Genomic DNA, 56,097 nt, shown 5'->3' with positions numbered 1-56,097 from the left:
CCATGCTGCATGTCGCCTCCGACGAAGCCGCCAATGCCGGAACTTCGGATGCCTACAAGGCGCTCAAGAGCCGGCTGCATCTCAAGCTGCTCGAGAAGTTTGACCTGGCCGCGCTGGACACGCTGACGCCGGAGGCCCTGCGCAATGAGATTGCGACCATGGTCGGCCGCCTCGTGCTGGAAGAGCAGGCGGCGGTCAACGATCTCGAGAGCCGCACGCTGATCCGCGACATCCAGCACGAGATGCTGGGCTTCGGACCGATCGAGGTGCTGATGGCCGACCCGACAGTCTCGGACATTCTCGTGAACCGCTTCGACCAGATCTATGTCGAGCGCCGCGGGCGCCTGGAGCTGACCTCGATCGCCTTTACGGATGAGAAACACCTGCTGCGCATCATCGACAAGATCGTCTCGCGCATCGGGCGGCGCATCGACGAGTCGAGCCCGATGGTCGATGCGCGCCTGCCCGACGGCTCGCGCGTGAACGCGGTGATCCAGCCCATTGCGCTCGACGGGGCGATGATGTCGATCCGCCGCTTCGCGCACAAGCCGCTGAAGATGCAGAATCTCGTCGAGGACTTGAAGAGCCTGACGCCGCAAATGGCCCAGATGCTCGAGGCGCTCAGCAAGTCCAAGGTCAACATGATCATCTCGGGCGGGACGGGCGCCGGCAAGACCACGCTGCTGAACATCCTCTCGGGCTACATCCCGGAAGCGGAACGCGTGGTGACCATCGAGGATGCGGCGGAGCTGCAGATGCAACAGCCGCACGTGGTGCGCCTGGAGACGCGGCCGGCCAACATCGAGGGCCGCGGCGAGATCACGCAGCGCGCGCTGGTGCGCAACGCGCTGCGCATGCGGCCCGACCGTATCGTGATCGGCGAGGTGCGCGGCGCCGAAGCTGTCGACATGCTGCAGGCCATGAACACGGGCCACGAAGGCTCGCTGACCACCATCCATGCCAACAACCCGCGCGATGCGCTCTCGCGGCTCGAGAACATGATCGGCATGGCCAACCTCAACCTGCCGCACCGCGCGGCGCGCCAGCAGATCGCCTCGGCCATCACGGTGGTCATCCAGGCACTGCGCATGACCGACGGCAAGCGCAAGATCACGAGCATCCAGGAGATCACCGGCATGGAAGGCGAGGTCATCACCATGCAGGAGATCTTTGCCTACCGCCAGACCGGCGTCGGCCCGGAAGGCCAGGTGGAAGGCTACTTCCATGCGACCGGCGTGCGCCCCAAGTTCGCCGACCGGCTGCGCGCCTTCGGCGTGCCTTTGCCGGACGAGATCTTCGATCCGGCAAAAAGATACCAGTGAGGAGCCACGATCATGCAAGACTTCACGGGCAATTCCCTGCTCACGGTCGTGGTGCTGGTGTTCGTCGCCATGCTGCTGCTGCTCGAAGGCCTCTACTTGCTGTGGAAGTCATACAAGAGTCCCGAGGCACGGCAGCTCGAGAAACGGCTGCAGGCGCTCTCGGGCTCGCGCGACAACACGCCGCAGGCAAAGATCCTCAAGGAACGCATGCTCAGCGAAGTCCCGGCGCTGGAGCGCTGGTTGCTTCGGATGCCGCGCGCGAGAGAGCTGGACCGGCTGATTCTCCAATCCGGGCTCAATTGGACGGTCTCGAAGCTGCTGCTCGGGTGCGTTGCACTCGGCGTCTCAGGAGGCATGGCGGCCATGGTGATCGGACACCAATCCGAAGCATTCGGTCTGATTGCAGGCGGAACGCTCGCGCTGGCGCCCTTCGTTTACCTGAGCTATCGGCGCAGCAAGCGTCTGAAGCGCCTTGAGCAGCAGTTGCCGGAGGCGCTCGACCTCATGACGCGGTCGCTGCGCGCCGGTCATGCCTTTTCCTCTGGCTTGCAAATGGTCGGCGAGGAAATGGCGGAGCCGATCGCCTCGGAATTCCGCATAGTGCATGACGAGGTCAACTTCGGCGTGTCGCTCCAGCAGGCCATGGCCAACTTGACCGAGCGAGTCCCGATCACGGATCTGCGCTATTTCGTGGTGGCGGTGCTGATCCAGCGCGAGTCGGGCGGCAACCTGACCGAAGTGCTCGGCAACCTGAGCCGCCTGATTCGCGAGCGATTGAAGCTGCTGGCCAAGGTGCGCGTGCTCTCTGCCGATGCGCGGCTCTCGGCATGGGTCCTCGGCCTCATGCCCTTCCTGCTGGCGGCACTCATGAACTGGGGCAATCCGAAGTTCATGCAGCCTTTCTGGACTGATCCGATTGGCCTCGCGATCATCAAGTACATGCTTACGCTGATGTTCATCGGTGCGCTCATTCTCAGTCGGATCGTGCGCATTCGCGTCTAGGAGACTTCCATGCTCGTTCTTTCCGCGTTAGTCTTCCTCGCCGTCACGCTGGGGTTCGCGGGCGTTTACTTGTGGTGGGCGCCGACCCGGGCCGAACAGCGTCTGAAGGCGTTCTCCCCGCCCGAAAAGTCGCAGTGGACCGAGACCGTCGTCAAACTCGTGGGGCCCTTCGCGCAGCTTTCCTCGCCGACCGGCGACGAGGAAGCGTCGCCGCTTCGCCTCAAATTCCTCCGGGCCGGCATACGGCACCGTGATGCGAGCCTGATCTATTTCGGCATCAAATCCGTGCTGCCCCTGCTGTTTGGCGTCATGACCTTCGTCCTGCTGCGCGGGTTCAAGCAGACCGAGGGGATGACGCTCATCCTCTGGCTGCTCATTGCCGCGCTTTTCGCTTGCTATTTGCCGAATGCCTACCTCTGGTTATGCGCCAGGGGGCGCAAACGCGAGATCTTCGAGAACTTCCCCGATGCTGCCGATCTGATGCTGGTCTGCGTGGAGGCCGGCTTGGGCCTCGATGCGGCGCTGACCAAGGTGACTGACGAGATACGCATCAAGAGCGAGGCATTGGCGCAGGAACTGCACTGGACCAATCTCGAGATGCGCGCCGGCAGCGCCCGCGACAAGGCGTTACGCAATCTTGCACTGCGCACCGGCGTCGAGGAGATTGGAACCTTCGCCACCATGCTGACGCAGGCCGACAAATTCGGCACCAGCATCGGCGAATCACTGCGGGTGTTCTCGGACGACCTGCGGCATAAGCGCCAGATGCGCGCCGAGGAACTGGCCGCGAAGGTGCCGACGAAGATGCTGTTTCCGCTGGTGGTGTGCGTGTTCCCGTCGATCATCATGGTGGTCATCGGTCCGGCCGCGATCCAGGTGGTGCGCACGCTACTGCCGATGCTAGGCGGCGGGTTGCGCTAGAGGCGCGCTCTCAGACACTGTCCGCGCAATCCGGTGTTCTCTCGGGCCGACATTCCTCAACGTCCGGATCCCATCAGTGCGAAGGCTGGAGGCTGCGGCAAATTTCACGCATCGCATGGCTTTCAAAGAATTCAGTTCTTTATTTCATCTGCAATAGGAAACTTATGACTGCCTTTGCGCTAAAAACACGATTCGAGCGGCATGCACAGCAATCAGTCACGGACCAACGTCTCAGAACAAAACAATGGACGCCATCGCACTCAATCGAAATATAGATGGGGGCGCCACCGTGCGAAACATCGCCCGCATCCGCTTTGAGTTGGGCCTGATGGCCCGTCGGCGCCTGATGCTCCTGCGTGAGATTGCCCGCGCCTCGAATCCGAGTTTGGGGCGGGAGCTCGCATTGGAGCGTGTGCTCGGATTAATCCGAGAATTCTTCTCAGCCACGCTCTGCATCATGGTCTCGCGTGACTTCCGCTCGTCCGGCTACTCGCTGCGCATCGTCAAAGAGAATGAAGTCGAGTCCGTTTCCCTGCCCTTTGATGCTGGCGCGGCGGCGGTTTTGGTGGGTTTGCCCGACGAGCATCTCGTCACCTACCAACAACTGCATCATGATGCAAAGGCCAGATGCGCGGCGTACGACCTCCGAGCACGCGCATGGGTCGGATTGAATGTCGACGGCATTCAGTGTCTCGTCGATCTGCTTGGAGCGAGTTCTTTTGTTAGCGTTCCGGTACATTCGACACGGGCAACAGCGCGCATCTACGTTGTCTCTTCAGGCCATGCAGCATTGAGACGATCGGATGCGATGTTTCTGAATCAGATTGTGGCCTTGGGCTTTTCTTCCATTGGCGACGCTGAGGCTCCTGGCGGGGTGAGCTCCCGAGCGTTTGCCGTGCAGCAACGCGACATTTCCATACAGCCGTACATCGGGCTTCAGTTCGGGCTCGGCGCACTGCGAATCAAGGCTGGCGCGAATAACTTGCTGAGCGAGGACTTGGATTGTCTGATCGCCATGGCAGCAAGCGTGATAGCGGACGCTTTGGGTGAGCAGCCTCGCTTAAAAGCCGCCGCCCACGAGGCGATGTGCCTCGGATCATAGGTGGAGCATGGCATTGTGCGAGCGCATGGAAGCTAGCACGAAGCCAATTCGCGTTCTACTCGTGGACGACCACCGTACCGTGCTCTGGGGCATGGAGCGGCTGATCGAGAGCGGGAAGCCCCGCATGGAGGTTGCCGGCACCGCAACCACGAGCGGAGAAACTGAGACCAAGTTGCTTGAACTGAGGCCTGACGTCGTCCTGCTCGACCTGCATCTTGCGGGTGAAAACGGGCTGGACCTGCTGCCCTGCATCGTCTCCAAATCGTCGGCGCGTGTCTTGATCTTGACCGGCGAACGCGATCAGGAGCTTCTCGATCTTGCAATGCTGCGGGGTGCCCGCGGTATCGTGAGGAAGGACGGTCCGGCGGAGGAGGTTCTGAAAGCGATTGAGACGGCGCACCGGGGCGATCTTTGGCTCGAGCAGCAAGCGCTCGGGCGCCTTTTCAGCCAAGTTATGGAAACTCGTTCAGCTCCGATGGAAGAATATTCCCGCCTGACTGCTCGGGAGCGCAAGATTGTCGCCTGCTCTGTGGAAGGAACGGAGTCAAACGCTGCCTTGGCCAGGCGGCTATGCATCGCTGAAGCAACCCTGCGCAATCACCTGACCTCGATCTACCACAAGCTTGGGATTGCGAATCGGCTTGAACTGTACGCGTACGTCCTTCAGCATCCCCTCGCAGAAGAGAAGACAAAGAGTAGATCGTGACATCCGCAGCCAGCCTGTAGTCCAGAACCGTCCGGTTTCCGGTGAGGTTTCCCCGAGCTTGGGTTCCCCGGCGCCAATTCCATGGGAAAAAATCACACTAATGCGAACTTCGACTTCGCTTTAGTCGCATTCCTCGGTGTGCGGGGTAGCACGTATGTTGTAGCCTAATGTAACCAACACAGGAGCGGGGGGCCGTGCGGCTTGGTGGGGACCATGAAGGAAGCTGTAGAGATCGAGGCCGATGCGGGCGCGGCGGCAGATGTCGCCGATGCCCGAATGATTGCCCGCATGAGATTGGTGCTGGCGACGTCGGCATTCCTTGCGCTTTTTGTTCATCAAACGGGTCAGGACGACATCTATCTCGATGTCGGAACCCGCGCCGTCACAAGCTTCTACTTCTGCTACAGCCTCGTGATTTGCGCGCTCACGGAGTTCTTTCGCTTTCCGTGGCAAAGGACGAAGTGGGTCCATTGGCTGGATGTCTTTTGGTACGGGCTCTTTTTGATGCCGGCCAGCGGAATTCACGGCTTCTATTTCCTGTTCTTCTTCCTCGCGATCCTGACTTCCTCATTCCGATGGGGGTTCGAGGAGGGTGCGCGCGTCACTGTCGCATCCATCGTGCTTCTTGCGATGTCCGGCATCGTGCATGCAACTGAACCCGAGTACTCGCGCCTGCTGATGCGCGCAACATTCCTTTTGGCGCTTGGCTACATGAGTGTGTATTGGGGCGGCTCCAGGCTCGAATTGAGACGGCGGATGGAGCTCTTGCGCGACGTCAGCCGTGTGTCCAATCCTCGATTCGGCGTCGACCACACGGTAACGCAAATCCTCGAGAAAACGGTGCACTTCTTCTCGGGATCGAGCTGCATTCTCGTCCTGCGCGACAAGCACAACGGCAGCTACTCCATGCGCATCATCAAAGCCGGGTCGAGTGGTCAGTCGCTGCGCGCGGTACCGATCACGATCGAGGCGGCGTCTCCATTGATGGGAGTGGATGAGAACCTCGTAGTCGCCTATTCATCGCCTTCCTGGTGGCGGCCGGTCTGGTTGCGCAAGGCAGGCACCTACAACATTCAGTCTCGTCGATGGACGCGGTCCAATGACAGTGCTTGTCAGATGCTTGCAGAGCTCCTGGAGGCGCGCTCCTTCATCAGCGCCCCGTTAAGCGTGCGCCAAGGTCACGGTCGAATCTACCTACTCTCGTCCGACCACGACCTGAGCAGGTCCGATGCCATGTTCTTCAACTACGTCGGCGCCCAGGTGTTCCCAGTCATCGGGACCATCGAACTGCTTGACAGCATGGCTTCGGGTGCCGCCCTGAGGGAACGCCAGAAGTTCGCGCTGGACCTGCACGACACGGCGATCCAGCCCTACATCGGCCTCAAGCTCGCACTGAGCGCCCTTCGCAAGAAAGCCGCGCAGGACAACCCCTTGAACGACGATCTGGACAAGATCGCGGCACAGGCCACCAAAGTCGTCTCCGATCTTCGCCGCTTTGCCGGAACTGTTCGGGATGGTGCCCACGAAACCGAGCAGATGATCGTCTCGACCCTGAAGCAGCAAGCGGCCAACATGCGCGATTTCTACGGGATCGAGATAGATGTGCAGGTTGAAGGAAAGCTTGGCTTTGCAGATCGCCTGGCCGCCGAAGTGCTCAATGTCGTACGTGAAGGCATGAGCAACATCTGCCGGCATACGTTCGCGCAGCGCGGTGCGGTGCGGCTGCATTGTGCCGAGGACTGCGTGCGGATCCTCATCGAAAACGAGGCCGGGAATTCGGTGTCGATGAATTTTGTTCCGCGATCGATCTGCGAGCGGGCGGCGGCGCTCGGGGGCAGGGCACACGTGTGCCGCGGTCTCGGTGGAAGTACTGAAGTTCACGTCGAGATTCCAATTTGAAGATTGGAGGTCATGTTGGAACCCACACAGACCGCCGCAAGGCCGATCAACGTCATGCTTGTCGATGATCACCAGACCATGCTGTGGGGCCTATCCAGGCTCATCGATGGAGAGCGACCTCGCATGCAGGTGACGGGTACGGCACGAAGCTGCGAAGAAGCGCTTCAAAAGGTCGCGCGGCTCGTGCCGGATGTCGTGGTGCTGGATCTGGACCTCGAAGGCACAGGCGCGCTGGACATATTGCCTTCCCTGGTATCGAACTCAATCTCTCGTGTCCTGATACTGACCGCCGAACGCGGTCAGACGATGCTCGACAGTGCGGTGCTGCGCGGCGCTCGCGGCGTCTTGCGCAAGGACGCTGCGGCCGAGGACGTGATTCTTGCCATCGAGAAGATGCATCTGGGCGAGGTCTGGCTGAATGGTGCCACCGTCGCACGCGTCTTCGTGAATTCGGCGGATTCCAGGAGCGCGCGCAGCATGGATGCGGAATCTCAAAAGCAGCAGACATTGACCGCCAAGGAACGCAGGATCATCGATGAGGTTGTCGATCGAAACGGCGCACCGAACAAGGTCCTTGCCAAGCAACTCCTCGTGACCGAGCATACCCTGCTTAACCAGCTCAGCTCCATCTATCAGAAGCTCGGTGTCACCAGCCGCCTGGAACTGTATGTCTATGCGGTCAAGCATCACCTGAGCAGCGCGCCGTAGCGCGCTCACGCGCCATCGGTGAACATGGGGGGCTGCCAGGAGGATCGGGCCGGCGTTGACAGTCATCGCTGTCTCAGACTTCGGACATGTTGCTGGGGTCATTCGATGCCTCTTTGGACCTCAGCACAGCCCATCCCGGCCCCGGCCGGCGCCAGCCGACTGGAACGCTTGGAGCCTTGATCAAACATGCCGAGATGAGGCCCAATCGTCTCTCCTCAAGGAGAACCTGCCATGAGCACTGGACCAGCGGAAAAGCGCCGACTCGACGATGCGCATGCGAACCTCGCAGCCTGGAAAAAGTGGGGCCCGTATCTCAGCGAGCGGCAATGGGGAACGGTTCGCGAGGACTACAGCAACAACGGCGATGCCTGGAACTACTTTACCCACGACCAGGCCCGCTCGCGCGCCTACCGCTGGGGCGAAGACGGCCTGGGAGGCATCAGCGACGATCACCAGATCTTGTGTTTTGCGTTGGCGCTGTGGAACGGGCGCGACCCGATTCTGAAAGAGCGCGCCTTCGGATTGGCCAACAGTGAAGGCAATCATGGCGAGGACGTCAAGGAGTACTACTTCTATCTCGATTCGACGCCGACGCACTCGTACATGAAGTACCTGTACAAGTATCCGCAGGCAGCCTATCCGTACAACGACCTCGTCACCACCAATCGAGGCCGCGGCAAGCACGATCCAGAATACGAACTGCTGGACACCGGCGTGTTCGACGACAACCGCTATTTCGACGTCTTCGTTGAATACGCGAAGGCATTGCCTGACGACGTGCTGGTGCGGATCACCGCCTTCAATCGCGGTCCTGATGCAGCGGCCCTGCATCTGTTGCCGACGCTGTGGTTCCGCAACACGTGGACGCAGGCGGGTGGTGGTTCGAAGCCGACCGTCGAGCGTGTTGCCTCCGCCGGGATCGCGACCGTGCGCGCCCGTCATACCGATCCGTTGTTCCTCGAATCGCTGGACGAGTACTACCTCTATTGCGATGCAGACGTGCCGCTGCTCTTCACCGAGAACGAAACCAACAACGCGCGGCTGTTCGGCGGGACCAACGCCTGTGCCTACGTAAAGGACGCCATTCACAACTTCGTCATTCACGGCGAGGCGGCTGCGGTCAATCCCGCGGGCCAGGGAACCAAGGTGGCGGCCCACTACCAGCGCAATGTCGGCCCCGGGCAGTCGCAGGCCCTTCGCCTGCGGTTGACGACCAAAGGGCCCGACACGTTGACGGCGCCTTTCGGCGACTTCGATGCCATCTTTGCGGACCGACTGAAGGAGGCGGACGAGTTCTACGCGTCGATGACGCCGCCCGCCGTGCGGGACGACCCGGACCGCGCGAACGTCATGCGCCAGGCACTGGCCGGCATGCTGTGGACCAAGCAGTACTTCTACTACGACCTCGATCTCTGGCTCGACGAGCACGGCGCGGGCACCCAACTGCCACAGTCGGAGCGCCGCCAGGTGCGCAACATCGACTGGGGCCACATGTTCAACGACGACATCATCTCGATGCCGGACAAATGGGAGTACCCGTGGTACGCCGCGTGGGACCTGGCGTTCCACATGATCCCGCTCGGGATGGTCGACCCCGACTTCGCCAAGCAACAGCTCGACCTGATGCTGCGCAACGACTACCTGCATCCGAACGGCCAGCTGCCCGCCTACGAATGGAACTTCGGCGACGTCAATCCACCGGTGCATGCATGGGCCACGATGCAGCTTTTCCTGATCGACAGGGAGCGTCGCGGCGACGGCGGCGACATCGAGTTCCTCAAGTACGCCTTCTCCAAGCTGCTGGTCAACTTCACCTGGTGGGTCAACCGAAAGGACCGCACCGGCGCAAACGTGTTCGAGGGTGGCTTCCTCGGGCTCGACAACATCGGTGTGTTCGACCGCTCCGCGCCATTGCCCACGGGCGGCTACCTCGACCAGGCCGACGGGACGGCATGGATGGTTTTCTTCAGCCAACAGATGCTTCGCATCGCGGTCGAGCTGGCGCTGAGCGAGCCGCTGTACGAGGAATTCGTCGAGAAGTTCTTCCAGCACACGCTGTTCATCGCCGGCGCAATGGACCGCGTCGGCGAGCGCCAGGACGAGATGTGGGACGAGGAGGATGGCTTCTTCTACGACGTGCTGCGCCTCCCGGACGGCAGCGCCACGCGCCTGAAGGTCCGCTCGATCGTCGGGCTGCTGCCGCTGGCCGCGGTTGCCGTGTTCGAGGAAAACATCATCGAAAAACTGCCGAGGTTCCGTCAGCGCGCGCGCGTGTTCCTGGCTCGGCACCCCGAGCTCGCGGCGAACATTCATCTGCCGCAGGAGCCCGGCGTGGCCAATCGTCGAATGCTGGCGATCGTCAACGCGCAGAAGCTGCGCCGCATCCTCGCGCGCATGCTGGACGAGAATGAATTCTTCAGCCCGCACGGCATTCGCGCACTGTCGCGCGTCCACCTCGAACACCCTTACGTCTTCGAGCACTCGGGGCAGTCGTATCAGGTGGCCTATGTGCCGGGCGATTCCGACTCGGGAATGTTCGGCGGCAATTCCAACTGGCGCGGTCCGGTCTGGATGCCGATCAACTTCCTGCTCTACACGTCGCTGGGGCGCCTGTACGCGTACTTCGGCGAGGATTTCAAGGTCGAGTGCCCGACCGGATCGGGGCAGATGATGACCCTCCTCGAAGTCGCGAAGGAACTGGGCGAGCGCCTGAGCCGAATCTTCCTGCGTGACGGCGAGGGCCGGCGGCCTGCGCATGGACCGGCGCAGAGGTTTCGCGACGATCCCCATTGGCGCGACCTGGTGCTGTTCTACGAGTACTTCCACGGCGACACGGGGGCGGGCATCGGCGCGAATCACCAGACCGGCTGGACCGGCTGCGTGGCGCGCATCATTCAGACGAACGCGGTGCTGACGAAGGACCTGCTGCAGATGCCGGGCACCGAGGCTGCGGCGACGCGGGCGCTGCAAGCAGCGCCAGGATCCGGCCCCTCAGCGCCCTACGGACCCACGCGATAGAAGTAGTACGTGGCGCTGTAAGGCACGCGCGCGATCTGCGCGGCATTCGTCGCACTGCAGCGCTCGGTGGGCGCGATACCTCCGGCCGTCCTCACCCGCTGGATGCTTGCCGCTTGAGCGAGGGGCCCCGTGCCACTGGACGATCTCGCAGTCAGCAGCAGCCAGGGGATCGCCGCCGGGCCCGGCCCTGGATCGCTCGCCTTCACCTGTCCGACGACCTTGCTGCCGTCGAGCGACTCCCACGTCGGCCCCGCATAGTGCTTGCCGAGCGCGCGGCCCGATCGATCGCTGAGCGTCGCCTCCGGTGCGCGGAAGGTCCACGCAAAGGCCGACGATTCACCAGGTTTTGGCGCGCACTCGTAGATCTGCACGCCCGTGGCCAGCGCCTCGAGGAATGGCAACTCGCCTGCGGGCGCCCGCAGCTGCGCGGGGAGGTCCGGCGGGATCGTGACCGGGCTCGTTGCACAGCCGGCCACCGCGAACAACGCCGTTGCCGTGACGAGGACACGCGAATGGAGAGTCGGCATGGTGTTCCTGGCGCTTTTCGAATCGACTCTATCACTTGACCCGGTCGACGGTGCGCGCAATCGCGCCGAGCGTTGACTTGTATTTAAACATTGAGTTAAATAAGGAATGGATGCGCTCAGCACTGCCTTCGCCGCCCTGGCCGACCCGACGCGACGCGCGATCCTGGCGCGGCTGGCCCAGGGTCCCACGCATGTGGGCGCACTGGTCGAACCGTTTCCGATTTCCGGGCCGGCCATCTCGCGCCACCTGCGCGTGCTCGAACAGGCCGGATTGATCGAGCGCGAGGCCAGCGCGCAGTGGCGAATCTGCCGCTTGCACGGCCCCGGCCTGCGCACCGCACACGACTGGTTCGAGCCCTATCGCGCCTTCTGGGAGGAGAGCCTGGACCGGCTGGCCGAGTTGCTCGAAGCGCCGCCCTTGCCTGGCGACACGAAAGGCCGCAAGGCCCCTCGCGCCGCCGTTCCTGCCAAATCCCCTCGTCACCGAAGGAGCCGCCCATCATGAATGCCCCGCAGGACTTCACTCTGAACCTCACCCGCTTCATCCGTGCCCCGCGCGAAAAGGTGTTCGACGCCTTCGTCGACGAGGCTGCGCTGTCGCGCTGGCACTGTCCGCGCGGAATGTCGGTGGCCAGCGCCACGGTCGATGCCCGCGTCGATGGCGCCTGGCGCATCGAGATGCGTACCGGCGACAACGCCAACCACTCGGTGGGCGGACGCTACCGCGAGATCAAGCGTGCGGAGCGCCTGGTCTACACCTGGGTGTGGGAGCAGGGCGTCGATGGCATGGCGGGCCTGCAGACGCTCATCGAGATCGACTTCGTGGCCCGCGACGGCGGCACGGAAATCCAGATGCGCCACAGCGGCTTCCCGGCAGAGGCCGCCCGCAACGGTCATGCCCAGGGATGGAACTCGGTCTTCAATCGTCTGACCGACCTGCTCGATGAACGCGGAACTGCCGCCACGCTCATCCTGCTCGGAGAGCCCGCGAGCAGCTACGTGCGCAGTGCGCGCATCGGCCTCGCGGAAAAAGGCCTCGCCTACACATTCCAGCGCGCCACACCGCACAGCCCGGAGATCGACGCGATCCACCCGTTCGGCAAGATGCCGGCGTTTCGCGACGGCGAGACCGAGATCTGGGAGACCAGCGCGATCCTGCGCTATATCGACGAGGGCTTCGACGGCCCGAGCCTCAACCCCGGCATGGTGGTCGACCGGGCGCGCACCGAAACGTGGGTGAGCGCGGTCGGCGCCTACATCTACGACGCGATGGTGCGGCGCTATGTGCTGCAATATGTGTTTCCGCGCGGCGAGGGCGGCACGCCCGATCGTGTCGTCATCGGCAAGGCAGCGGTCGACATGGTCTGCCCGCTCGATGCGCTGGAGCGCTGCCTCCAGGGCCGCGAGTTCATCGGCGGCGCTGCACCCTCGTACGCGGACATCCTGGTGACGCCGATCCTCGACTACCTCGGCCGCTTCCCCGAAGGGGGACAATTGCTGTCGGACCGGCCGAACATCCGTCGCGCACTCGACAACATGCGGGCACGGCCCAGCTTCGCCGCGGCCACCGCCCCGCACGATGCAACCCCTGCCGCCCAAGCGCGGTGAAAAGGAGATTCGAGATGAGCTACCTTCCCGGAAAATTCGTCTGGTTCGAGCATGCATCCGGCGATCCTGCAAAGGCGCAAGCCTTCTACGCGTCGCTGTTCGGCTGGCATGCCGAGAGCATGCCCATGGGGCAGATGCAGTACACGATGATCATGAACGGCGCCGACGGCATCGGCGGCTTCGTCCAGGCCGATGGCGGCGCGCGCTGGGTTTCCTATGTCTCGGTTCCCGACGTGGACAAGGCCTATGCGGCCGCACTCGCCGCCGGCGCCAGGAGTGAATCGGCGCCCATGGACTACGGACCGGTGGGCCGCGGCGCTGCGGTGATCGATCCGACGGGCGCGCGCATTTCGTTGTGGAAGAGTGCGCAGGCAGACCGCCCGGACCAGGACGTGCCCGTAGGCGGCTGGGTCTGGAACGAACTGACGACCTCGGACCCGCAGGCTGCGCTGAAGTTCTATACCGGGCTCATCGGCTACACGCAGGACACGATGCCGATGGAGGCCGGCGGCAGCTACCACCTGCTGAAGACCGAGGGCGACAAGGGCCGCGGCGGCGTCATGAAGTCGCCGGACGAGAAGATGCCTTCGCAGTGGGTCCCCTATGTTCACGTGGCCGACTGCGACGCGACGCTCTCCAAGGCCGGGCAGCTCGGCGCCACCGTGTGCATGCCGGGGACCGACATCCCGGGCGTCGGCCGTATCGGCATGCTGAGCGACCCGCAGGGCGCGCTGGTGGCCGTGATCAAGCCGTCGCCGCGAAGCTGAGCCGGCGACGGCGCCTTCATCGGCCACACTTGCGCCCATGATCGCCACCTCGACAGCGCCTCTTCCGGCCAGCGCCTGCATTCGGCGCTGGTCCACAGACGCCGCCGCGCCCGCACAGCGACTGGACTACTGGGTGGGCGCGATCTGCGAAGGCTTCCTGGAAATGGAGGCCACGAGCCCCTCGGCGGCAGTCTTTCATTCGAGCCTGGAGTCGGTTTCATGGGGCAACGTCGCCGTCAACCGGGTGTGCGGCAGCGCCCAGGACGTCTACCGCACACGCGCGGCCATCGCGCGCAGCCGTGACAACTACCTCTACCTGCTCTGCAAGAGCGACTCGGCCTGGACGGCGGTCCAGGAGCAGCGCGGCGCGCGGTTGTTGCCGGGCGACCTGGTGCTGGTGGACTCCAGGCAGCGCTATGAATTTCACTTTCCGACCTCGGCGAACACCGTCTCACTGCAACTGCATCCCGAGTGGCTGGCCGCCTGGCTTCCCGACGTCCAGGCCGCGCTGGGCCAGCGGATCGATGGCAGCGCCGGCTGGGGCGCCGTTCTGAGCGCATTCGCCCGCGAACTCACGCCGGAGTTGGCGGCGGCGCCGCCGCTGCCGTCGCGCCTGCTCATGGATCAGTTGGGGGCGCTGATGGCACTGGCGATGGGCGCGCCAGCGGCAGCCGCACGGGGCCATGCTTTCCCATCACTGCGACAGCGCATCCTCGACCAGGTGCGGGAGCAGCATGCGCAGCCCGGGTTGACGGCCGGCGCCGTCGCGGCGTCCCTCTGCATTTCACCGCGAACCTTGCACCGCTGCCTGGCCGAGGGCGGCATGACATTCGCCGAGCACCTGATGGCCTGCCGAATGAGCGTCGCCGCACGCCTGCTGTCCGACCCGCGATTCGGCCGGCTCACCGTGGCCGAGATCGGCCGGCGCGTGGGCCTGCTCGACGCATCGCACTTCGTGCGCGCATGTCGGTTGCACCTGGGTGCGACCCCGGCACGGTTCCGCCGCAAGCCTCAAGGGTGACGAGCGCGTGGCGCGACGCGGCCATGAGAATGGCACGCGGCGGCCACCCGATCGCAGGATGCCCTTCTAGATTGCAGTCTTCCATTTCCAACCAAGGAGACTGCGATGTCCGACACCTATGTTCTTGTCCACGGCGCCTGGCACACAGGCGATGAACTGGAAGCCACGGCGGCCTGCCTGCGCGAGGCGGGCCACACGGTGCACTGTCCCACGCTGGCTGGCAACAGACCCGGAGACGACCGCGCCACATCGGACCTGACGGATGCCATCGAATCGCTGGTTAACTACTTGCAGGAACGGGACCTGCGCGACGTCCGACTGGCAGGGCATAGCTATGGCGGCATGGTCATCTCGGGCGCCGCGGACCGCGCGCCCGAACGTCTTCGGCGACTGATCTATGTGAACGCCTTCGTCCCGCTCGATGGCCAAAGCCTGAATGACCTGGTGCCGCCGCACTACGTCACATTGTTCGACGCCATGGCCGAAGCCAACGGCAACACCGTGATGCTGCCCTTCGAGGTCTGGCGGGAAGCCTTCATCAACGACGCCGACCTGGCGCTGGCCCAGAGCAGCTTCGGCAAGCTCAACCCCCATCCCTATCGCACGTTCACGGAAAAGATCCGGCTAGCCCGGCCGCTGGCCGAGCTGAGCTTGGGCAAGTCCTATGTGAACTGCCGGCAGGACACCGCGATGCCGCACGGGCTGCCGTGGCATCCCAGGCTGTCGGAACGGCTGGGTCTTTTCCGGCTGGTCGAATGCGACGGCAGCCACGAGATGTGGTTCAGCAATCCGCCAGTGCTGGCCCGAGCGATTCTGGCGGCTGGGCGCGACTGAACGCTTCCTCACGCCGGCTGGGCGGCGCCCAGCCGGTCCAGCGTCGCGATCACGTCGGCCGGCAGCTCGATCGACGCCGCGAGGTTCTCGCGCAGATGCGCGACGGACGAGGTGCCCGGAATCAGCAGGATGTTGGGCGCGCGGCGCAGGAGCCAGGCAAGCGCCACCTGCATCGGCGTGGCGTCCAGGCGGCCGGCCACGTCGGAGAGTTCCGAGGACTGCAGCGGCGTGAACCCGCCGAGCGGGAAGAAGGGCACGTAGGCGATGCCCGCGCGCGCCAGCTCGTCGATGAACGTATCGTCATGCCGGTGCACCAGGTTGTACTGGTTCTGCACGCAGACGATCGGGCAGATGCGCCGGCCCTCGGCCACCTGCCGTGGCGTGACGTTGCTCAGCCCGATGTGGCGGACCAGTCCGCGGCGCTGAAGCTCGGCCAGGGCCGTCAGCGGCTCCTCGATCGCGCCCTCGGCCGGGCCGTGCGCGTCGAACATGAAGCGCAGGTTGACCACATGCAGCACGCCCAGGCCCAGGTTGCGCAGGTTGTCGTGGACGGCCTGCTCGAGCTCCTTGGCCGACGCTGCCGGCAGCCACGCGCCCTTGGCATCGCGCCGCGCGCCGATCTTGGTGGTAATGACGAGGTCATCGGGGTACGGCGCGAGCGCCTCGCGAATGATCTCGTTGGTGATGTGCGGTCCGTAGTAGTCGCTGGTGTCGATGTGATTGACGCCCTGGGCCACCGCCTCGCGCAGCACGGCGAGCGCGCCCGTGCGGTCCTTGGGCGGTCCGAAGACGCCGGGGCCGGCCAGTTGCATGGCGCCGTAGCCGACGCGTTTGACGGTGCGGTCGCCGAGGGTGAATTGGGTGGGGAGGGGAGTGCTGGACATGGTGCTTCCTTTGCTGGTTCCTGGACTTGAAGGGAGGAGGTCGGGGTCCGCGCAACGAGCATGGAGCGCCTGCTTTTTCGAACCCTGGCAATCAGTCTAGGGAGCCCGCGGCTGCTTGATAAGCCACCATAATCGGCACAGGCTGTGCGGAATTCCAGACAATGAAAGTCGACCTCGGAGATCTGAATGCATTCGTCGCGGTCGCAGAAGCCAAGGGCTTTCGCGAAGGCGCACGCCTGCGTGGCGTCAGCGCGTCGAGGCTGAGCGAAGCCGTGCGCAGGCTGGAGGCGCAAATGGGCGTGCGGCTGTTGCACCGGACGACGCGCAGCGTGCTGCCCACCGAAGCGGGACAGCGCCTGATCGAGCGGCTGCGGCCTGCGTTCACCGAGGTCGAAGCCGCGCTCGACGTGGTCAACGGCTTTCGCGATCGGCCGGCCGGCACCTTGCGGCTGAACGTGCCCATCAGCGCGGCGCGCCTGGTGCTTCCGAAGATCGTGCCGGGCTTCCTGGCGGCCTACCCCGACATCTCGCTCGAAGTGATCGCCGAGGATGGCTTCGTGGATGTGCTGGCGGCGGGCTGCGATGCCGGCATCCGCTACGAGGAGCGGCTCGAGCAGGACATGATCGCAGTTCCCATCGGCCCGCGCACCCAGCGCTTCGCCGTCGCTGCCTCGCCCGAGTACCTCGATCGCCGCGGCCGCCCGAAGCACCCGAGCGAACTGCTGACCCACGCCTGCCTGCGCGGCCGCTTTGCCAGCGGCCTGACGCCGCCCTGGGAATTCGAGCGCAAGGGCGACAAGCTACGCATCGACGTGACCGGCCCGCTGATCGTGCGGCTGGGCGGCACGACCGACCTCGCGGTGGATGCGGCCATCGCGGGCGCCGGCGTCATCTACCTGTTCGAAGACTGGCTGCGGCCGCACCTGGACAGTGGTGCCCTGGAGCCGATCCTCGAGCCGTGGTGGCTGCGCTTCTCGGGACCGTTTCTGTACTACCCGGGCCGGCGGCTGCTGCCTGCGCCGCTGCGGGCGTTCGTGGATTTCATCCAGCGGATGCCTCGGTGATGGGTGAGAACGACCATTGCGATCTGCTGCCGGTCAGCTCTGCGCGGCGCCGCGCATGAACATCTCGACCCCTCGACCGACCATCCGGCGGATCTCTTTAAGCGATAAGGGAGGAGGGTTCCTCTGGAACAGCCTCATGTCGGTTTCGGCCATGACCAGCGCCGTGAAATGGGCTGCCGCCACCTTGGGGTCGGAACGGCGAAGCTCGCCGCGGTCCATGGCTGCGGCCATCAACCCGGTGAGTGCCGCCATCGCGGCGGCGGGGCCAGAGTCGTAGAACAGTTGCCCCACGTCCGAGCGCCCGGCTTCGGCGACCACCATGCGGTAGACAGCCAGCGCACTCTCGTCGTGTGTCAGTACGCCGAGCATGCGCTCGCCGAATCGGCCGAGCCGCGCTTCCAACGTGGGCTTTCCATGCGCGACTTCTGCAGCGAGCTCCTGCGTCGCGTCCAGTAGATGGCCTGTCGCCACGGCCTCGACGACCGCGACAAAGAGCTCCTCCTTTGAAGAGAAGTACCCATACAGCGTCGACTTGGAGCCCCCAAGACGCTTGGCCAGTTCGTTCATCGACGCCCGCTCGTAGCCCATCTCCTTGAAGAGTTCAGTCGCTGCTTCGACGATGGCTTCGCGGCGAGCCTCGGTTCGCACCCTCATCAGGTCTCCTCGAAAGAAGACCGAACTGTACGCTTTTCTTGACGCCCCGAAGGGTCTTCGTATAATCAAACCGTACACTACGGTTCTGTATTGACGCCGCGGTGCGGTCTGTCGACGGTCCCGTGAACTGTCAAACCAGGAAGATCACATGCGTATTTCAAACATCCCTTTTCGGCTCGCAACCTTGGTGCTTTGCGTGGCGTCGGCCGCCTGTTCCTCGCTGCAGCCCCTTCCCTATGCAGGCGTGGCATCGTCATCGAAGCTGCGTGTGAACCAGCGCGACGAGACGGGACGAATGCCCTATACGTACAGATCAGATGTCGATTGGGCCAGGTACGAAGCCTTCATCATGGACCCCGTCGCCATCTACACCGGCGCCGACAACCAGTTCGAGAAGATCTCGGAAGCAGACAAGGACAGGCTTGCCCAGTACATGCGGGCAGAGTTCTCCGAGAAGCTGCGTGGCCGCTTCAGGAGATCGGCAATACCTGGCGCCGGGACCGTGCGCATCAAGCTCACGCTCACCGGCGCAAAGGCCAACACGAATGTCCTGAATACGGTCATGCACTTCGACTTGCTCGGCGGGCCCTACAACGCCGTCCAGGCCGCTCGCGGCAAGGAGGGAATGCTGTCGGGCTCCGTGAGTTTCGCGGTCGAGATCTACGACTCCTCGACGAACGCGCTGCTGGGCGCCTATGTCGCCAAGCAGTACCCGAATGCCTGGAACCTTCCAGCGGGCATGGGTTCGATGGCGGCCGCCGAGGTTGGGGTCCAGAAGGGCGCCGAGCAGTTGGTCGAGTACCTGCGATGAACCGAGGATGGCCGAGGCGATTCCCACGCACCTGGAGCATCGCGCTCATCGTGCTGGCAATGTCGGCTGCGCTCGGCCTGCTCTATCTCGGCCGGTCGATCCTCGTACCGGTGACCCTGGCAGTCTTGCTGTGCTTCGCAGTCAACCCTCTGGTCCGGCGGCTGCGCGTCTTCGGACTGGGGCATGTCTCATCGGTGTTGGGAGCCGTAGCGTCCGCTGCCCTGGTCATCGCACTGCTGGCTACGCTGATCGGTGTGCATGCCATCCGGATGGCATCTCATCTGCCTGCATACCAGGCGACGCTCGAGCGCAATTTGCGCTCGCTGCGTCTCGTTGCGTTGTCGCCGATCGAGAAGACCTGGGACGCCGCTGAAGCGCTCTTCAACCCGGCCAGCAAGGTCGGGGCCAATGCCGCCGAACCGACGACAAGAGTCGTCCGTTCCGGAGTCGATGGAAAATCGTCGGAAGGCGTCCTCCAACCCAAGCCCGACCCGATGGAGCGCCTCGGCCGACTTCTTTCATGGGTCGCTGGTCCGATCGGCAGCGCTGGCATCACGATCGTCGTCCTTGTCTTCCTGCTGCTGGAGCGGGAATCCCTGCGGGACCGCTTCATACGACTCATGGGCGGCGATCTGCGGGCGACGACCTTGGCCATCAACGACGCCGGCGACAGGCTTTCTCGCTATCTGGCGCGCCAGATAGCGGTCAACATCTGCTTCGGGCTTGTCATCTGGGTAGCGCTCGCTGCCACGGGCTTGCCGGAGGCGGCGCTGATTGCAGCGATCACAGCCATTCTGCGGTTCGTGCCCTATGTCGGAGTGCTCGCGGCAGCTTTGCTGGCCATGCTTCTGGCCCTGGGTGCGGCCGAGAATTGGACCCTGATGCTGACGACGGGCGCCGTGTTCCTGACGGCCGACCTGGTCACCTCCCACGTCATCGAGCCCCGTGTCTACGGTCAGGCGACGGGGCTCTCTCCTTTGTCCATCGTGCTGGCCACGCTCTTCTGGGGCTGGCTGTGGGGGGCGGTCGGCGTGATCATCGCGACGCCGCTGACCTTGTGTCTGGCGGTAGCCGGCCGCCACGCCGAGTCGCTGGGCTTCCTCGACGTCGTGCTCGGGGATGGCCCGGCGCTGACGATGGCGCAGAAGTTCTACCAGCGGGCTCTGTCCGGCGACTCGGAGGAGATCATCGCCGGGGCACGCGAATACCTGCGGCGGGGATCGTTCGCCAGGTACTGTGACAGCGTGCTGGTGCCTGCGATTCAGCTGGGCCGCGCCGACTACCTCAAGGGACAGACCACGCTGCGGCAACAGGCCCAACTTCGCAGCACGATCGTGCAGGTCGTCGAAGCCCTCGACGGTGCCAAGCGTGATCGCGCCATGAGTCCAAAGCCGATGTCCGTGCTCGAGGAAGCGAGTTCGGCGCGCTTGCTGCGGCAGAGGCGGATGCTCCGCGAACACCCGCAGACGGGCGAACAACCCGGCGATCACTCCGTTGTCGTCTGCGTGGGCATGGGCGGGCCGGGCGATGACCTGGTGACCGAGATCCTTGTTCGAATGCTGCGAAGCCTGCGTCTGGACGCACGAGATCTGACGATTGAAGATTTGCGCTCCCTGAAATATTCGCGAATGCCTGAGACAACGATCCGCGTCATTTGCCTGGTCACGATGACCGGTGGTGCGAGCCCGGAGACCGGGATAAGACTGGCGCGTGAACTGCGTTTGGAGACTTCCGATGCTCACATCGCGGCGCTCGTTCTGCCTGGGCAAGCCGAGGCGACGGGGCAGGCCAAGGCCGAGTTTCGCGAGAGCGTGGACCATATTGCCAGCTCGTACGAGCAGCTGGTGCTGGATCTGCAAGCGCAAGCAGGGAGCGTCAGCGCCGTAGGCATCAGCAAGTGACGAGATCCGTATGCCCAAAGCCCTTCGAGTAGTCGAGCACGGAAATGACCGTGGGCGTGATGCGGAACAGGCGAACCTCGTCCGGGCTCGGCATCTTCATCGGCAGGGGCGGGGCGTCCGGGTATTTCAGCGGCAGCATGCGCAGGACTTTCTCCGCTTCGGCCCGGTCATTCACCGCCTGCGCGCGTCCTGCCATCGACAGGCCGGTGATCGCCATCAAGTCCGCCGTGTCGTGATCGATCGTCAGCGAGACGCGGTCATCGCGCGCCAGGTTGCCTGCCTTCTGACTGTCCAGCCCGCAGAGAAAGTACAGGGTCAGGCCATCGTTCACGTAGCCGACGGTCGTGGCCTGCGGCCAGCCATCCGGGCGCAGCGTCGCGATGGTCATGATCCGATGTTGATCCAGCAGCGCCAGGATCTTCCGTCTCATTTCGTCGTCCATGCGTGACCTCCAGAGGAAGGAGCGTTCCCCTGCATTTTTGGATTTGTCGAGCCGCGCGGCCTTGACCGCGATCAAGGCCCTGGGGCTTGGGCTTGCACTGCCTTGCGGTGCGTCAAACGGTCATTCGCGCGGCGGAGCGATGCTGCGCGCCTGGGCCACGCAGTCGCGGTGGCAGCCGGAGGCCGCATGTGGGACGCCATCGTGACATCGTCCGATTGCCCGGCTTCGAGTTTGGCATCCTGCACCCGGAATCGGCCTACCGCGAAGCGCTCGTTGCGCGCTTTCCGCAGCAGGAACGCGCCATTGGACACTGGTTCGAATCCTGCGATGCGGCGCGTCGCACCGCCATGCAGCTCTTCGCCTCGCATGCCATGCCGCACTGGGTGGCCTGGGCCCTGAGCCTCTGGCGCGGAGCCGATGCCGAGCATTGGACGCGGCGTACGCTGGCCGACGAGCTGGCGCTGATCTCCGACCCCGAGCTACGGGCGGTGCTGGGCGCGCGCTGGGCCGACTACGGCGCACCGCCGGCGCAGGCGCCGTTTGCGATGCATGCCCTGGTCACCGGCGCCTACAACGGCGGCGCCTATTACCCGATAGGAGGTCCGGCTCGCTTCGCGCAATGCCTGCAGCCGGTGATCGAGGCCGCCGGTGGCGCTTTGAGCCTGGGCTGCGATGTGCAGCGCATCACGACCGAGGGCGGGCGCGTGAGTGGCGTGGTCTACGCGATGGGCGGCGAGCAACACGTGGCGTCGAGCCCGCGACTGATTTCCGCCATGGGCGTCGGCAACACCGTGGCCTGTCTGGCGCCCGATGTCGCCGCCGGCTGGCAACAGACCATCCAGGCGCTGGCCCCGGGGCTGTCCTGCATCTCGCTGTTCGTCGGGCTGGAGGGCGACCTGCGAGCGGCCGGTGCGAGCAGCGCAAACCACTGGATCTTCGAGGGTGACGCCATCGGCAGCCTTTGGCAACGACCGGCCGACGAAGATGCGCCCGGCATCTTCGTGGCCTTTCCGTCGCTGAAGGACCCGGAAAGCCGCGGCAGGCCGACCGCCGAGTTGGTGGCCATGGTCGATCCGCATGTCTTCGCGCCCTGGCTGGCGCGGCCGGACGGCGAGCGGCCGCAGGATTACCTCGCGCTGGAGGCCCGGATCGAGGAGAGGCTGCTGTCGCAGTTCCTGCGCCACTTCCCGGCGCTCAAGCCCATGCTGCGCTTCCACGAGTTGTCGACGCCGCTCACGCAGCGGCGCTATGTGCGTTCTCCGGGCGGCGCCATGTATGGCATCGAGATGAGCGCCGGGCGGCTGACCAGCCCGGCCTTGCATGTGCGCACGCCCCTGCCTGGCTTGTTGCTGGCGGGGCAGGACGTGGTCAGTCCGGGCGTGCAAGGCGCCTTCATGGGCGGCCTGCTCGCGGCCGCCTCGCTGGAGCCGGCGCTGTGGGCCAGCCTGGGCCGATGAAGACAAGACCCTGAGCGACCGGTGGGAGTGGCACATCTTGCCAATTCATACAAAGGTTCTCTACGATCGCGCCTCACACAACAATGGGATCGAGGAGTCTTCATGGGCAAATCGGTGGCGGTGCTGGGTGGGGGAATCGGCGGTCTGACGGCGGCGCACGAGCTGCTCGAACGCGGATTCGAGGTCACGGTTTACGAACTCAAGACCATCCCTGGAGGCAAGTCGCGCACCTTGCCTGCGACGGGCACCGGTGTGGGAGGGCGGCCCGACCTGCCTGGCGAGCATGGCTTTCGCTTCATCCCGGCCTTCTATCGGCACCTGCCCGACTCGATGAAGCGTATTCCCTTCGGCGCGGGCAACTGCTATGACAACCTCACGCCGACGAGCCTGATCGAGATCGCGCAGTTCGGCGGGGCGCCCGTGGTGGTGCCCTCCCGCCTGCCGCGCTCGTGGGACGAAGTGCTCCTGGTGTTCAAGGACATCTTCGATACCGACATCGGCCTTCTGCCCGGCGAACTCGAGTTCTTCGCCCGCCGCATCTGGCAGGTGATGACCTCGTGCGACGAGCGCAGGCTGCATGAGCTCGAAGCCATTTCGTGGTGGGAATTCGTCGACGCCGAAAATCGGTCGCCTGCCTACCAGCGCTTCCTCGCCGAGGGCCTGTCGCGCTCGCTCGTCGCCGCGAACGCGAAGGAGGGCAGTGCGCGCACCATCGGCCAGGTGCAGGTGCACCTGCTCTTCGGCCAGTTCGACCTGGCGGCCGGCAGCACCGACCGCGTGCTCGACGGGCCGACCAGCCCGCAGCTGCTCCTGCCGTGGATCGCGCACATCGAGCAGCTGGGCGGACGCTATCTCACGCGGCGCAGAGTGCGCGCCATCGACTGCGTGGACGGGCGCATCTCCGGCGTGCAGGTCGAGGACGTGGACACCGCGGCGGTCACGCAGGTGGTCGCCGACTACTACGTCTGCGCCATGCCGGTCGAGGTCATGGGGCCGTTGATCAGCGATGCCATGGTGGCGGTCGACCCCTCGCTGGCGAACATCCGCGTGCTCGACCCGCAGGTGCGGTGGATGAACGGCATCCAGTTCTTCCTGCGCACCGACGTGCCGGTGATCCATGGGCATGTGCTGTACGTGGATTCGCCCTGGGCCATCACCTCCATCTCCGAGGCCCAGTTCTGGAAGGGCATCGACCTGCACGACTACGGCGATGGCACGGTCAGCGGCATCCTGTCCGTCGACATCTCGGACTGGCAGTGCAAGGGGTACTTCATCAAGGAGTTCGCGTGCGACCTCCGCCCCGACCAGATCGCCGACGAGGTCTGGCAGGAGCTCAAGCTGGCCCTCAACCAGGGCGGCCAGGTGCTGCTGCGCGACCAGGACAAGGTGGGCTACTTCCTGGATACCGACATCGAGGATCCGCAGTTCGACCGCCCGAGCAAGGACATCAACCTCGAACCCCTGTTCATCAACACGCCATCGAGCTGGGGCAAGCGCCCGCAGGCAGGCACCGGCATCGAGAACCTGGTGCTCGCCTCGGACTACGTGCAGACCAACGCCGACCTGGCCTGCATGGACTCGGCCAACGAGGCCGGGCGGCGTGCGGTCAACGCGCTGCTCGACCGCACCGGGTCGGCGGCGCCCCGCTGCCAGATCTGGGACATGGGCATGCCCGAGCTGTTCCTTCCGTTCCGGATGCACGACCAAGAGCGCTGGGACGAAGGACTGCCCTGGGACGGCGGGGTGTTGGCCGGCGACGCGGGGGCCCAGCGCTCCTGGCTCGCCTACACGATGGCCATGGCGCGGCACGCCCGTGGCGACGACGGCACCGGCACCCCGCCGGCGGCGCTCGCGCCCGTGCAGGCGGGCGCGGTGACGCCGGCCGACGACGCATTCCACATCGCCGAGTACCGCAGCGCATCCCATCTCTTCTGGTACACCGAGTGGTGGTACTTCAACTGGGTCGACCCGAAGAGCGGCCGCTCGGGCATGGTGACCTTCTCCTGCTTCAACCCGACCGACATCGACCTGATGGGCGTGGTGAACCTCAACGCCGCCATCTTCGACCCGCAGGGCTCGGGCATCACGGTGAAGATGGACTACCACGGCATCTCGGAGTTCTGGGCCTCGGCCGAGAAGGCCGACGTCACGCTGGCGGGCAACACGCTGCAGGCGCTCGACGCCAACACGTACGAGATCAACGCCACCTCGGACGACGGCAGCGTCTCGATGGCACTCGTCTACACCCAGGCCGATGCGCCGCAGGTGCTGGCGAACAACGTGCACGGCTCCTCGCCGTGGGAGGTGAGCTCCTGGCTGGCCTACATGCCCTCGGCCCGGGTCAACGGGTGGGTCAGCGTCAATGGCGAGCGCATCGAGCTGGTCGAGGCGACCGGCTACCACGACCACGACTGGGGCATCTGGTTCCTGCCGGGCAATGTGTGGGCCTGGGCTGCGTTCTCCGATCCGTCGCGGCACATCGCCTTCGACGTCGGCCTGCATGCCGCGTTCCAGAAGTCGGTGGCGTATTTCCGCCATGGCGACCTGCGCCTCTGCTTCCCGCAGGAATCGTTCAGCTCCAGCTTCTCGGACTGGGAACACTGGAAGGTGCTCTGGAAGTACCCGAAGACGGTCACTTTCTCGGCGATCGACAGCACCGGCCAGTACAAGGCCGAGATGACCTGGCGCGTGACGGGCACCGCACCGCTGTGGAAGTACCCGCTGATCGTGTTCGAGCAGGCTGCGCAGTTCACCGGGACCCTGTCCCAGAAATCCGGCGAGGGTTGGGAGAAGGTGGTGGACTTCGACGTGCCGGGTTTCTGCGAATACACCATGACCTGGACGGGCGACGGCCCGAGCTGAGCGGCTACTTGCGCTCCATCTGCAGCACCCCCGTCCAGTCGGCGCCGGGGGGATCGGCCAGCAGCGCATCGCAGCGCCGCAGGTAGCCCTGCGCCGCGCTGTCCTGCGGGCAGGCCGCGAGCACCGCCTCGAACCCGGCGCGCGCCTCGCGCCATTCGCGCGCATAGAAGGCGGCGCAGGCCCGGGTGTAGCGATCGAGGTTCGCTGCCTTGGCATCGCGAAGGGAGGGTGGGTCGGCGTCGAAGACCTCGTGCACGACGACCGGTTCCGAGCGACCCACCAGCACTACGCGGCTCACCGGGCGCAGCAGGAAGGCGCCGGGCCGGGTCAGCCCACTGGCCGTCTCGTCGCCGATCAAGAGCGGCACGCCCAGCTGCTTGGTCAGTCCTTCGATGCGGGCCGCCAGGTTGACCGGGTCGCCGATCACGCCGCACTTGATGCGGTTCGGACCTCCGATGGTGCCCAGCATCAGCGCGCCGGTGTTGATGCCCACGCCGATGGACAGCGGCGCCTGGCCCGCCGCGCTGCGTTCGGTGTTGAACTCGCGCAGCGCCCGCAGCATGCCCACGCCGGCGGCCACCGCATCGTCGGGCGGCCCGTCGAACAGGGCCATGATCGCGTCGCCGATGTAGCTGTCGACGAAGCCCCCGTTGGCGAGGATCGCCGGCTCCATGCGCCCGATGTAGGCGTTGATGAAATCGATGCTCGCGCGCGGCGTCAGGCTGCCGATCAGCGGCGTGAAGCCGCGGATGTCCGAGAACAGCACCGAGAGCGACTTGGAGGCGTGGTCGCCCAGGCGCACGTCCTGGATGTTCCGGCGGCCCAGCGAGGCGAGGAACTGGTGCGGCACGAAGCGGGCATGGGCGTTGGTCAGCGCCACCTGCGCGTCCAGCGACTGCTCCAGGTCCTGCACCAGGCCCGCGTTCTCGATCGAGATGGCGGCCTGGCCGGCGATCACCTGCAGGAACTCCACGCGGTCGGGCGTGAAGGCGCCCGCCACCAGTTCGTTCTCGAGCAGGATGGCGCCCACCAGTTCGCCGTGGCGCAGCATGGGCGAACACAGCACCGAGCGGGGCCGGGCCCGTGCCACGTAGGGGTCGAGGCGGAAGGTCGGGTCCTGCAGCGCGTCGTCGATCAGCAAGGCGCGCCGGGTCCGCAGCACCAGGTGCACCGCGCCCTGGAACACCTCGGCGTGGGCGAGGGCGCCGCCGCTCGCCAGGACGTCGGCCTCGGGGCGTTCGACGTGCGCGCTCGCGAGCACGTGCCAGTCCTGCTCGTCGCGCGCGATCAGCACGGCCTGGCGTGCGCCAGCGTTGGCCAGCAGCAGGCTGCAAAGCTCGCGTACCACCTCGGGCAGCCGCAGCTTCTCGGACACCGCCTGGGCCGCACGCGTCATGGCGCGGGCATCGAGTGCTTCGCCGGTGCCCGAGCCCGAGCCCGAGCTTGAATTCGATGTCGAGGCCGGGCTCGAGCTCGAATTCGAACTCGTCGCCCTGGAAGTCGGGCTCGACCCCGGGATCGGGGGAAGGCTGCCCCGCCCCTCGTCGCCCTGCGCGCGCGCGAGGCGCCGGGCACCCCAGCGGTCCCAGGCCCGCCGCGCCTGCAGCAGATGGCCGCGTGCGATGGTCGGCATCGCGGCGTCGGCGGCGCAGCCGGCGGCCAGCTGGTGCGCCAGGGCCTTGTCGTGCAGGTTGTCGGCCCGTGCGGCGGCCGCGATGGCACGCTCGTAGCCGCCCAGCGCGTCGGCCAGGCGGCCGGCGCCGCGGGCGCGCTCGGCCTCGACCAGTTCCCAGCGGGCAAGAAAGGTCGACGGCACGCGCCGGGCCCAGCGGATCATCCGTCGCTGGTTGGCCGCGACGAGGCGGGCGCCGCGCGGCTGCGGCCGGCCCGCGCGGGCCAGGGCCAGCAGGGCGAGCGACTCGTAGAACTGGAAGAAGGGCACGAACAGCTGCCCGTCGATGCCGGCCACGTAGGCGCGGCAGGCGGCGGCAGCCTTCAGTGCGTCGTCGTACGCGCCGCCGAGGCAGGCCCTGCAGCATCGCCAGGCATGGGCATAGGCCACCGACGTGGCGTCGCCGCGCTCGGTGGCCAGCTGCAGCACCCGGCCTTCGTCGATGTCGCCCATCACCACGGGCGGGTCGTCGCGCAGCCAGGCGATGGTGTCGCGCACCAGCAGCATGACGACGCCGACCTTCTGCTGGTTGTGCCGCAGGATCGCCTCGTGGTGCGCGGCGCAGGCCTGCGACAGGGCGCCCAGTTCGTGTCCGGCGAAGAGGGCGTGCGAATCCAGTCCGTAGAAGCAGTAGCTGTAGTACTCGAGGTCGCCGGTCTCCAGGCCCGCGGCCGCACCCAGGCGGAAGGGCTCCAGCGTGTCTTCCAGCGGATGGCTCCAGGGGAGGATGAACAGCCCGCCGAGGAAGCGCACCTTGGCTTCGAAATCCCTGGCACCGGTGCGGTCCATCACCGTGAGCGCGAGGCGGCCGAACGCCAGGCCGCCGTCGTAGTCGCCCAAGACCGCGCACATGGCCAGGCCATAGCAGACATAGCCGAAGGCGGACTGGGGCGTCGTGCCATCGCGGATCGAGTGCCGCACGAGCTCGAACACCATCTGCGGAAAGAGCTGCGGCTCGCTGAAATAGGCCGCCGAGCCGGCCGTGACGAGCACGCGCATGGCCATCTGCAGCGCCGGATCGCTCACCGCCGGCAGCTCGGCCAGGCCAACGACGGGACGCCCGCGCAAGGCCCACTTGGTGCGCAGCAGTCCGGCCACGACCTGCGGCTGCCAGCCCTTGCGCGGCAGCCGCACGCCCAGCCTGGCCAGCAGGGGGACGGCCACGTCCAGCGCCTCGCCGTAGGCCATGGCGCTCACCAGCAGCTGGATCTTCACCGCCGTCGCCTCGGCCCGCTCGAGCTCGGAGCGCGCGTGGCGCACGATCTCGTCGTGGATCGCTTCCAGCTCCGCGCGATCGGCCAGCAGGAAGGCCGCCTTCAGCGCCTCCAAGGACAGCGCATGCATCGTGCCGCCGGCCTGCCAGCCCGCCGGGCCGAGCAAGCCGCGGCCTGCCTCGGCAAAGCGCCGGGCCGCATCCCAGGCCATCGAGCCGTTGGCCTTCTGCGCCGCGCGAAGGAAGAGCGAGGCGATGGCGGCGCGCTCGTCCCCGCCCTGCACCTCCTGGCCGGCGGCCTCGAAATGGGCGGCGATGTCGAACAGCCGCTCGGTCACCTGGGCAGGTGGCAGCGCCAGCAGCAGCCGGCCCACCCGGTGGTGCGCCCCCGGCCGCCTGTCGACAGGGATCGCGCCGTAGACGGCCTGCTGAACCCGGTCGTGCAGGAAGGCGTAGACGATCTGGCCGGCGCGCTGGCTGTCGCCGGCCAGCGCCGTGTACTTGTAGTCGTCGCCCACCGGAACGAGGACGTCGTTCTCCAGCGCCGCGCCGAGGTCGGCGCGGGCCTGCTGCGTGCTGCGCCCGGCCACCTGCGCCAGGGTGGCCAGGTTGAAGCTGTGCCCGACCACGGCCGCGAATTCGAGCGCCTCCCGCGTGGCGGCGGGCAGCCTGGCGACTCTTTCGATGACCAGGTCCACCACGTTGTCCGTGGTGTGGCGCTGCCGGACCGCCTCGAGTTCCCACCGGAACTCGCGTTGCTGCGCATCGAAGCGCAGCAGGCCGTCGCGGCTGAGCTCGCGCAGGAACTCGCCGACGAAGAAGGGGTTGCCGCCGGTCTTGGCGGTCACCAGTTCGGCCAGCGGCGCGACCGCCGCGGCGCTGGTACGCGTCGCCGCGGCCAAGAGGCGTGCCACTGCGGGACGGTCGAGCGGGCCGAGCACCATGCGCACCGGCGGCGCCCCCGGGGCCTGGGCCAGGTCTTCCAGGAAGAGCCGGAACGGATGCGAAGGGCCGACGTCCGCATCGCGCATGGCCACCACCACCAGGAGATGCGTCATCTCCGGGTCGGTCAGCAGCGTCTGAAGCAGGGCGAGCGATGCGCCATCGGCCCACTGGAGGTCGTCGATGAACAGCACCAGCGGGTGCTCCGCACTGGCCAGCGCGCGCACGAAGCCGCGCAGCACGAGCGTGAAGCGGGTCCGCGCCTCGGACAGGCCGAGCGCCAGCACCGGCGGCTGGGGGCCGAGCACCGGCGCCAGCTCGGGCACCAGGTCGAGCAGCACCTGGCCGTTGGGGGCCAGCGCCGCGCCGAGCTTTTCGCGCCAGGCGACGAGGCGCTCGTCCGGCTCGGTGAGCAATCGGCGCGCCACCTGCCCGAATGCCTGGATGATGGCCGAGTAGGGCAGGTCGCGCCTGAACTGGTCGAACTTGCCATGCACATGAAGGGCGCGCGCCGCCGACGCGAGCCGCGCGATCTCGCCGACCAGCACGCTCTTGCCGATGCCCGAGGGGCCCTCGACGACCACCAGCTGCACGGCGCCCGCGCAACTGCGCGAGAGCGCATCGTCGAGCTCGGCGACTTCGCCGGCCCTGCCGATGAGGCTCTGCGGAATGCGGAACTCGTCGTTGGCATCGTGCCGGCCGATCTCGAAGGGCGGCACCGTGTCGCCGTCGAGCGCCTCCAGGCAACGCCTGAGGTCGGCCAGCACGCCGACGGCGCTCTGGTAGCGCGCCTCGGCGTCCTTGGCCATCAGCTTCAGGATCAGGTCGGCGACCACGCGTGGCAGTTCGGGCCGGTGTTCGCGCGGCGAGGGGGGAAGGAGGGCAATGTGCTGGTGGACCAGGTCGAGCGGGTCCTGGCTGCGGAAAGGCAGCAGCCCGGTCGCGAGCTCGTACAGCGTGGTGCCCAGCGCGTAGAGGTCCGAGCGCCGGTCGATCGGCCGGTTCATGCGACCGGTCTGCTCGGGCGCCATGTACGCGAGGGTGCCCTCGAGTTCCTTGGGGGCGAGCTCGCGCGCGGACTCGCGCGCGATGCGCACGGCGAAGCCGAAGTCGGTCAGGCGCACCTGCTGGCCGTCGACGACGATCACGTTGGCGGGCTTGATGTCCTTGTGGATCACGCCCGCGGCATGCACCGCCGCCAAGGCCTCGGCAAGGGCACAGCCCAGCCGCAGAACCGAGCGCAAGGGCATGTGGGGGCCGATCTTCGAGGCCAGCGATTCGCCGCCGACGTCCTCCAGCACGAGCGCATGGCGCGTGTCGTCCCATCGCTCGACGCCCAGCGCGCGCACGACCGCATGCGCGGGCAGCGCCTGCGACATCTCCACCTCGTGGTGCAGCCGGGCGACCTCCAGCGGCGTGGGGTGCAGGGCGCGCGGCAGCTTCAGGACCACCGGGCAGCCGTCGCGCTCGCGTCGCGCGCGCCAGGTGACATGGGACGAGGTATGCCCCAGGCCCTCGAGCACCCGGTAGCCGGGCGCATCGATGAGGGCTTCGGAGACGGGCGCTGTCCGGACGATGGTGCTGTCCACCAATCCCTCTTCTTTTTGGGGTTCCTGATGGTCGCGCAAGTTCTTCCAGGCAGTCAACCGATCCGGCACGCGGCCGTTGACTGGTGCATGCACGTGCTTCCGTGCGCCTCGTGAGGTTTCATCTTGAACAGGTCTCTGCTCCTACTGGCCGCTGGCACCGTCTTCAGCGCCTCGGTCTTCGCTCAGCAACCGCCCGCCGCTGCAGCGCCGCCGGCTGCCGCACCCGCCACCAAGCCAGCCGCCGCGGCTCCCGCGCCGGCACCCGCACCGGGCGGCGCAGCCGGACAAGTGTGGGTCAACGGCAAGGTCTACCATTGCGCGAGCGACAAGTACTACGGCAAGACCAAGCATGGCGCGTACATGTCCGAAGCTGACGCCAAGGCGAAGGGCGCGCACGCGGCACACGGCAAGGCCTGCTAGCCACACAACAATCCTGCTGTTTTCCCCAAGCCCTCCCCGCGAGGGCTTTTGACAATATCGGGCCCACCGTTCTCCACTCGGGACAGGAGCAAGGCATGCTGCACCTCATATGGATGTTCATCGTCGGCATCATCGTCGGAGCCATTGCGCGTTTCATCATGCCGGGCGCCGATCACATGGGCATCCTGATGACGGGCCTGCTCGGGATCGCAGGATCCTTTGTCGGTGGCTTCATCGCGCGCATTTTCAGCAAGCCTGCGGACGGCGCACTGGTTCATCCGGCCGGACTGATCCTGTCCGTGATCGGCGCCATGATCCTGCTGTGGGCCTGGGGCCGCCTGGGGCACTGACCGGGCGTCGATTCAAGCTGCCGGTACGGCCGCGCCCACCTGCTGGTACACCGCCATCTCGAAGCCGATCAAGGTCTCGATGATCGGCAGGTCGAAGAAGGGCAGCACCTGCGTCATCAGCACGCCGCCGATGCCCTTCGAGCGGTCGATCCAGTAGTAGGTGTTGAAGACGCCGGCCCAGTCGCCGGTGCCGGCGCTGCGCATGCCGGGCAGGTCGACGAGCGTGAGGTGGAAGCCCAGCCCCCAGCTCTGCGGGAAAGGCAGCGCGGGCACGTCGTTCGACAGGACGGGCACCGTGGACTTCAGCAGCTCCGGCAGCTTGATCTGCCCGAGATGGTTCTGCAGCGCCATCTGCACGGTCGCCGGCTCGAGGATGCCCGCACCGTCGTTGAGCCAGGCCTGCACGAATCGGCCGTAGTCCTGAATCGTGCCGTAGGAGCCATGGCCGGCGGCGTCCCATTCGGAGGTGGCCGGCAGGTCGAGCGCCGAGGGCTCGAGCCTGCCGTCGGCCTGCCGCTGCATCACGCGAAGCAGCCGGGCGCGCTGCTCGGCGCTCGGCGTGAAGGTGGAGTCGCTCATCCCGAGCGGTCCATAGACATGCTCCTGGAGATAGCCGGCCAAGGTCTTCCCGGACAGCTTCTCGACGATGAGCCCCAGCCAGTCGGTGTTGACGCCGTACTCCCAGGTCGTGCCCGGGTCATTGACCAGCGGCACCGACAGGCTGCGCTTCTGTCCCGTCAGCGCATTGGGCTCGCCCGTCAGCTCGTGGTAGCGCAGCAGCTTCTCGTTGAGGAAGAAGTAGCCCGCGCCGCCCGTGTGCGTCATGAGCTGCCGCACCGTCGCCTGGCTGGCCGGAGCCCGCAGGCGCGGCTTGTCGCCGTCGAATCTGTCGAGCACCTGCAGCCGGCCGAACTCCGGCAGGATCGACTCGACCGTGGCGTCGAGGCCCAGCACCCCCTGCTCCACGAGCTGCAGCGCCGCCGTGGTGGCCACCGCCTTGGTCATCGAGGCAATGCGATACATCGTGTTCACGCCGGCCTCGCCGGCCGCGTGGTGGAACACGGGGCCATTGCGGTCCACCACCAGGGCTGCCATGCCGTGCACGGCACCTTTCGAGACCGCGCCATCCAGAAGCGCCTTGATGGCCGAACCGTCAAAGGACATGATCGTCTCCTTCATGCGAGCCTGGAATCCATGCGCGGGATCGCTCCGGCACGGTTGCGCCATTCTGCGCCAAAGGGCGTGGTGACGGCAGCAGCTGCGGCGGACTGGTGCGTTGTTGATTCATGTCATGGAAAGGAACATCTCTCTGCCCTCCGCCGCATTCCTGCGACGCCATCCGATTGGCTCGGTCTTCGCCGGCCTGCTGATCCTGTTCGTGCTGCTGGTGCTGCTGTTCGACTGGAACTGGGTGCGCCCGCCCATCGAGCGCTACATCTCCCGCAAGACCCAGCGCGAGTTTCGGATGGACGACCTGCATGTGCGGCTGGGCCTCACGCCCACCATCCGCATGCGCGGCGTGCACTTCGGCAACGCGGACTGGTCCAAGGAGGGCCAGCCGATGGCGAAGATCGAGCAGTTGGAGTTCTCCGTGTCGCTGCGCGATCTGCCCGAGAAGATCCTGGTGCCGCGGGTGGCGCTCACGCGGCCCGAACTGCTGTTCGAGCGCCTGCCCGACAACCGCAAGAACTGGCTCCTCTCGGAGCCCTCGGAAACCTCGACGAGCAGGCTGCGCATCAGCACGCTGTCGGTGGACCAGGGCCGGCTGCGCTACATCGACCACGGCGAGCCTTTCGACCTGGACGTGGAGGCCAGCACCTTCGACCCCGCCAGGCAGATGAAGGCGAAGGACGCCGACGCCGCAACCACCAACGACCGGTACAGGGCCCAGTACGAGTTCAGCGGCCACTACCACGGCGCCGGGTTCGACGGCACCGCGCTCACCGGCGAGGTGCTGAGTTTCCAGGAATCGGGCGTGCCCTTTCCGATCCGGGGCGAGCTGCATGCAGGCACCACCAGCCTGTGGGTCGAGGGCAGCATTGCGGATGCCGCCAACATCAGCGGAATCGACACGCAGCTGCGCATCGAGGGCAGGACGCTGTCCAGGCTCTACCCCTTCCTGCTGCTGCCGCTGCCGGCCTCGCCGCCTTACCGCCTCGAGGGGCACCTGATTCTCGAGGGCAAGCGCTACACCATGGACGACCTGCGCGGGCGCATCGGCTCCTCCGACGTCTTCGGCAAGGGGGCCTACATCGACCAGAAGCCGCGCCCGCTGCTGCAAGCCGACCTGCACAGCAACAACCTCGACCTGGCCGACCTGGGCCTGCTGATCGGCATCGAGGCCCGGGAGACCAAGGCCAGGCAGAAGAAGGGCGACCCCGACCGCCTGCTGCCCTCGGGCTCCTTCGAGGTCAGCCGCCTGCAGCAGATCGACGCCGAGGTGGACCTGCAGGCCACCCGCCTGAAGGTGCCCAAGGGCCTGCCGCTGGAAAGCCTGAAGGCCTCGCTGCGCCTGAACGACGCGGTGATGAAGCTCGCACCGGTGGACTTCGGATTTGCCGGCGGCACCCTCGCGGGCCGGGCCACGCTGGATGCGCGCGCGCCCATCATCAAGTCCAATGTCGAGATCGACCTGCAGGGCTTCAGGCTCGGCCAATTCGTGCCGAAGGACAGCGTGATCGCCAAGGGCGCGGGCCGCGTCGGGGCCACGCTGCGCCTCTCGGGCGTGGGCAACTCCATTGCCGATGCGGCGGCCAAGTCCAACGGACGCATCGCCACGACGGTGGTCAATGGGCGCGTCTCCAACCTGCTCGACGCCGCCAGCGGCCTGAACATGGGCAAGGTGCTGGTGCTGCTGGCCGGCGGCGACAAGGACATCCCGATCAACTGCGGCGGCGCGGTGTTCGAGGTGAACAACGGTCGCGGCCAGTCGAGCCTGCTCGTGCTCGATACCGAGCAGACGCAGGTGCTGGGCGACGGCTGGTTCGACCTGGGCGATGAACGCTTCGACCTCACCGTGGCACCCAAGCCCAAGCATGTCGGCCTGCTCTCGCTGCGAACGCCGGTGCGCGTGTACGGCAGCTTCTCCCGACCCGGTTACGCGTTCAAGAAGGGACCGCTCATTGCGCGCGGCGCCGCGGTGGCGGCACTGACCGTGGTCGGGCCGCTGGCGTCCCTCGTTCCCCTGATCGAGACGGGTCCGGGCCAGGAGACCGATTGCGGAAAGGTGCGGCAGCAGACCCAGGGCGAAGCCAGGCAGGCCAACACCCCGCGCAAGCGCCGCGGCTCGAAGCCCGCGCCGGCCACGACACGTTGAGCGGACCTCCCGATGCTGCTGCCCCTCCAGGCCTACCCCGCAACCTTCGTCATCGCCAGTTCGATCGTGCTCTACTTCTCGCGCGGAGCGATCGCGCGGCCGCGCTCGCATGGCTTCTATCGCTTCTTCGCGGTGGAGTGCATCTTCGGCCTGATCTGGATCAACCTGCCGGTCTGGGGCGACGATCCCGTGCTGGCACCGAGCCAGGCGCTGGCGCTGCTGCTGCTTGCCACCTCTGCCTGGTTGCCGCTGCATGCGGTGCGCCAATTGAGGCGGCTGGGCCAGCCGAGCGGCGCCCGCAAGGACGAGGCGCTGCTCGGATTCGAGAAGACCACCCGGCTGGTGACGACCGGAGCCTTCAGGTACATCCGCCATCCGATGTACACGGCGCTGATCTGCCTGGCCTGGGGCGTCTTCCTGCAGCGCTTCAGCTGGCTGGGCTTGCTGTTGGCGCTGGTGTCGACCGCGCTGCTCTTCATCACCGCCCAGCGCGAGGAGCAGGAATGCCTCGAACACTTCGGCGACGCCTACCGCAGCTACATGCGCCGCACACGCCGCTTCGTGCCATTCCTTCTGTAGTGGCCAAAACCTCAGATCGGTGGATGAAGCTGCACCGAGTCGTACATCGCGTAGCCCTTGCCCACGCCGTACTCGATGATCCCGTAGCCCACCTCGTCGCCGTCGCGCACCTCGATCACCTGGTCGGCCAGCGTGCGCACTCGGCGCCGGGTCGCGGGATCGTTCAGGTCCCACACATCGTGCTCGAAGTACAGCTTGCCGCGATCGTCGCCGTGGAACCAGCCGCCCAAGCCGCCATAGAGGCCGCCCTTGAGGAAGTACCTGGTCGGCAGCACGCGCACCGACACCGGCCGCTCGCTGCCGTCGGCGAAGCTGAGCTGTAGCTGCATCGATTCCATCGACTGCCCGTGCGGATCGTCATGCCAGCGTGCCTCGTGCCGCACGTCGACGAGCTGGTTGCGCCCCGAGACCCTGGTGCCCGCGGTGAACACCTCTTCGCCCGAGAGGTAGATCTTGTCGCCCGGCGCACGCTCCTTGAAGAAGATGTGCAGCCCGCGGTTGGCGAACTGCGCCGTGGTCCAGCAGTAGAAGAAGGGCGGATAGAAGGTCAGCGGCGGCGCGGTTTCGTCGCTGCGCATCTCGGCGCGCACGCCCCATGAATGGTCGCGCTGGCCCATCCAGCGCGTGCTGTCGATCTCCACGCGGCGCCCGTCGAATTCGAGCCAGCCCTGGTAGCGCCCGAGCTGCTGGGCGCGCGCCATGTTCTCGGTCACGCGGCCGTCGCGCCGGCGCAGGTGCGCCTTCTCCTCGTGCGGATTGAGTTCGGAGACGAACTCGATCTCGAAGCGGATGCCCGAAGCGTTCTCGCCGAGCGCGAGCCGGTGGCGGCGCAAACCTTCGACGACCTCGATCGAGAGCGGTCCCACGCGGGTGGACAGCGGATCGGGCCGCAGCCGGCGCGAGGCGCGGAAGTTCCACTGCCGGCCCGGCACCGCGACGCCTGCGAAGGCATCCATCACGTTGCGGTTGGGGTGGTAGCCGAGCCCGATGTCGAAGATCAGGTCGCCCGAGGGCACCGGATGCCCGGTGTACCAGAGCCTTTCCATCCATGCCGGATCGCTGTTGTCGATCTGGTCGAAGGTGGTCGGAAGCTGGTGGCCGATGAGGTCGTCTTGCGGTGTCAGCATGGTTGCGCAATTCTAATACGCAAGCGTATAGTCTGCTACAGCACGGTAGCCGGGTTTGCCCTCAGCAGGGCGCCGATCGGCCCGGCGGCCGCGATGTTGAACCAGGAGACGAACCCCATGAATTCCACCGATTCCATCCGCGTCGAGATGCAGGACGGGCTGGCCATTGTCTCGCTCGCCCAGCCGGCGCGCGGCAACCCCTTCGACGGCCAGTTCGCGCGCGACTTCAAGCAGGTCGCGGCCGGCCTGCTCGACAGTGACAAGTTGCGCGCCGTGCTGCTGCGCGCGGACGGCGCCAACTTCAGCTTCGGCGGCGACCTCAAGGTGTTCTACCCGGCGCGCGACCGGCTTGCGCCGCTGGTGCGTGAGTGGACCGCCGATCTGCACATGGGCCTGCAGCGCTTCTGGCGCCTGCCGGTGCCGGTGGTCACCGCGGTGCAGGGCTTCGCGATGGGCGGCGGCGTCGCGCTCCTGGCCGGCTGCGACGTGGTGATGGCCGGCGCGTCGACGCGCGTCGGCTCGGCCTTCGCGCAACTGGGCTTCAGTTGCGATTCGGGCTCCACCGTGACGCTGACTTCGCGCATGGGCATGGCGCGCGCGCGCCGCTTCGTGCTGCTCGCCGAGATGCTGGACAGCGAGGAGGCGATGCGCGCCGGCCTCGTCGACAAGGTGGTGGCCGATGCCCAGTTGCAGGACGAGGCGCTCGCGCTCGCGCGCAAGCTCGCGGCCGGGCCGACCGTGGCCTACGGCGAGACCAAGCGGCTCTTCATGCAGGCTGGCGCGGCACAGCTCGAGGCGCAGCTCGAAGACGAAGCGCTGACGCTCGCGCGCGTCTCGGCCACGCAGGATGCAGAGGAAGGCATCGCCGCGCAGGTCGAGAAGCGCAAGCCTTCTTTTCAGGGCCGCTGAAGCGATGGCGCAGCATGCGCTCGAAACCTGGGACGCGCGCTGAGCGCCGACGCGCCGAAAAGGGCGGCGTGCAGGGTGATCCTGATTGACGTGTGTAGTACGCATGTGTAATGTCATCTACGTCATTTAAACCGGAGTTCAACCGCGGCGACCGGATCGCCGCCATCAGGAGCCCCTGCGCATGGACTATCAGTTTCCGCCCGAGATCGTTGCCAAGCTTGCCGAGCTCCGCGCGGGCCACCTGCGTTACGGCGCGAATGCGGCGGGCAGGCGGCGTCGAACCTGGCGATCGCCGCGATCCGCGAGCATCTCGCGGCCAAGGGGCTGGGCCTGCACAACGACCTGCAGGACGAATCCTCGATCGTCGGCAACTTCCCGATCGTGCCGGGCTCCGTATCGGGCGATTGAGCGAGGCGATTCGACATGAATGCCATCTCGTTTCAATGGTGCCGAGAGGGGTGGGGAGCAGGAAGGACCGCGGCTGCACATCATCTGTGAACCGCGTTCACGGACGCAATGGCTAGAGGGACGAATAGAGCTCGGCGGCTCTCGCACTTCCTGGATCGTTCGAGTCTCGAGGCCGAAGACGAGACGGCCGTCCTGGTGTTTCTGGCCCTTCGGCACTTTCGTCTTCGGGGAGAGGAGCCGGCTGAATGATGAAGTCGAGCTTCCCCTGCCGAATTCGTAGTTGGGAAAGACATTCGCGAAGAAGTGCCATGACACTCGGCTCCGAAAAGGCGGGGGCAGTCAGAGCGCCTTGACGAGTTCCGGCACGGCCGTGAACAGGTCGGCCACGAGGCCGTAGTCGGCCACCGAGAAGATCGGGGCTTCCTCGTCCTTGTTGATCGCTACGATCACCTTGGAGTCCTTCATGCCCGCCAGGTGCTGGATCGCGCCGGAGATGCCGCAGGCGACGTACAACTGCGGGGCGACGATCTTGCCGGTCTGGCCCACCTGCCAGTCGTTCGGGGCGTAGCCCGCATCGACAGCGGCGCGGCTCGCACCGAGGGCCGCACCGAGCTTGTCCGCCAGCGGCGTCATGACTTCGCTGAACTTCTCGGCGCTGCCGAGCGCCCGGCCACCCGAGACGATGATCTTGGCGGCCGTCAGTTCGGGGCGGTCGCTCTTGGTGACTTCGCGGCCCACGAAGCTCGATTTGCCGCTGTCGGCCACGCCTTCGGCGCTTTCCACCGCGGCGCCGCCGCCCGTGGCGGGCGCAGCGTCGAAGCCCGTCGTGCGCACCGTGATGACCTTGATCGCATCGCTGCTCTGCACGGTGGCAATGGCGTTGCCCGCATAGATCGGCCGCTCGAAGGTGTCGGCGCTGTCGACCTTGGTGATGTCGCTGATCTGGGCCACATCCAGCTTGGCCGCCACGCGCGGGGCGACGTTCTTGCCGTTGGCGGTGGCGGGGAACAGGATGTGGCTGTAGCTCTTGGCGATCGCCAGCACCTGGGCGGCGACGTTCTCGGCGAGGTTCTCCGCCAGGCTCGGGCTGTCGGCCACGATCACCTTGGCAACGCCTGCCACCTGGGCAGCCGCCTTGCCGGCTTCGGCGGCGTTGGCACCGGCCACCAGGATGTGCACATCACCGCCGCAGGCCTTGGCCGCGGTCACGGTGTTCAGGGTCGCCGGCTTGAGGGTGGCGTGGTCGTGTTCGGCAATAACAAGTACGGTCATGATCAGATCACCTTGGCTTCGTTCTTCAGCTTGTCCATGAGGGTGGCGACGTCGGGCACCTTGATGCCGGCGCCGCGCCTGGGGGGCTCGGCGACCTTCAGGGTCTTCAGGCGCGGCTTGACGTCCACGCCCAGGTCTTCGGGCTTGAAGGTGTCGAGCTGCTTCTTCTTGGCCTTCATGATGTTGGGCAAGGTCACGTAGCGCGGCTCATTAAGGCGCAGGTCGGTGGTGATGACCGCGGGCAGCGAGAGGGACAGGGTTTCCAGGCCGCCATCGACTTCGCGCGTGACGCTGAGCCTTCCTTCCCCATCTGTACCGGCGACCTCGACCTTGCTGGCGAAGGTGCCCTGGGGCAGGTCGGCCAGGGCGGCGAGCATCTGGCCGGTCTGGTTGTTGTCGTCATCGATGGCTTGCTTGCCGAGGATCACCAGAGCGGGTTGCTCCTTGTCGACCAGCGCCTTCAGGAGCTTGGCGACGGCGAGAGGCTGCAGCTCTTCGGCGGTCTCCACGAGGATGCCGCGATCCGCGCCGATGGCCATCGCGGTACGCAGCGTTTCCTGGCACTTGGCATCGCCGCAGGAGACGGCGATGACTTCGGTCGCCACGCCCTTCTCCTTCAGGCGAACCGCCTCTTCGACGGCGATCTCGTCGAAGGGGTTCATGCTCATCTTGACGTTGGCAATGTCCACACCGGTGCCGTCAGACTTGACGCGCACCTTCACGTTGTAGTCGACGACCCGCTTGACGGGGACCAGGATCTTCATTGGCGGGGCTCCGGAAACTGTGATGGTTGATGTGTACTATACGCTAGTGTATCAATAGGACGCAAGGGGGAGCAGGGAGCGGCAGGCGACCTGACGCATCCGGACGTCACGCGCCGCATGGTCCTATCATTGTGCCAATTCGCTTTTTCCTCCGAGCCATCGCAATGGACAACCACGCCTCGCCCCCGAAAGACGCCACGACGACACCGGCCTTCAAGCCTATTCGATCTCCTCGAGCCTTCGAAGAGATCGCCGCGCAGATCAGGGCGGAGCTTTCCGAAGGACGGCTGAAGGTTGGCAGCCGGCTGCCCTCCGAGCGCGCGCTGGCCGAGCAGTTCAGCGTGTCGCGCAATACGCTGCGGGAGGCGCTGCGCTCGCTCGAGCATGCCGGCTTGATACGGTTGCAGAAGGGTGCCACGGGCGGCGCATTCATCTCGCAAGCCAGCGGCGAGGTGATCACCACCGGGTTGCTCGACATGTTCCATGTCGGCGCCATCCGGCCCGCCCAGCTCACCGAGGCGCGCATCTGGCTCGAATCCATCATCGTGCGCGAAGCGTGCCTGCGCGCGACACCGGAGGACCTGGAGAGACTGCGGGAGAACGTGAAGCTGGCCGAGCGCGCCGCCGCGAGCGGGGATTTCCTCGAGCGTGCCGAGGTCAACATGGACTTCCATCGCATCCTGGCGCGCATGACCGGCAACCCGGTGATGGTGATCGTGATGGACGGATTGCTGGAGGTGCTGCGTCATTTCGTCCAGTCCATCGGCGAATTCGACAACAGCTTTGTGCCGCCGTCGCGCAAGCGGGTCATCCGCCTCATGGAAAAAGGCGATGCCGAGGGCGCCGTCGCTGAAATGGAGGCCAGCCTCAAACGCCTCCAACGCAACTACCTGTCCATGGCGAAGGAAAGCGGTGTCGTGTCCGGCGGGGAAAGCGCCTCGGATTCGGCTCTCGCAGCTCGCGCGAGTTCCGCATCCAGGGCATCGCCCGCGCCCTCTGCGGCCGGGCCTGCCAGGCGCCGGGTTCCGAAGGCTTCCTGACAGGTCGGGCTTCCGCAGAGGCTAGGCCGTCATCCAGTCGGCCACCTCGGCGATCGCGGCGCGGGTAGTCCGGAAACCGTTGGCCGGGTGGGACGGATCGGCATAGCCGAACGAGATGCCGCAGACCACGAGCCTGTCTTGCGGCAGGCCAAGAAATTCGCGCACGCGATCCGGCCGTGACGCGAGGGCGGCCTGCGGGATGGTGGCCACCCCGAGGCTGGTCGCAGCCAGCAGGAAGTTGGCCACGAATCCGCCGCAATCGACGGCGCCATAGACGCCCAACGCCGCTTCCGTCGTGATCATCGCGACATGGGGTGCGCCGAAGAACCTGAAATTCTCCTGCGCCTGCCGAGCGCTCGCCTCGCGATCGCCCCGCGCAGCGCCGACGGCGTCATACAGGGCCAGCGCGCAAGCCAGGCGCCTTTCGCGGTAGATGCCGCGGTACTCCGCAGGCCACGAAAAGTCCGGACCCGCTTCATCGTCCCGCCGGGGCGGCGCCATCACTTCGCGAAAGCGTTCGATGGCCTGCCCTTCGATGACATGGACGCGCCAAGGCTGCGAGTTGCACCACGAGGCCGTCATTTGCGCCATTCCGAGGAGCTGCTCCTGCACTGAACGGGCCACGGGGTCGGGACGAAAGCCCCTACAACTGAACCGTTCGGAAGAGAGATCTGCCAGGACGGCGGATGGATGGGGGGTCGGCATGTTCAGGGCTCCTGATCGAGGGTCATTGTTGCCAGCGACGGACGGGTGTCGTATGCTCGCGTCCAAGTATAATGGATCAACCATTGAGATACGGAGACGAGAATGTTTGACCAGGAGCGCATCGACGCACTGCCCGTTCACAGGGAACGCGCCACCACGGAACCTGCGGTGCTTGACGGCCTGCGGGTGGTGGATTTCACGCACTTCGTGGCCGGCCCCCTCGCCACGCAGACCCTGGCGGACTTCGGCGCCGAGGTGATCAAGATCGAGGCGCCGGTGCGCGGCGACGACTTCCGCCACTACCCGACGGTCGACCCGGAGATCCCGGCGCAGGGAGGCCCCTACCTCTGGACGAACCGGAACAAGAAGAGCCTCGCGCTGGACGTGAAAAGCCCCGCGGGTCTCGCCGTCGCAAAGGCACTCATCGCGCGGGCCGATGTGCTGGTGGAGAACTTTTCCAGCGGCGTCATGGAGCGCTTCGGCCTGGACTACGAGACCTGCGCCGCGCTGAACCCGCGCCTCGTCTACTGCTCCGTCTCGGCGTACGGCCGGGAGGGGCCGTACGCGGACAGGCTGGGCTTCGACCCGATCGTGCAGGCCGAAAGCGGCTTCATCTCGATGAACGGCTATCCGGACCGCCAGGGCGTGCGGACCGGGGCGGCGGTCATGGACACCGCCACCGCGATGTCGGCCACCAATGCCATTTTGCTGGCCCTGATGGCGCGCCAGAAGGACGGGCGGGGACAGCGGGTCGAGGTCGCGCTGTACGACACCGCGATCCTGATGACCGGCTTCGGGGCCATGCAGCACCTGACGACCGGCTACGAACCGCAACGCAATGGCAACACGAGCCCGGACACCTGTCCGTCGGGCGTGTTCATGTCGAAGGACAAGCCCTTCTACATCAATTGCGGCAACGACAAGATCTATCAGCGCCTGTTCGAACAGGTCCTGGAACGTCCCGATCTGGCGCATGACGAGGTTCTCTCGCAGCGCGCGAACCGGCTCAAGCATCGCGAGCGCATCTTCCGGATCATGGACGAGGCCTTCATCAAGGAGCCATGGAGCCACTGGGCGCCCCGTCTGCGAGCCGCCAACGTCCCGCATGGCCAGGTCAAGACGCTGGGCGAGGCGCTGGCATCGGAAGAGTCCCGATCGCGCGAGCTGATCACCCGCATCCCGCACCCGGTCAAGGGCTGGATCCCGAACCTTGCGACGCCGCTGCGGCTTGCGCGCACGCCGGCGCTGGATCCGGTCGCGGCACCGGCCATCGGCCAGCACTCCGAATCGATCCTGAGAGACATGCTTGGCTACGACGAGGCGCGAATCGCGCAGTTGCGCGCCGCGGGCGCTTTCGGTGCCGAGGCGGCGGCTGAATCCCAGGCCACCGGGGTGGCGGCATGAAGGACCGGGTCGCGCTGATCGGTGCCAGCGCCATTCCCGTCGGGCGCCACCAGACGAGCGACGATGCCGAGCTGCAGACGCTCGAGCACGAGATCATGACGCGGCTGGTGCGGGAAGCCGTGCGTGATGCGGGCATCTCCAAGGAGGACATTCAAAGCCTGATCTTCACGCTGCCGCGCCCCTACACGCGGCAGAAGTACTTCCACACCTTCCTCATCGGGCAGCTTCGCCTCGCATGCAAGGGCAGCGTGATGGAAGTGATGGGAAACGGGATGACGGCCGCGCTCGCCTTCGACAAGGCCTGCGACGAAATCCTTCTGGGGCGCGCGGACGTGGCGCTGGCGCTGGGCATCAACATGGAAAGCGCGGTCTCTGCTGCCGAACACATGATGAGCAGCATGCGCACGACCGGGGATGTGGACTTCCACACCAGCGCGGGTTTCACGCCGATCGCGTGGTACGCGATGGATGCCATGCGCTACATGCACGAAACCGGCGCGACGCGCGAGCAGCTCGGCGCCGTCGCGGTCAAGAATCGCCATCACGCCTCGCTCAACCCGCTGGCCCAGTACCGCAAGCCGATCACGCTCGAGGAAGTCGTCGCGCAGCGGCCGATCGTCGAGCCGCTGGGCTTGTATGACGTGCCGCCGCGCGGCGACGGGGCGGCATGTCTCGTGCTGGCCAGGGAAGAGATTGCGAAGGCGCTGGGGCGTCCCTACGCGGTGGTGCGGGGTCGCGGCTTCCATCACGATGGTTCGCACCAGATCAGCGACGTGCCCAACGACATGATTGCGTTCGCTGCCGCCGAGCGCGCGGCGCACGCCGCCTACGTGGAGGCAGGCATCACGGCCGCGGACCTCGATCTGGCCGAGCTCTACGCTCCGTGCACCATCGTCGAGGTGCTCGTGAGCGAAGCCATCGGACTGGTTCGGCGCGGGCAGGGCGCCCGTGCCGCTGCCGACGGAGAGACGCGGCTGGGTGGCCGGATCCCGATCTCGACGTCGGGTGGCCTGACCTCGCGCGGCCACCCGGCCTACGTGACCTCGCTCTACAACTATGTCGAGCTCGCCGAGCAGTTGCGTGGACGTGCGGGCGCGCGCCAGGTCCAGGGGGCCCGCTTCGGGCTCGCGACCGGTGAACTCGGCAACTACAACGCGGCCCTCGTCCACGTCTTGGAGGCCGTGGCATGAGCCTTCTCCCGTTCGTTCCCGCCCAGGGCGCGCGCGCCTATCCGCCGCGCCGATCCGAGTTCACGAAAGTGTTCTGGGACGGCTTGCGCGAAGGCCGCTGGCAGACCACTTGCTGCAATGCATGCGGACGCCAGACCTTTCCACCCCGTCCGGTCTGTCCCCACTGCTGGTCCGATGACCTGCGCTGGAGCGCCCTGGCGCCCAGGGGGACTCTCTACTCCTGGACACGAATCCACGCCGCGCCTTCGGTGTTCGCGCCGGAAGCGCCTTACGCCGTGGGCATCGTCGATCTGGACAGCGGCATCCGCCTGGCGTGCCGGCTCGTCGACTCGCCCGATGTCGCCTGGAAGCCGGGCATCCCGGTCGAGATGACCGTCCTCCAGTTCGAGGATGGTCCGCTGTTCGCGGCGCGCGCCATCCACTCATAACCCCTTTGAAGGAGCACAACATGCGAGGCAAATGCATTGAAGAATTCGAGGTCGGGCAGGTCGACGAAAGCCGGGCCCGAACCATCACGGAAACCGACGTGGTCCAGTTCTCCTGGATCTCCGGCGATGTCAATCCGATGCACACGGACGCCGTGCACAGCGCGAAATCCCCCATCGGCCAGCGCATCGCGCATGGCGCACTCGGTCTCTCGATCGCCACGGGCCTGAGCGCCAGCCTCGGTTACCTCGAAGGATCCGCGATCGCGGCGCTCGGCATCGATGAATGGAAGTTCCTGCAGCCGATCCTGTTCGACGACACGATCCGCTTGCGCGCGACCGTCGTATCGGCTCGTCCGACCTCGAAGCCCGACCGCGGCGTCCTGGTGCGCCGCATGGAACTCCTCAACCAGCGCGACGAGGTCGTCCAGACCGGCCTCATGACCACGATGGTCCTGACCCGCAGCGGGCGCGACGCCGTGCTTGCCAAGAACTGAACCGACCACCATCCACAACGGAGCCACTGATGTCTCAATCTCTCATCAACATCGCCGGATTGACCGAAGACCAGCGCATGATGCGCGAAGCCGTCCTCGAGCTGCTGTCGCGCCATCTTCCCTGGGAGAAGGTCAGGCAGATGGATGAAGCACGCGCCTTCCCGCACGAGGCCTATGACGCGCTGGCCGAAGCCGGCTATCTGGGGATCTTCTACCCGGAGGAACTCGGCGGCATGGGCGGAAGCTACAAGGACATCGCCGTCTTCCTGGAAACGCTCGGCTACTACTACACGGGGATCGCACAGGCCGTCACCACGTCGGCGATCTACGCCGGCATGCACGTGGCCAAGTTCGGCTCCCCCGAGCTCAAGAAGGAAATCGTCCCGCAGATCGTCGCGGGGCGGGCCAAGCTGGCGCTCGGCATGTCGGAGCCGGGCACCGGTTCCGACGTGGCAGGCATCAAGACCTCCGCGGTCCGCGAAGGCGGCGACTACGTCATCAATGGCAGCAAGGTCTGGATCACGTGCGCCCATGTGGCCGACTACATCGTCGCGATCGTCAAGACGGACAAGCAGGCGCGCCATTCGGGCATCAGCACGATTCTGGTGCCGGCCAAGGCCCCCGGGGTCACCATCCGGCCCCTGTCCATGCTGGGCCGGCGCACCACGCACGCGAACGAGGTCTTCTTCGACAACGTCCGCGTCCCCGCGGCGAACCTGTTCGGTGGCGAGGGCCAGGCCTGGAAGAACATCATGAGCTGCCTCGGACTGGAGCGGCTCGGGCTGGCGGCGATCTCGGCCGGCCACTGCTTCAAGATCACGGAGTACGCGCGCGACTATGCACGCGACCGCATCCAGTTCGGCAAGCCCATCTCGCAGTTCCAGGCCATCCAGCACAAGCTGGCCGACATGTTGATCATGGCGGAGACCTCGCGCCAGATGGTGTATCGCGTGGCCGATCTGCTGGATGCCGGACAGCCGGTGGTGCAGGAGGCGTCCATTGCGAAGATCGTCGCCACCGAGAACAACTTCAAGTGTGCGGACATCGGCATGCAGATCATGGGCGGCGCAGGCTATTCCAATGAATACGACATGCAGATGTTCTTCCGCGATTCCCGGGTCGGTCCGATCGGCGGGGGAACCAACGAGATCCAGCGCAACATCCTTGCCAAGCAGATGGATCTTTGAACGCGCCTTCCTTTCAGCAAGTGGAAAAAGTGGAGTAGAGACATGAACTGGAGCAAGAAAATCTGGGTATCGGCCGCGGTGGCCGCATTTGCAGGCGCTGCAGGCGTCGCCTGCGCGCAGGAAGCATTCCCTTCCAAGCCCATCACGATCGTGGTGCCCTATCCGGCAGGCGGAACGAGCGATGCGCAGATCCGCATCATGCAGGACTCGCTCACCAAGCTGCTGGGGCAGCCCATCATCGTCGACAACAAGCCGGGCGCGTCGGGTGCCATTGCGGCGCAATTCGTGGCGCGTGCCAAGCCCGACGGCTACACCTTGCTGTATCCGAACAATGGCGTGCTGATCGCTCCCTTGCTCAACCCCAAGCTGGGCTATGACCCGCTGAAGGACCTCAAGCCCGTCACGCAGACGACCGCCGTGCCGATGGTGCTGGTGGCCGGCAAGTCGGTCCCCGGTGACACGGTGCTCGACTTCCTGAAGTACGCGCGCAGCCAGCCGAACGGCATCCAGTACGCCTCTGCGGGAACGGCATCGTTCGGTCACCTCGCGAGCGCGCGATTCGCGCAAATGGCGGGCATCAAGGTCGAGCACGTGCCTTACAAGGGCGAGGCGAACACCACGATGGCGGTCCGGATGGGGGAGGTCCAGATGCTGCTGACGACGCCGTCGTCGAGCATGCTCGGCCAGGTCGAGCAGGGCAACATCAAGCTCCTGGGCGTCTCCACGCCCGAGCCGTCGCCCCTCGTGCCCGGCGCCCCGACGCTGAACAAGACGGTTCCCGGATTCACGGCCGAAGTCTGGTTCGGGCTCATGGCGCCGGCGGGGACGCCGGACGACGTCGTCGCCAAGCTCAACGCGAGCGTGCGCAAGGTGATGGACGGCGAGGAGATCCGCGCCCGCTTGATGCCGACGGGCGCGCTGCCGAAGACATCCACGCCGGAGCAGTTCGGGGCCATGATGAAGGCGGAGACCGTGCAGTGGCGTGACCTGATCGCGAAGTTCAACATCAAGGCAGACTGAAGGCCGCCACACGATGAAAGCAGAGTACGACCTCGTTGTGGTGGGCTCCGGCGCGGCCGGCCTCTCGTGCGCCATCACGGCGAAGAAGAGGGGCCTGGACGTGCTGGTTCTGGAGAAGGAACCCGTGTTCGGCGGGACGACTGCGCTGTCGGGCGGCGTGCTCTGGATTCCCCTCAGCCACCACGGAAGAAAGCAGAATCCATCCGATTCCGTCGACGCGGTGCGGACCTTCATGCGATCCGAAACCGGTCGCTTCTACGACGAGGCGGCGGTCGAGGCCTTCATCGCGAAAGGCCCGGAAATGGTGGCGTTCTTCGAGCGCGAGACGGAGATGAAGTTCGTCCCGACGCTCTACCCCGACTACCACCCCGACGCGCCGGGCGGCGCCGACGTCGGCCGCTCCATTCTTGCGGCACCGTTCGACATCCGCGGCCTCGGCAAGGACATGTCCCGGCTCAAGCCGCCACTGAAGACGATCACCTTCATCGGCATGATGTTCAACTCGTCGAATGCCGACCTGAAGCACTTCTTCCGGGCCACCAAGTCGCTGACTTCGTTCCTGTATGTCGCGAAGCGGCTGGCAAGCCATGTCGTGGAGCTGGCCCGATATCGCCGCGCAGTCCAGGTGACGAGCGGCAACGCGCTCGCTGCGCGACTGGCCAAGTCGGCCCTGGACCTGGGCATTCCGATCCTCACTTCGTCGCCGGTCGGGAAGCTGATGGAGGAAGGCGATCGTGTCGTGGGCGTCCAGGTGGCGGGTGCCGAGGGACAGCAGACGTTCCGCGCGCGCCGCGGGGTGGTGTTGGCCACCGGCGGCTTCCCGCACGACGACAAGCGCATCGCGCAGGCCTACCCCCACCGTCGGCGCGGGCACGAGCACCTCTCGCCGACACCCCGGAGCAACACCGGCGACGGCTGCAACATGGCCGAACAGGTCGGCGGGGTGGTGGACATCCGCTTCCAGGAACCGGCGGCCTGGATGCCCGTGACCAAGGTCGACTTCGGTGGCGGCGAGATCGGCGTCTTCCCGCACCTGCTGGACCGCTACAAGCCGGGCGTCATCGGCGTGCTGGCCGACGGCCGGCGCTTCACCAACGAGTCGAACTCCTACCACGACGTCGGTGCGGCCCTGCACCGGGCCTGCGAAGGCATGCGCGAGACCGCCATGTGGCTGGTCTGCGACAAGAGCGCGCTGGCCAAGTACGGCCTGGGCTACGTGAAACCCGCGCCCATGCCCATCGGACGTTTCGTTCGCAACGGCTACCTGCTGAAGGGCAACTCGCTGGCCGAGCTGGCCTGCAATGCCGGCATCGACCCGGCGGGGCTGGAGCACACCGTGCGCGAGTACAACGACCACGCGGTGCGCGGAGAGGATCCGGCCTTCGGGCGAGGCAGCAGCAGCTTCAACCGCTACCTGGCGGACCCGGACCACCAACCCAATCCCTGCGTGGCCCCCATCACGCAAGGCCCGTTCTATGCAGTCAAGGTGCTCATGGGCGACCTCGGGACCTTCGACGGCCTGCGCACCAGCGTCGTGGGCGAGGTCCTGCGCCGCGATGGAATGCCGATCGCCGGCCTGTACGCGGTGGGCAACGACCGCGCCAGCGTCATGGGTGGCAACTACCCCGGCGCGGGCATCACGCACGGGCCGAACATGACCTTCGGCTACCTCACGGGCAACCACATCGCGGATCAGGCCTCGGCTGGCCGGACTCAGTCCCGGCGGCCCTCCGTGAGCTGACGCACGACCGTGTCGCGTCCGAAGCGCTCGGCGGCGGCGGCCGCGGGGTCGATCCAGTCCGGCAGAAGGAGCAGCAGGTAGGCGGCCAGTCCCTCGAGCTTGGGCTCGTAGGTGCGTCGAAGCACATGGATGGCCTGCAGGGCTGCCTCGTCGTCGCGCCAGTTCGGCAGGATCCGGCGGATCGTGGGCGTGATGAGGGAGAGCGCGTCGGCATCCATCCGGCGCGCGGACACCTCCGTCACTGGCGCCACCCGCAGCGCCTCGCAGGCCTCGTCGAGGATGCGCCTCAGGGCCGAGAAGGTGGCGGTGGCCTGATGCCGCCGCGCATCGTCGGCGCCGGCGATGAGCAGCGTGCACACATCCAGCAGCACCGCCAGCGAGCCCAGCCATGAATGGCCCTCGTGCTGCGACCGGTAGAACGCCAGCATCGGATACACGGCGTGGCTCTCGATGAGTTCGCTCGCCCAGATTTCCCAGTCCCTCAGCCAGCGTTCCAGCGCCTCGGGGCTGCCATGCACATGCCAGCCGAGCAGCGTGGAAGCCGTCGGCGGCGAGCCGGCGCGCGCGGCGAACTCGATGAGCTGGAGGTCACGGCGCGTGAAATGCTGATAGAGCACCGGCAGGTAGCCGATGGTCAACGCGATGAAGCCGAAGCCGATCCCTGCTTCGATGATCACCAGCAGCCGCGCCAGCCAGTGGGGCGGCACGTTGTCGCCATAGCCGAGCGTGAAGAAGGCGTCGCCGCTGATGATGATGAGGGTGATGAGCGGACTGTCGCCGGCGTTGGGCACCAGGCCTTGCAGTCCCCAGTGCACCAGCCCGAAGCCGACGACCAGGCTTGCGCCCCACAGGGCGAAGAGCATGACCATCGACAACGGCCCGTAGACCCCGATGAAGTCCTCGCGCCGCCGGCCGCTGGGCCAGAGATCTGCGCACCATGCCCAGGCGTCCCAGGTGCATTTGAAGAAATAGCGGTTCAGCCGCACCCGCCGGCGCACCGGGCGAGGCAGCAGAACCACCTCGAAGGCATCGATCAGCGTTGCGAGTACCAGGACGCCGCCGAGCACGAGAGCCATGAAGGGCATGGGAAATCATCCGAGCAAGGAAGAGCCCATCATGCCTCTTCCGGAGCCGCCCGCGCGCCCACGGCCAGGGCTGGGGGTCACTCAATGGATTTCGCCATGTCCTCCACCACCTTCTTCGCATCGCCGAAGACCATCATGGTCTTGTCCATGTAAAAGAGCTCGTTGTCCAGCCCCGCGTAGCCGGCGGCCATGCTTCGCTTGTTCACGATCACCGTCTTGGCCTTGTAGGCCTCCAGGATCGGCATGCCGTAGATCGGCGTGCCCTTCTGCAGCGCGGCAGGGTTCACCACGTCGTTGGCCCCCAGGATGATCGCCACGTCGGCCTGCGCGAACTCGCCGTTGATGTCCTCCATCTCGAAGACCTGGTCGTAGGGCACCTCGGCCTCGGCCAGCAGCACGTTCATGTGGCCCGGCATGCGGCCGGCCACCGGATGGATCGCGTACTTCACGGTCACGCCCTTGTGGGTGAGCTTCTCGGCCAGCTCATTGACCGCGTGCTGCGCCCGCGCCACCGCCAGGCCGTAGCCCGGCACGATGATCACGGTGTCCGCATTGCCCAGCATGTAGGCCGCGTCGTCCGCGCTGCCGCTCTTGACCGGGCGCTGCTCCTTGGCGCCGGTGCTGGCCGTGGCCGCCTCGCCGCCGAAGCCGCCCAGGATCACGTTGAAGAACGAGCGGTTCATCGCCTTGCACATGATGTAGGAGAGGATCGCGCCCGAGGAGCCCACGAGGCTCCCGGCCACGATCAGCATCGCGTTGTTCAGGCTGAAGCCGATGCCCGCGGCCGCCCAGCCCGAGTAGCTGTTGAGCATCGACACCACCACCGGCATGTCCGCCCCGCCGATCGGGATGATGATGAGCACCCCCATCACGAAGGCCAGGATCACCATCAGGAGGAAGGCGAGCCAGCTCTCGGTGGCCATGTAGACCAGGCCCAGGCCAATGGTCGCCAGGCCCAGCACCAGGTTCAGCAGGTGCTGGCCCTTGAACTGCACCGGCGCGCCCTGGAACAGGCGGAACTTGTACTTGCCCGAGAGCTTGCCGAAGGCGATGACCGAGCCGCTGAAGGTGATGGCGCCGATCGCCGCACCGAGGAACAGCTCCAGCCGGTTGCCCGTGGGGATCGCATAGCGCAGGAAGCCGTCGACGATCATCGCGCCTTCGGGCGTGCTGACCGTGCCGGCCGCCGCCACCGGCAGCGGCGTGACGCCGAAGGCCCAGGGCTCCACGACCGCCGCCACCGCGATGAACACGGCCGCCAGGCCAATCATGCTGTGGAAGAAGGCCACCAGTTCGGGCATCTGGGTCATCTCGACCGTCTTGGCGCGGTAGGCGCCGTAGCCGCCGCCGGCCACCAGCCCCAGCAGCACCCAGCCCATGCCGAGGGCCTTGCCGCCCGAGAGCTGCACGATCAGGGCGGCGGTGGTCAGGATGGCGATGGCCATGCCGACCATGCCGAAGATGTTGCCGCGGATCGAGGTGGTGGGGTGCGACAGGCCCTTGAGGGACTGGATGAAGCAGACCGAGGCGATCAGGTACAAGAGCGTGACGACGTTCATCGACATGTCAGTGGCCCTCCGCCTTGGCGGTGCTGGTGGCGCCGGCAGCGCTGGCGGCGGCCGGCTTCTTGTCCTTCTTCTTGAACATCTCGAGCATGCGGCGGGTCACCAGGAAGCCGCCGAAGACGTTCACCGCCGCAAGAGCGACTGCGAGCACGCCCATGGTCTTGCCCAGCGCCGATTCGGTCAGCGCCGCCGCCAGCATCGCGCCGACGATGACGATGGCGGAAATGGCGTTGGTCACGGCCATCAGCGGCGTGTGCAGCGCCGGCGTGACGGTCCACACCACGTGGTAGCCCACGTAGATGGCCAGCACGAAGATGATGAGGTTGATGACGGTATGGGATACGGGGTCCATGGCTTCTTCTCCTCGGAGTTCTGCTTACTTCTTCGTGACCTGGCCGTCCTGCGTCATGCGGCAGGCGGCGACGATGTCGTCCTCGAGGTCGATCTTCAGGCCGCCGTCCTTCGGCAGCACGAGCTTGAGGAAGTCGAGCACGTTACGTGCGTACAGCGATGAGGCATCGGCCGCGACGAGCGCGGGCAGGTTGGTTTCGCCCACGAGCGTGACGCCGTGCTTGATCACGGTCTTGTCCGCTTCGGTGAGCGGGCAGTTGCCGCCCGTCATTCCACCGTTCGCATCAGGCCCCTTGCCGGCGGCGATGTCCACGATGACGGACCCGGGCTTCATGGCCTTGACCATGTCCTCGGTGATGAGGGTCGGTGCGGCGCGGCCCGGGATCAGCGCGGTGCTGACGACCACGTCGGCGAGCGCCACGCGCTTGGCGACCTCGACCTTTTGGCGATCCAGCCAGCTCTGGGGCATCGGCCGCGCGTAGCCGCCTACGCCTTCGGCGGCTTCCTTCTCCTCGGCGGTTTCATACGGCACGTCGATGAACTTGGCGCCCAGCGACTCGACCTGCTCCTTAACCGAGGGGCGCACGTCCGAGGCCTCGATCACGGCCCCCAGGCGCTTGGCGGTGGCAATCGCCTGCAGGCCCGCCACGCCGACGCCCAGGATCACGACGCGCGCGGCCTTCACGGTGCCGGCGGCGGTCATCAGCATCGGGAAGAAGCGCTGGTACTTGTCGGCGGCCATCATGATGGCCTTGTAGCCGGCGATGTTGGCCTGCGAGGAGAGCACGTCCATGCTCTGGGCGCGCGTGGTGCGCGGGGCGGCTTCGAGCGCGAAGGAGGTCAGGCCCGCGTTGGCCAGGCGCTGCAGGCCTTCGGCATCGAAGGGGTTGAGCATGCCGATCAGGGTCGAGCCGGGTCGCATCGCAGCCAGCTCGCCATCCCGCGGCGACCGTACCTTGAGCACCAGTTCGCAACCGAGCGCGCCGCTCTGGTCGGTGATCTCGGCACCGGCAGCCTCATAGGCTGCATCCGGCGCGGCAGCGGCCACGCCGGCACCGGACGCGACCCGGATCGTGTGGCCCTGCGCCTTGAGTTTTTTGGCCGTCTCGGGGGTGACGGAAACACGGGTTTCGCCTGGCGCAGTTTCGGCCGGCACGCCTATCAGCATGAGTCGCTCCAAGAAGAAGAAAAGTGGGCCGCGGACCGGCCCTTCGTCGGACGAGCCGCCGCGATCACTCGAAGTTCAGCAGCACCTTCATCGCCTGCGAGCGGTCCGCCGCGAGCGCAAAGGCGCGCGCGGAATCGCGGTAGGAGAGCGTTGCCGAGATCAGCGGCTTCACATCCACCAGGCCCTTGTTGAGCAGTTCCACCGCAACCGCGAATTCCTCGTGGAAGCGGAAGGCGCCGCGCAGCTCGAACTCCTTGGCCACGATGGTGTTGATGGGCAGCTGGATCTCGCCGCCCGCCAGCCCCAATTGCACGATCACGCCGCGCGGCCGCAGCGCCGCGAAGGCGCCAACCAGCGCGCGTGCATTGCCGCTGGCCTCCAGCAGCACGTCGAAGCTGCCCTTGTCGGCCGCGAAGCGGTCGAGGCCATCGGGCTGCTCCGCCACGTTGATCGTCTCGTCCGCGCCGACCTTGAGTGCCTTGCCCAGCGTGTGCGCGCCGACGTCGGTCGCCACGATGTGCGCCGCCCCCGCACGCCGCGCCGCGATGATCGCCAGCGCGCCGATCGGCCCGCAGCCGGTGACCAGCACCCGCTTGCCCAGCAGCGGGCCGGCACGCCGCACCGCATGCAGGGCCACCGACAGCGGCTCGGCCATCGCGCCTTCGCCGTCGCTCACCGAATCGGCCAGGCGATGCGCCTGCCATTGCTCCACCACGATCTGCTGGCGGAACGCCCCCTGCACATGCGGGGTGCGCATCGCGCTGCCGTAGTAGCGCATGTCCAGGCAATGGTTCTGCAGGCCCACCTGGCAGTACTTGCAACGCCCGCACGGGCGGCTCGGGCTGATCGCCACGCGTTCGCCGGCCTTGAACGATGCGCCCGGGCCGACCGCTTCGATCATGCCGGCCACTTCATGGCCCAGCACCATCGGCTCCTGGATGCGCACGGTGCCGAAGCCGCCGTGCTGGTAGTAGTGCAGGTCCGAGCCGCAGATGCCGCCGCAGCGCACGCGCACCAGCAGCTGGCCGGCTTCGAGCGCGGGGGTCGGGACTTCCTCGACGCGCAGGTCGCCGGGCGCGTGAATGACAAGGGCTTCCATCGATGTTCCTGTTTGCGGTTGGTTCAGAGCGTTGCGGTGACGCCGCCGTCGACATAGAGGATGTGGCCGTTCACGAAGCGCGAGGCATCGCTGGCGAGGAACACGGCCGCGCCCATCAGCTCCTCGACATCGCCCCAGCGGCGCGAAGGCGTGCGGCCGATCAGCCAGGCGCTGAAGTCGGCGTTCTTGACCAGCGCATCGTTGAGCTCGGTCTTGAAGTAGCCCGGCCCGATGCCGTTGACCTGCAGGCCATGCGGGCCCCAGTCGATCGCCATGCCCTTGGTGAGCATCTTCACCGCGCCCTTGCTCGCGGTGTAGGGCGCGATGCCGGGGCGGCCGAGCTCGCTCTGCACCGAGCAGATGTTGATGATCTTGCCCTCCTTGCGCCCGATCATGTGGCGTGCCACCGCCTTGCCGACCAGGAAGACGCTGTCGAGGTTGGTCTTCATGAGCTCGTGCCAGTGGGCTTCCTCGAACTGGTCCAGCGGCGCGCGGCGCTGCATGCCGGCGTTGTTGACCAGGATGTCGATGGGTCCGACCTCGGCCTCGATGCGGTCCACGGCCGCGTTCACCGCGTCGCCGGCGCTGACATCGAAGGCCGAGGTGAAGACGGTGGCGCCTTCCTCGCGCAGCTGCGCGGCGGCGCGCTCCAGCTTGTCGGTGGAGCGGGCATTGAGGATCACGCGCGCGCCGGCGCCGGCCAGCCCGCGTGCGATGGCATAGCCGATGCCGGCGCTGGAGCCGGTGATGAGGGCGGTGCGACCGGTGAGGGCGAAGCTTTGCAGAACAGAATTCAAGACGTGTATCTCCATCACGTTGCGGATGATGCCGTGGACATGACATGGCCCAGCCAGTCGATCGCGGCCTTGACCTGCGCTTCCACGGGCTGCGCTGCAGGCACACGGAGCACGTTCGACTCGCCGGCAGGGGGCTCCAGCGTCGCAAACTGATTGGCCACCAGGCTGGGGGGGAAGAGGTGACCGGTGCGTGCAGCAACGCGAGATCGCGCCTCGTCCGGAGCAATCTCGATGTAGACGATCCTCAAGTCGGGCACTGCCGCCCTCAGCCGGTCCCGGTAGGCGCGTTTGAGTGCCGAACAGGTCAGCACTGCGCTGCCGGTTTCCGTGGCCAGCAAGGCGCTCAGCTGGTCCAGCCAGGGCCACCGGTCGCTGTCGTCGAGCGGAATCCCGTCACGCATCTTGCGTTGGCTCGCTGGCAAATGAAAGTCGTCACCCTCGATCAATCTGGCGCCCAGCACCGAAGCGATGCGGGCCGCCACGGTCGACTTCCCGCAGCCGGACACCCCCATGACAAGCACCTTGACCGTCATGGATTCGAGCCGCGAAGCACTTCGGGATTCACCGGCGTGGGCGGCTTGCCGGCGAGTTCACCCGCTCCGAGCGCCGCAATCAGGTTGTCGGCCGCGAGTGCGGCCATTGCGAGCCGGGTCTTCGTCGAGGCGCTGCCGATGTGCGGTGTCAGGACCACGTTGGGCAACGAGAGCAACTCCGAACGGACGTCGGGCTCGCCTTCGAAGACGTCCAGCCCG

The 56,097-nt window shown here is 66.3% G+C and carries 48 protein-coding genes and 1 pseudogene (2 of these 49 only partly in view); 31 read left to right on the top strand and 18 right to left on the bottom strand.

Annotated features, from left to right (window positions below; translation table 11 throughout):
* The 8 genes from VAR608DRAFT_RS12735 to VAR608DRAFT_RS12700 all read left to right on the top strand — a co-directional run.
* Positions 1-1,322, top strand: the 3' portion of a protein-coding gene (locus VAR608DRAFT_RS12735) for a CpaF family protein (RefSeq protein WP_088954398.1). 52 nt of this gene lie to the left of the window's left edge; the window shows 1,322 of its 1,374 coding nt (coding positions 53-1,374); its start codon lies off the left edge, out of view; the stop codon is at positions 1,320-1,322.
* Positions 1,323-1,331: 9 nt separating this feature from the next.
* Positions 1,332-2,324, top strand: coding sequence for a type II secretion system F family protein (locus VAR608DRAFT_RS12730; protein ID WP_088954397.1), 993 nt, complete (start codon positions 1,332-1,334; stop codon positions 2,322-2,324).
* A 9-nt stretch (positions 2,325-2,333) separates the two neighbouring features.
* Positions 2,334-3,245, top strand: a complete 912-nt coding sequence (locus tag VAR608DRAFT_RS12725) for a type II secretion system F family protein (RefSeq protein ID WP_088954396.1) — start codon at positions 2,334-2,336, stop codon at positions 3,243-3,245.
* Between the two features lie 244 nt (positions 3,246-3,489).
* Positions 3,490-4,347 (top strand): hypothetical protein, encoded by an 858-nt coding sequence (locus tag VAR608DRAFT_RS12720; RefSeq protein ID WP_088954395.1) that lies wholly within the window; start codon positions 3,490-3,492, stop codon positions 4,345-4,347.
* A 61-nt stretch (positions 4,348-4,408) separates the two neighbouring features.
* Positions 4,409-5,053 carry a response regulator gene (locus VAR608DRAFT_RS12715; RefSeq protein ID WP_231973471.1) on the top strand — a complete coding sequence of 215 codons (645 nt, stop codon included), beginning with the start codon at positions 4,409-4,411 and terminating at the stop codon, positions 5,051-5,053.
* 213 nt (positions 5,054-5,266) lie between these two features.
* Complete coding sequence (locus VAR608DRAFT_RS12710) at positions 5,267-6,952, top strand: sensor histidine kinase (protein WP_088954394.1); 1,686 nt, start codon at positions 5,267-5,269, stop codon at positions 6,950-6,952.
* Between the two features lie 12 nt (positions 6,953-6,964).
* Positions 6,965-7,660 (top strand): response regulator, encoded by a 696-nt coding sequence (locus tag VAR608DRAFT_RS12705; protein ID WP_231973469.1) that lies wholly within the window; start codon positions 6,965-6,967, stop codon positions 7,658-7,660.
* A gap of 231 nt (positions 7,661-7,891) precedes the next feature.
* Positions 7,892-10,678 carry an MGH1-like glycoside hydrolase domain-containing protein gene (locus VAR608DRAFT_RS12700; protein WP_197700516.1) on the top strand — a complete coding sequence of 929 codons (2,787 nt, stop codon included), beginning with the start codon at positions 7,892-7,894 and terminating at the stop codon, positions 10,676-10,678.
* Here the strand turns inward: VAR608DRAFT_RS12700 and VAR608DRAFT_RS12695 are convergent.
* Positions 10,660-11,205 carry a DUF3455 domain-containing protein gene (locus VAR608DRAFT_RS12695; RefSeq protein WP_088954393.1) on the bottom strand — a complete coding sequence of 182 codons (546 nt, stop codon included), beginning with the start codon at positions 11,203-11,205 and terminating at the stop codon, positions 10,660-10,662. The two genes, VAR608DRAFT_RS12700 and VAR608DRAFT_RS12695, sit on opposite strands and share 19 nt — an antisense overlap.
* Before the next feature lie 106 nt (positions 11,206-11,311).
* On the opposite strand from VAR608DRAFT_RS12695, the gene VAR608DRAFT_RS12690 reads away from it, so the two are divergent.
* From VAR608DRAFT_RS12690 to VAR608DRAFT_RS12670, 5 genes are all read left to right on the top strand, one after another.
* Positions 11,312-11,710 carry an ArsR/SmtB family transcription factor gene (locus VAR608DRAFT_RS12690; RefSeq protein WP_088954392.1) on the top strand — a complete coding sequence of 133 codons (399 nt, stop codon included), beginning with the start codon at positions 11,312-11,314 and terminating at the stop codon, positions 11,708-11,710.
* Positions 11,707-12,813, top strand: a complete 1,107-nt coding sequence (locus VAR608DRAFT_RS12685) for an SRPBCC domain-containing protein (RefSeq protein WP_088954391.1) — start codon at positions 11,707-11,709, stop codon at positions 12,811-12,813. Before VAR608DRAFT_RS12690 ends, VAR608DRAFT_RS12685 begins: the two co-directional genes overlap by 4 nt.
* Positions 12,814-12,827: 14 nt before the next feature.
* On the top strand, positions 12,828-13,580 hold the full coding sequence (locus VAR608DRAFT_RS12680) for a VOC family protein (protein ID WP_088954390.1): 753 nt from the start codon (positions 12,828-12,830) through the stop codon (positions 13,578-13,580).
* A 37-nt stretch (positions 13,581-13,617) separates the two neighbouring features.
* On the top strand, positions 13,618-14,601 hold the full coding sequence (locus tag VAR608DRAFT_RS12675; protein WP_088954389.1) for an AraC family transcriptional regulator: 984 nt from the start codon (positions 13,618-13,620) through the stop codon (positions 14,599-14,601).
* 105 nt (positions 14,602-14,706) lie between these two features.
* Complete coding sequence (locus tag VAR608DRAFT_RS12670) at positions 14,707-15,435, top strand: alpha/beta fold hydrolase (protein ID WP_088954388.1); 729 nt, start codon at positions 14,707-14,709, stop codon at positions 15,433-15,435.
* Positions 15,436-15,443: 8 nt separating this feature from the next.
* Here the strand turns inward: VAR608DRAFT_RS12670 and VAR608DRAFT_RS12665 are convergent, their stop codons facing one another.
* Positions 15,444-16,319 carry an aldo/keto reductase family oxidoreductase gene (locus VAR608DRAFT_RS12665; RefSeq protein WP_088954387.1) on the bottom strand — a complete coding sequence of 292 codons (876 nt, stop codon included), beginning with the start codon at positions 16,317-16,319 and terminating at the stop codon, positions 15,444-15,446.
* A 161-nt stretch (positions 16,320-16,480) separates the two neighbouring features.
* Here VAR608DRAFT_RS12665 and VAR608DRAFT_RS12660 point away from each other — a divergent pair, with 161 nt between their 5' ends.
* Positions 16,481-17,383 (top strand): LysR family transcriptional regulator, encoded by a 903-nt coding sequence (locus tag VAR608DRAFT_RS12660; protein WP_088954386.1) that lies wholly within the window; start codon positions 16,481-16,483, stop codon positions 17,381-17,383.
* Positions 17,384-17,416: 33 nt separating this feature from the next.
* On the opposite strand, the gene VAR608DRAFT_RS12655 is transcribed toward VAR608DRAFT_RS12660, so the two are convergent.
* Positions 17,417-18,037, bottom strand: a complete 621-nt coding sequence (locus VAR608DRAFT_RS12655) for a TetR/AcrR family transcriptional regulator (RefSeq protein WP_088954385.1) — start codon at positions 18,035-18,037, stop codon at positions 17,417-17,419.
* Between the two features lie 148 nt (positions 18,038-18,185).
* Here VAR608DRAFT_RS12655 and VAR608DRAFT_RS12650 point away from each other — a divergent pair, with 148 nt between their 5' ends.
* Positions 18,186-18,848: a DUF3313 domain-containing protein gene (locus VAR608DRAFT_RS12650; protein ID WP_088954384.1), complete on the top strand. Its 663-nt coding sequence runs from the start codon at positions 18,186-18,188 to the stop codon at positions 18,846-18,848.
* On the top strand, positions 18,845-20,749 hold the full coding sequence (locus VAR608DRAFT_RS12645) for an AI-2E family transporter (RefSeq protein WP_088954383.1): 1,905 nt from the start codon (positions 18,845-18,847) through the stop codon (positions 20,747-20,749). Before VAR608DRAFT_RS12650 ends, VAR608DRAFT_RS12645 begins: the two co-directional genes overlap by 4 nt.
* On the opposite strand, the gene VAR608DRAFT_RS12640 is transcribed toward VAR608DRAFT_RS12645, so the two are convergent.
* Entirely contained in the window at positions 20,739-21,191 is a 453-nt protein-coding gene (locus tag VAR608DRAFT_RS12640) for a pyridoxamine 5'-phosphate oxidase family protein (protein WP_088954382.1), read from the bottom strand. The genes VAR608DRAFT_RS12645 and VAR608DRAFT_RS12640 overlap by 11 nt on opposite strands.
* A 188-nt stretch (positions 21,192-21,379) precedes the next feature.
* Here VAR608DRAFT_RS12640 and VAR608DRAFT_RS12635 point away from each other — a divergent pair, with 188 nt between their 5' ends.
* Both VAR608DRAFT_RS12635 and VAR608DRAFT_RS12630 read left to right on the top strand, forming a co-directional pair.
* Entirely contained in the window at positions 21,380-22,648 is a 1,269-nt protein-coding gene (locus VAR608DRAFT_RS12635) for a phytoene desaturase family protein (protein WP_157730887.1), read from the top strand.
* A gap of 102 nt (positions 22,649-22,750) precedes the next feature.
* On the top strand, positions 22,751-25,510 hold the full coding sequence (locus tag VAR608DRAFT_RS12630; RefSeq protein WP_088954380.1) for an FAD-dependent oxidoreductase: 2,760 nt from the start codon (positions 22,751-22,753) through the stop codon (positions 25,508-25,510).
* 4 nt (positions 25,511-25,514) lie between these two features.
* Here the strand turns inward: VAR608DRAFT_RS12630 and VAR608DRAFT_RS12625 are convergent, their stop codons facing one another.
* Positions 25,515-30,926, bottom strand: a complete 5,412-nt coding sequence (locus VAR608DRAFT_RS12625; RefSeq protein ID WP_172843844.1) for an AAA family ATPase — start codon at positions 30,924-30,926, stop codon at positions 25,515-25,517.
* 165 nt (positions 30,927-31,091) lie between these two features.
* Here VAR608DRAFT_RS12625 and VAR608DRAFT_RS12620 point away from each other — a divergent pair.
* Together VAR608DRAFT_RS12620 and VAR608DRAFT_RS12615 are read left to right on the top strand one after the other, a co-directional pair.
* Positions 31,092-31,346, top strand: a pseudogene (locus tag VAR608DRAFT_RS12620) (DUF3761 domain-containing protein); the annotation flags it as partial.
* A gap of 113 nt (positions 31,347-31,459) precedes the next feature.
* Positions 31,460-31,696 carry a GlsB/YeaQ/YmgE family stress response membrane protein gene (locus tag VAR608DRAFT_RS12615; RefSeq protein ID WP_443082933.1) on the top strand — a complete coding sequence of 79 codons (237 nt, stop codon included), beginning with the start codon at positions 31,460-31,462 and terminating at the stop codon, positions 31,694-31,696.
* Positions 31,697-31,708: 12 nt separating this feature from the next.
* Here the strand turns inward: VAR608DRAFT_RS12615 and VAR608DRAFT_RS12610 are convergent, their stop codons facing one another.
* Positions 31,709-32,860, bottom strand: coding sequence for a serine hydrolase domain-containing protein (locus tag VAR608DRAFT_RS12610; RefSeq protein ID WP_088958750.1), 1,152 nt, complete (start codon positions 32,858-32,860; stop codon positions 31,709-31,711).
* A gap of 127 nt (positions 32,861-32,987) precedes the next feature.
* On the opposite strand from VAR608DRAFT_RS12610, the gene VAR608DRAFT_RS12605 reads away from it, so the two are divergent.
* The gene (locus tag VAR608DRAFT_RS12605) at positions 32,988-35,012 is read left to right on the top strand and encodes an AsmA family protein (protein WP_088954376.1); all 2,025 of its coding nucleotides are present in this window, start codon (positions 32,988-32,990) and stop codon (positions 35,010-35,012) included.
* Positions 35,013-35,024: 12 nt separating this feature from the next.
* Positions 35,025-35,591 carry a methyltransferase family protein gene (locus VAR608DRAFT_RS12600; RefSeq protein ID WP_088954375.1) on the top strand — a complete coding sequence of 189 codons (567 nt, stop codon included), beginning with the start codon at positions 35,025-35,027 and terminating at the stop codon, positions 35,589-35,591.
* A gap of 11 nt (positions 35,592-35,602) precedes the next feature.
* Here VAR608DRAFT_RS12600 and VAR608DRAFT_RS36995 read toward each other — a convergent pair whose 3' ends face one another.
* Positions 35,603-36,718, bottom strand: a complete 1,116-nt coding sequence (locus tag VAR608DRAFT_RS36995; RefSeq protein WP_157730885.1) for a hypothetical protein — start codon at positions 36,716-36,718, stop codon at positions 35,603-35,605.
* A 117-nt stretch (positions 36,719-36,835) separates the two neighbouring features.
* Between VAR608DRAFT_RS36995 and VAR608DRAFT_RS36990 the strand changes: the two genes are divergently transcribed.
* Positions 36,836-37,627 (top strand): enoyl-CoA hydratase/isomerase family protein, encoded by a 792-nt coding sequence (locus VAR608DRAFT_RS36990; protein WP_157730883.1) that lies wholly within the window; start codon positions 36,836-36,838, stop codon positions 37,625-37,627.
* 747 nt (positions 37,628-38,374) lie between these two features.
* Here the strand turns inward: VAR608DRAFT_RS36990 and VAR608DRAFT_RS12585 are convergent.
* Entirely contained in the window at positions 38,375-39,307 is a 933-nt protein-coding gene (locus tag VAR608DRAFT_RS12585; RefSeq protein ID WP_088954372.1) for an electron transfer flavoprotein subunit alpha/FixB family protein, read from the bottom strand.
* A gap of 2 nt (positions 39,308-39,309) precedes the next feature.
* Positions 39,310-40,071, bottom strand: a complete 762-nt coding sequence (locus VAR608DRAFT_RS12580; protein WP_088954371.1) for an electron transfer flavoprotein subunit beta/FixA family protein — start codon at positions 40,069-40,071, stop codon at positions 39,310-39,312.
* Positions 40,072-40,235: 164 nt separating this feature from the next.
* On the opposite strand from VAR608DRAFT_RS12580, the gene VAR608DRAFT_RS12575 reads away from it, so the two are divergent.
* A complete protein-coding gene (locus VAR608DRAFT_RS12575; protein WP_088954370.1) occupies positions 40,236-41,111 on the top strand; it encodes a FadR/GntR family transcriptional regulator in 876 nt (291 codons plus the stop codon).
* Between the two features lie 21 nt (positions 41,112-41,132).
* Here the strand turns inward: VAR608DRAFT_RS12575 and VAR608DRAFT_RS12570 are convergent, their stop codons facing one another.
* Positions 41,133-41,816: a nitroreductase gene (locus VAR608DRAFT_RS12570; RefSeq protein WP_088954369.1), complete on the bottom strand. Its 684-nt coding sequence runs from the start codon at positions 41,814-41,816 to the stop codon at positions 41,133-41,135.
* A 102-nt stretch (positions 41,817-41,918) separates the two neighbouring features.
* Here VAR608DRAFT_RS12570 and VAR608DRAFT_RS12565 point away from each other — a divergent pair, with 102 nt between their 5' ends.
* The 7 genes from VAR608DRAFT_RS12565 to VAR608DRAFT_RS12535 are packed head-to-tail and all read left to right on the top strand — an operon-like array spanning position 41,919 to position 49,280.
* Positions 41,919-43,220, top strand: coding sequence for a CaiB/BaiF CoA transferase family protein (locus tag VAR608DRAFT_RS12565; RefSeq protein ID WP_088954368.1), 1,302 nt, complete (start codon positions 41,919-41,921; stop codon positions 43,218-43,220).
* Complete coding sequence (locus VAR608DRAFT_RS12560) at positions 43,217-44,410, top strand: thiolase family protein (RefSeq protein WP_088954367.1); 1,194 nt, start codon at positions 43,217-43,219, stop codon at positions 44,408-44,410. The genes VAR608DRAFT_RS12565 and VAR608DRAFT_RS12560 overlap by 4 nt, the downstream gene beginning before the upstream one ends.
* Positions 44,407-44,838, top strand: a complete 432-nt coding sequence (locus VAR608DRAFT_RS12555) for a Zn-ribbon domain-containing OB-fold protein (RefSeq protein WP_088954366.1) — start codon at positions 44,407-44,409, stop codon at positions 44,836-44,838. The genes VAR608DRAFT_RS12560 and VAR608DRAFT_RS12555 overlap by 4 nt, the downstream gene beginning before the upstream one ends.
* A 20-nt stretch (positions 44,839-44,858) precedes the next feature.
* The gene (locus VAR608DRAFT_RS12550; RefSeq protein WP_088954365.1) at positions 44,859-45,332 is read left to right on the top strand and encodes a MaoC/PaaZ C-terminal domain-containing protein; all 474 of its coding nucleotides are present in this window, start codon (positions 44,859-44,861) and stop codon (positions 45,330-45,332) included.
* Between the two features lie 29 nt (positions 45,333-45,361).
* Positions 45,362-46,519 carry an acyl-CoA dehydrogenase family protein gene (locus tag VAR608DRAFT_RS12545; protein WP_088954364.1) on the top strand — a complete coding sequence of 386 codons (1,158 nt, stop codon included), beginning with the start codon at positions 45,362-45,364 and terminating at the stop codon, positions 46,517-46,519.
* 42 nt (positions 46,520-46,561) lie between these two features.
* Positions 46,562-47,539 (top strand): Bug family tripartite tricarboxylate transporter substrate binding protein, encoded by a 978-nt coding sequence (locus VAR608DRAFT_RS12540; RefSeq protein ID WP_088954363.1) that lies wholly within the window; start codon positions 46,562-46,564, stop codon positions 47,537-47,539.
* A 13-nt stretch (positions 47,540-47,552) separates the two neighbouring features.
* The gene (locus tag VAR608DRAFT_RS12535) at positions 47,553-49,280 is read left to right on the top strand and encodes an FAD-dependent oxidoreductase (RefSeq protein WP_088954362.1); all 1,728 of its coding nucleotides are present in this window, start codon (positions 47,553-47,555) and stop codon (positions 49,278-49,280) included.
* Here VAR608DRAFT_RS12535 and VAR608DRAFT_RS12530 read toward each other — a convergent pair.
* The 8 genes from VAR608DRAFT_RS12530 to VAR608DRAFT_RS12495 all read right to left on the bottom strand — a co-directional run.
* Positions 49,253-50,365 carry a potassium channel family protein gene (locus VAR608DRAFT_RS12530; protein ID WP_088954361.1) on the bottom strand — a complete coding sequence of 371 codons (1,113 nt, stop codon included), beginning with the start codon at positions 50,363-50,365 and terminating at the stop codon, positions 49,253-49,255. The genes VAR608DRAFT_RS12535 and VAR608DRAFT_RS12530 overlap by 28 nt on opposite strands.
* Positions 50,366-50,442: 77 nt before the next feature.
* Positions 50,443-51,930 carry an NAD(P)(+) transhydrogenase (Re/Si-specific) subunit beta gene (locus VAR608DRAFT_RS12525; RefSeq protein WP_088954360.1) on the bottom strand — a complete coding sequence of 496 codons (1,488 nt, stop codon included), beginning with the start codon at positions 51,928-51,930 and terminating at the stop codon, positions 50,443-50,445.
* 1 nt (position 51,931) lies between these two features.
* Positions 51,932-52,282, bottom strand: coding sequence for an NAD(P) transhydrogenase subunit alpha (locus VAR608DRAFT_RS12520; RefSeq protein WP_088954359.1), 351 nt, complete (start codon positions 52,280-52,282; stop codon positions 51,932-51,934).
* Between the two features lie 24 nt (positions 52,283-52,306).
* Entirely contained in the window at positions 52,307-53,449 is a 1,143-nt protein-coding gene (locus tag VAR608DRAFT_RS12515) for a Re/Si-specific NAD(P)(+) transhydrogenase subunit alpha (protein WP_088954358.1), read from the bottom strand.
* Positions 53,450-53,513: 64 nt separating this feature from the next.
* Complete coding sequence (locus VAR608DRAFT_RS12510; RefSeq protein ID WP_088954357.1) at positions 53,514-54,548, bottom strand: L-idonate 5-dehydrogenase; 1,035 nt, start codon at positions 54,546-54,548, stop codon at positions 53,514-53,516.
* A gap of 23 nt (positions 54,549-54,571) precedes the next feature.
* Positions 54,572-55,360 carry a glucose 1-dehydrogenase gene (locus tag VAR608DRAFT_RS12505; protein ID WP_088954356.1) on the bottom strand — a complete coding sequence of 263 codons (789 nt, stop codon included), beginning with the start codon at positions 55,358-55,360 and terminating at the stop codon, positions 54,572-54,574.
* Positions 55,360-55,878, bottom strand: coding sequence for a gluconokinase (locus VAR608DRAFT_RS12500; RefSeq protein WP_088954355.1), 519 nt, complete (start codon positions 55,876-55,878; stop codon positions 55,360-55,362). Before VAR608DRAFT_RS12500 ends, VAR608DRAFT_RS12505 begins: the two co-directional genes overlap by 1 nt.
* On the bottom strand, positions 55,875-56,097 hold the 3' portion of the coding sequence (locus tag VAR608DRAFT_RS12495; protein ID WP_088954354.1) for a 2-hydroxyacid dehydrogenase. The gene runs 782 nt beyond the window's last position; the window shows 223 of its 1,005 coding nt (coding positions 783-1,005); its start codon lies off the right edge, out of view — the gene reads right to left on this strand; the stop codon is at positions 55,875-55,877. The genes VAR608DRAFT_RS12500 and VAR608DRAFT_RS12495 overlap by 4 nt, the downstream gene beginning before the upstream one ends.

The sequence above is a fragment of the Variovorax sp. HW608 genome (genome assembly GCF_900090195.1).
Taxonomy (GTDB): domain Bacteria; phylum Pseudomonadota; class Gammaproteobacteria; order Burkholderiales; family Burkholderiaceae_C; genus Variovorax.
This window is presented reverse-complemented; position numbering and strand designations above follow the sequence as displayed.

What these genes read in the sequence shown, in the direction of transcription:
- VAR608DRAFT_RS12725 (WP_088954396.1), top strand. Translation starts at nt 2,334, where the DNA reads ATGCTCGTTCTTTCCGCGTTAGTCTTCCTCGCCGTCACGCTGGGGTTC.
- VAR608DRAFT_RS12720 (WP_088954395.1), top strand. Translation starts at nt 3,490, where the DNA reads ATGGACGCCATCGCACTCAATCGAAATATAGATGGGGGCGCCACCGTG.
- VAR608DRAFT_RS12710 (WP_088954394.1), top strand. Translation starts at nt 5,267, where the DNA reads ATGAAGGAAGCTGTAGAGATCGAGGCCGATGCGGGCGCGGCGGCAGAT.
- VAR608DRAFT_RS12705 (WP_231973469.1), top strand. Translation starts at nt 6,965, where the DNA reads ATGTTGGAACCCACACAGACCGCCGCAAGGCCGATCAACGTCATGCTT.
- VAR608DRAFT_RS12700 (WP_197700516.1), top strand. Translation starts at nt 7,892, where the DNA reads ATGAGCACTGGACCAGCGGAAAAGCGCCGACTCGACGATGCGCATGCG.
- VAR608DRAFT_RS12695 (WP_088954393.1), bottom strand. Translation starts at nt 11,205, where the DNA reads ATGCCGACTCTCCATTCGCGTGTCCTCGTCACGGCAACGGCGTTGTTC.
- VAR608DRAFT_RS12690 (WP_088954392.1), top strand. Translation starts at nt 11,312, where the DNA reads ATGGATGCGCTCAGCACTGCCTTCGCCGCCCTGGCCGACCCGACGCGA.
- VAR608DRAFT_RS12685 (WP_088954391.1), top strand. Translation starts at nt 11,707, where the DNA reads ATGAATGCCCCGCAGGACTTCACTCTGAACCTCACCCGCTTCATCCGT.
- VAR608DRAFT_RS12680 (WP_088954390.1), top strand. Translation starts at nt 12,828, where the DNA reads ATGAGCTACCTTCCCGGAAAATTCGTCTGGTTCGAGCATGCATCCGGC.
- VAR608DRAFT_RS12675 (WP_088954389.1), top strand. Translation starts at nt 13,618, where the DNA reads ATGATCGCCACCTCGACAGCGCCTCTTCCGGCCAGCGCCTGCATTCGG.
- VAR608DRAFT_RS12670 (WP_088954388.1), top strand. Translation starts at nt 14,707, where the DNA reads ATGTCCGACACCTATGTTCTTGTCCACGGCGCCTGGCACACAGGCGAT.
- VAR608DRAFT_RS12665 (WP_088954387.1), bottom strand. Translation starts at nt 16,319, where the DNA reads ATGTCCAGCACTCCCCTCCCCACCCAATTCACCCTCGGCGACCGCACC.
- VAR608DRAFT_RS12660 (WP_088954386.1), top strand. Translation starts at nt 16,481, where the DNA reads ATGAAAGTCGACCTCGGAGATCTGAATGCATTCGTCGCGGTCGCAGAA.
- VAR608DRAFT_RS12655 (WP_088954385.1), bottom strand. Translation starts at nt 18,037, where the DNA reads ATGAGGGTGCGAACCGAGGCTCGCCGCGAAGCCATCGTCGAAGCAGCG.
- VAR608DRAFT_RS12650 (WP_088954384.1), top strand. Translation starts at nt 18,186, where the DNA reads ATGCGTATTTCAAACATCCCTTTTCGGCTCGCAACCTTGGTGCTTTGC.
- VAR608DRAFT_RS12645 (WP_088954383.1), top strand. Translation starts at nt 18,845, where the DNA reads ATGAACCGAGGATGGCCGAGGCGATTCCCACGCACCTGGAGCATCGCG.
- VAR608DRAFT_RS12640 (WP_088954382.1), bottom strand. Translation starts at nt 21,191, where the DNA reads ATGGACGACGAAATGAGACGGAAGATCCTGGCGCTGCTGGATCAACAT.
- VAR608DRAFT_RS12630 (WP_088954380.1), top strand. Translation starts at nt 22,751, where the DNA reads ATGGGCAAATCGGTGGCGGTGCTGGGTGGGGGAATCGGCGGTCTGACG.
- VAR608DRAFT_RS12615 (WP_443082933.1), top strand. Translation starts at nt 31,460, where the DNA reads ATGTTCATCGTCGGCATCATCGTCGGAGCCATTGCGCGTTTCATCATG.
- VAR608DRAFT_RS12610 (WP_088958750.1), bottom strand. Translation starts at nt 32,860, where the DNA reads ATGTCCTTTGACGGTTCGGCCATCAAGGCGCTTCTGGATGGCGCGGTC.
- VAR608DRAFT_RS12605 (WP_088954376.1), top strand. Translation starts at nt 32,988, where the DNA reads ATGGAAAGGAACATCTCTCTGCCCTCCGCCGCATTCCTGCGACGCCAT.
- VAR608DRAFT_RS12600 (WP_088954375.1), top strand. Translation starts at nt 35,025, where the DNA reads ATGCTGCTGCCCCTCCAGGCCTACCCCGCAACCTTCGTCATCGCCAGT.
- VAR608DRAFT_RS36995 (WP_157730885.1), bottom strand. Translation starts at nt 36,718, where the DNA reads ATGCTGACACCGCAAGACGACCTCATCGGCCACCAGCTTCCGACCACC.
- VAR608DRAFT_RS36990 (WP_157730883.1), top strand. Translation starts at nt 36,836, where the DNA reads ATGAATTCCACCGATTCCATCCGCGTCGAGATGCAGGACGGGCTGGCC.
- VAR608DRAFT_RS12585 (WP_088954372.1), bottom strand. Translation starts at nt 39,307, where the DNA reads ATGACCGTACTTGTTATTGCCGAACACGACCACGCCACCCTCAAGCCG.
- VAR608DRAFT_RS12580 (WP_088954371.1), bottom strand. Translation starts at nt 40,071, where the DNA reads ATGAAGATCCTGGTCCCCGTCAAGCGGGTCGTCGACTACAACGTGAAG.
- VAR608DRAFT_RS12575 (WP_088954370.1), top strand. Translation starts at nt 40,236, where the DNA reads ATGGACAACCACGCCTCGCCCCCGAAAGACGCCACGACGACACCGGCC.
- VAR608DRAFT_RS12570 (WP_088954369.1), bottom strand. Translation starts at nt 41,816, where the DNA reads ATGCCGACCCCCCATCCATCCGCCGTCCTGGCAGATCTCTCTTCCGAA.
- VAR608DRAFT_RS12565 (WP_088954368.1), top strand. Translation starts at nt 41,919, where the DNA reads ATGTTTGACCAGGAGCGCATCGACGCACTGCCCGTTCACAGGGAACGC.
- VAR608DRAFT_RS12560 (WP_088954367.1), top strand. Translation starts at nt 43,217, where the DNA reads ATGAAGGACCGGGTCGCGCTGATCGGTGCCAGCGCCATTCCCGTCGGG.
- VAR608DRAFT_RS12555 (WP_088954366.1), top strand. Translation starts at nt 44,407, where the DNA reads ATGAGCCTTCTCCCGTTCGTTCCCGCCCAGGGCGCGCGCGCCTATCCG.
- VAR608DRAFT_RS12550 (WP_088954365.1), top strand. Translation starts at nt 44,859, where the DNA reads ATGCGAGGCAAATGCATTGAAGAATTCGAGGTCGGGCAGGTCGACGAA.
- VAR608DRAFT_RS12545 (WP_088954364.1), top strand. Translation starts at nt 45,362, where the DNA reads ATGTCTCAATCTCTCATCAACATCGCCGGATTGACCGAAGACCAGCGC.
- VAR608DRAFT_RS12540 (WP_088954363.1), top strand. Translation starts at nt 46,562, where the DNA reads ATGAACTGGAGCAAGAAAATCTGGGTATCGGCCGCGGTGGCCGCATTT.
- VAR608DRAFT_RS12535 (WP_088954362.1), top strand. Translation starts at nt 47,553, where the DNA reads ATGAAAGCAGAGTACGACCTCGTTGTGGTGGGCTCCGGCGCGGCCGGC.
- VAR608DRAFT_RS12530 (WP_088954361.1), bottom strand. Translation starts at nt 50,365, where the DNA reads ATGCCCTTCATGGCTCTCGTGCTCGGCGGCGTCCTGGTACTCGCAACG.
- VAR608DRAFT_RS12525 (WP_088954360.1), bottom strand. Translation starts at nt 51,930, where the DNA reads ATGTCGATGAACGTCGTCACGCTCTTGTACCTGATCGCCTCGGTCTGC.
- VAR608DRAFT_RS12520 (WP_088954359.1), bottom strand. Translation starts at nt 52,282, where the DNA reads ATGGACCCCGTATCCCATACCGTCATCAACCTCATCATCTTCGTGCTG.
- VAR608DRAFT_RS12515 (WP_088954358.1), bottom strand. Translation starts at nt 53,449, where the DNA reads ATGCTGATAGGCGTGCCGGCCGAAACTGCGCCAGGCGAAACCCGTGTT.
- VAR608DRAFT_RS12510 (WP_088954357.1), bottom strand. Translation starts at nt 54,548, where the DNA reads ATGGAAGCCCTTGTCATTCACGCGCCCGGCGACCTGCGCGTCGAGGAA.
- VAR608DRAFT_RS12505 (WP_088954356.1), bottom strand. Translation starts at nt 55,360, where the DNA reads ATGGAGATACACGTCTTGAATTCTGTTCTGCAAAGCTTCGCCCTCACC.
- VAR608DRAFT_RS12500 (WP_088954355.1), bottom strand. Translation starts at nt 55,878, where the DNA reads ATGACGGTCAAGGTGCTTGTCATGGGGGTGTCCGGCTGCGGGAAGTCG.